Raw genomic sequence first — 57,671 nt, forward strand, 5'->3', positions numbered from 1 at the left:
GCATGTCGCCAGCACGCGATCGAACACTTGCTGTATGCCAGCAGCAGCAGCGTGTACGGCGCCAATGCCAAGGTGCCGTTCAGCGAAGACGACCAGGTTGATGCGCCTGTGTCACTGTACGCCGCCACCAAGAAGTCGAACGAACTGATGGCGCACTCGTACAGCCACCTGTTCAAGCTGCCGGCTACCGGTTTGCGCTTCTTTACCGTCTATGGTCCATGGGGTCGGCCCGACATGGCGTACTTCAGCTTTGCCGAGAAGATGATGCGCGGTGACACGATTCCAGTGTTTGCCGAGGGCTTGCTCACGCGGGACTTCACCTATATCGACGATATCGTTGAGGGCGTGGTGCGGCTTCTGTTCAAACCGACGCCAGGTACCGCCACGTCGGCGCCGCATTCGGTGTTCAATATCGGTAACCACAATCCGGTACGGGTGCTGGAATTCATCGAGACGCTGGAAAACGTGATGGGTGTGCAGGCACGCAAGGAATTCCTGCCAATGCAACCGGGCGACGTGCCGGCCACGCATGCCTCAATCGACAAGCTCAAGGCCTGGGTGGACTTTGCCCCGACCACGTCGCTGGCGACCGGCCTGGCCCAATTCTGGGCCTGGTACCGTGAATGGGCACCGGACCGCGTCTAAGAAGCAGCATGCAAGAGCAAGAACAGATCCTGCTATTCCAGACCACTGATCCGGTCAGTGTGCGTAAGCGCTTGTTACGCTTTCGCGAGGCGTTCCTGCGCCAAGGGCCGCACTGCCGCTTTGCTGCGGTGTCGTACACCGCGTCAGCCAAGACGACCGTGAATCGGATCGTACTGGACGGTATCGAAATCGAGCACCACGTCTATGGCCCGGACGCGATCGACACTTTGGCCTATCCGGTCAAGGGCGCTGCGCGACCGTTCAGGCTTATTCCCGGCAACTGCGATCTGGTTCCGCTTCTGTTTCGGCGCTGGCATACGCAATATGCCCAGTACTGGGTGGTGGAGGACGATGTCGAGTATTCCGGCGACATCCACACCTTGTTTGCAGGCTTGGCTGACCGTGCGGGTGACCTGCTCGCTTCGCATCTCGCGCGCGGTTACGATGACTGGACGTACGCATCGATGCTGCGGGCTCCAGTCGAAGCCATGACGCCAGATCGCAGCTGGCTGGTGTTTCTGACGTTTTTCCGGATCAGCGGTGCTGCACTCGACATGATCGACGCATACTATCGCGCCGGCTGGTCAGCGCACAGTGAAAATGCCTGGGCCACTATTCTTAAACACGGTGGCATGACGGTCATCGATTTCGGTGGCAATGGCGAATTTGTAGCCGAGGAAGACCGTAACCAGCGCTATCTTGGACTGGCCAACGATGGCTTTAATAAGCAGGGCAGTTTCGGCACGATGAATATTCGCTTGCGTCCGGGCCGCAGGCCGCACGTGCTGTGGCACCCGATCAAACCACCCAAGGCATGGCTGCGCCAGACCCGCAAACGATGGATATCGATCGCCATGTGGCATTTTGACAAGGTCAGGCAGCGCTTCAGGTGATGTTGTTGACGTCGTTAGCGGCGTTTGCAGCGTTTGCGTATAACGACGTGGCTTAAACGATGTAAGTCGTTCTCGCTGACGCCATTAAACGCGAGTCCTGTCTGAACGGTCTACCGCTTCAAACATCGGGTACCACATCTCACGACAGCTGCCGTTCAATGAGCGTCGAAAATCTGTCGAAACATTGGAATCAAGAAGGTATTTCCATATTGATTCAGATGGCCATGATCGTAGAACAAAGGGCGACCGTTGACGCTACCCGGGCAGATGCCGTTGTGGCATAGGTAGGGGATGGGGTCCAGCAAGCGCACACCGCACCGCTTGCTGGCCTGGTCCTGCGCTTCCCGAATCCAGCCGTTGCGTCGTTCATACTCGGACAGCGATATCGACACCATGGGGTCCAGTCCCAGGGCCAGTCGGCGCGACATGTGCAGTGGCACATTCACCGGCATTTCGGGCAGGGGGCGCATCATGTACACCGTACGGGAACGCGCCAACTCGCAAGCCGAATCGATGATTGCATCGCCGAAGCGCCGCAGGAATGCCGGTGTCGTACGCGCCTCGATGTCAGTGCCAAAGTAGACTTCTGGCACACCATGTTCCACGGGCATCTCGTTGGGACCCATTGCATAGCGTGCGTAGCGTCCGATCAGGAGCACCGGAATATCCTTTGGAACCTTTTCAAGTTCTGCGTTGCGCTGCTGATTGAAGCCGAAGCAGTCACTGCCCCGGCTCAGGCGCTTGCTGTCGACGTGACGCATGCCGGGCAAGTAAATGCAGCTGTCATACGACCATTGCTGCACGCCTTGCTTGGTACCTGAAGCAGCCTGGGTAATGGCCGACATCAGTACGCCGGCATGGCTGTCGCCAAGCACGATCACGCCGAGTAGCGGTGCGCCAAACAGGCATGACGGCGATGTCGTCCCTTCGCGCTGCTGGCAGCGGGCATGGTCGGGATTCCTGTCCAGGGCACCTTCGGCTGCCAGTTTGACCTCCGGACCGAAACGCTCCTCGATCCCACCCATACGCCATACGAGCATTGCCGGTGCCAATACGCATAAGCATGCGACGCATATTGTCATTGCGGCGAGAGGCTGGCCCATCCGGCTCAATGCACGGCGTGACCGCGTTTCGACCAGTGTGTAGGAAAGCCCCCCTAGCACAACGCTGGACGCAATACCGATTCCCACTGCAAGAAGGTTAGTCGATCGCTGTGCATATTCGAGCAGGACGACAACAGGCCAATGCCACAGATAGATCGAATAAGAACGGTCACCGATCCACTGTAGCGAGGAATGATTTGTCAGTATGAAGGGCCGATTGGCAAGCAGGATGAGCATGGCGCCGCCGACCGGAAGCATTGCACGCCATCCCGGCCATGCACTGGCTTCTGTAAACAGCAAGATCGAAAGGGCGATCATGCCCAGTCCCAATCGCGCCGTCATTGCGCCATAACGCGGGCTGAGACGCTGCCGAAGTCCCAGGAAATACACCAGTCCTCCGGCGAGCATTTCCCATGCTCGTGTATGCAACAGAAAAAATGCGGAGGATGGATCATGAGCTGTAGTCCAGATGGAGGCCCCGAGCGACAATGCAAATGCGAACCCGCAGACGATGACGAGCGTCGAGCGGTGAGGGCGTATGCGCCACACGAACATCAGGACGATGGGCAGGATCAGATAAAACTGCCATTCTGCTGAGAGCGACCAGGTGTGCAGCAGCCACTTCTCTTGGGAAGAGGTATCGAAGTATCCGGCTTCCTTCCAAAATTTGATGTTGGTAAGGAATAACAGACTATGGATGCCGTGCGTACTGAGGACACGATAATCCGGCGGTGCCAGAAAAAAATACCCCATCACGATCAGCGTTGCTACCAGCACGAGCAGGGCTGGCAGGATGCGCTGGGCACGGGCCAGGATGAAGGTCAGGATAGAAAAATTGCCTTGCTCGAGGCCACGCACGGCGATGCCGGTCATCAGGAAACCGGAAATGACAAAAAACACGTCAACACCGACAAAGCCGCCGCGCACTTCCAACGCCCGAAAGTGAAACAGGACAACCGCAATGACTGCCCAAGCGCGCAAGCCGTTGATGTCGAGGCGAAAAGTGCGTGCTGCGTGCGCTGGCGGCGTACTCTCTGAACGATCTTTCAGAAGAACTGTATTTTGCATGAGTCCGCATCCAGGCATGTGTTATCGGTTGATACAAGCTGCCAGCAGGGTGCGATGACTGGATCGTAAGGTAATCAGAGACGTCAGGCGTTTGCACTCACCCGCAAGAAGGTCTCGAACATCAACACTGACCACAGCGCCACGCTATGGTCGCTCGTCCCCGCGATATGCTGGTCGACCATCTCGCGCAAGAACTTCTCGTTGAAGATCCCCGTGTCGAGCAGCGGTTGCGACAGCGCCGCTGCCCGTAGCTTGTCGCGCAGCGGTCCGCGCAGCCAGGATGCCAGCGGGATCGAAAATCCCTTCTTGGAGCGGTACAGCACATCCTGCGACAGGAACGGTTCGAGCGCCTTCTTGAAGATGTACTTGCCTTCGCCACCACCGAGCTTGATGTCCGGTGGCAGGCTGGAAGCCCACTCCACGAAGGTATGGTCCAGCAGTGGAACGCGCACTTCAAGCGAGTGCGCCATGGCGGCGCGGTCGACCTTGGTAAGAATGTCGCCCGGCAACCACGTCTTGAAGTCCAGGTACTGGAGCAGCGACAGTGGATCGTCGGTCGGCGAGCTGGCAGCATGACGGTGGAACACCTCGATCGCGCTGTAGCCCTGCAGCTCGCGCTTGAACGAATCCGAGAACAACTGCGCCCGCACGCGGTCCGGCATCTTCGATACGCCATGGAAGTAGCCCTCGACCGTGTCGCGCGCCAGTGCCTCGAAGGTGGTCTTGGCGCGGAACATGCGCGGCGCCCAGTCGGCCTTCGGATAGAGCTTGCCGAGCGTGCCGAACACAGGCTTGCGCAGGCCCGCCGGTATCTTGTCGCGCACCCGCTGCTCGGCCATCGCGAAGCGATAGCGGCGATACCCGGCAAAGCTCTCGTCGCCGCCGTCGCCGGAAAGCGCCACGGTGACATGCTTGCGGGCGAGCTGGCACACGCGGTAAGTGGGGATCGCGGAACTGTCGGCGAACGGTTCGTCATACAGGCGGCCCAGCGTGTCGATCAGGCCGTAGTCGTCCTTGTCGACGATCTGCGCATGGTGGTTCGTGCCGTAGCGCGTGGCCACCTCGCTGGCGAACTTCGACTCGTCGTACTCCGGATCGTCAAAGCCGATCGACAGCGTGGTCACCGGATCGGGATTATTCTGCGCCATCATCGCCACGACCGCGCTCGAATCGACGCCGCCCGACAGGAAGGCGCCCAGCGGCACGTCGGCCACGGTCTGGCTCTGCACGCACTCGCGCACACGCTCGATCAGCTCCTGCTCGATCTCCTGCATCGGCCGCTGCGGGGCGCGCTTGAACGGGACGTCCCAATACTGCTCGGGCGTGACCTCGCGTGCGCCCGCCTTGATCACGATGCGGTGGCCGGGCGCCAGCTTGTACGCATTGTGGAAGATGGTGTGCGGCTCGGGCACGTAGCCGAATGCGAAGTAATCCTCGACCGCGCGCGGATTGAGTTTGCGCGACAGCTCGGGGTGGGTCATGATCGATTTCAGCTCGGAGCCGAACACGAACAAGCCATTCGGGAGCAGCGAGTAGAACATCGGCTTGACGCCCACATGGTCGCGCGCCAGGAACATCGTCTGCTTCTTGCGGTCCCAGATCGCGAACGCGAACATGCCACGCAGGCGGTATACGCAATCCGGGCCCCAGGCCTGGTAGGCGTGCAGCAGCGATTCCGAATCCGATTTGGTGCGAAACTCGAAGCCCAGCGCCTCCAGTTCGACGCGCAGCTCGCGGTAATTGTAGATCTCGCCGTTGAACACCATCACCACGTCGCGCTCGGCATTGACGATCGGCTGCTGGCCGCTGGCCAGGTCGATCACCGACAGGCGGCGGTGGCCCATGCCCATGCTCGGTTCCAGATACAGTTCGCCCTCGTCGGGGCCGCGGTGGTGCTGGCTTTCGTTCATGCGGCCCAGGGCCGCGCGGTCGATTTCCCGGTTGCCGAGGGTATCAAAAATGCCGACTATTCCGCACATGCTGTCTGGTTCCGCTGAAGTTAAGAGTTGACGATGGGACGCAGCCGCGCCGGCGCCTTGCGCACACACAGGCCGTCGTAGAGGGCGGTGTACGCGCCGAGCATGGCGGCCATGCTGTACTTGTCTTCGATGCGCGCGCGCGCGGCCGCGCCGTGGCGTGCCCGCAGGGCCGGGTCCTGGACGTAGCGCGCGAGCGCCTCGGCCAGCGCGTCGACCTCCACCGGGACCAAGATACCATGCACGTCATCGACGACGACTTCGGGGATCCCGCCCACGCGCGAACACACCGACGGCAAGCCGCACGCCATCGCTTCGAGCAGTGACACGGGCGTGCCTTCGGCCAGCGAGGGCAGGGCGAAGATGGTAAAGCCATGCAGCAGGTCGGCCACGTCGGCGCGCGCACCGGGCAGCCACACGACGTCCTGCAGGCCGGCTTCTGCGACCTGCGCCTGGATCTTGCCGAACAACGGGCCGTCGCCGACGATCGACAGGCGTAGCCGGTCGCGCAGGGCCGGCAGGCGCTCGCGCAGCAGCGCGAAAGCGGCCACCAGGCTGGCGTGGTTCTTGACGTCCTGCACGCGCGCGACTGCCCCGATGACGATGTCGCCGGCGTCCCACGGCGCGGCCGTCACCGCTTGCGCGCGCGGGGCGTAGCGGTCGGTATCGACGCCATTCTTGATCAGGTGGTTCTTGGCCGCCGGGATGCGGACAACCTCGCTGAACCAGCGCTGCAGATCGTCCGACACCGGCACATAGCGGTCGATGAACGGCGCGAGATGGCGCCGCAAAAAATTGTGCTTGGGGTTCAGCCCATGCGGATCGGACGCATCGCGGCCATGCTCGGCGTGGATGCGCACCGGCACGCCCGCAGCGGCTGCCGTGAAGCAGTACTCCATCGCCGACAGGTTGTAAGTGTGCAGGATCGTGGGCCGCAGGCGCCGCATCAGCTTCCAGAAGTCGACGTGCACGCGCAACCCGTTCCCGGGCGGCTTGTTCAGCGCATACAACTCGACGCCCGGTTGCGTGATCTTGTCCGCGAACGCGCTGTAGCGGGTCAGGCAGACCACCGCATGCCGGTATTTTTCGGCCGGCATGCGGTTGATGCAGTCGACCAGCAGCGTTTCCAGCCCGCCGACATCAAGCGAATACACCAGATGTACAACGAGGGGACGCTGGGCGTTCAACACCGCCAGATCACTGTGCATGGTCCGTGCGTTCCCGTTCAATGCGCGCGCGCGTGCTCGATGGCACGCTCGATCGCCTGGCCCTGCACCGTCATGAAGGCGCGCAGTGCAGCGCGCGCGGCGTCGGGGTCGTCGCCCACCGGCGCCGACAGCAGCACGACGGCGCCATCGTCGCCGCGGAAGCGCAGCTTGGCCTGGGCCTGCAGCAGCTTGCCGACGTAGTTGTTCGAGGTCAGGTGGCCGTCGATCGACATCCATTGCCACACCAGGAACTGGCCGCCCGGACCGGTCATCCGCGTTTCACGCAGCGTGACCGGTTTGCCGTCGATCGTTTCGCTGCGTGCCGAGCCACCCAGTGCATGCCAGGCGTCGTCGGGCTCGGCGAGCATATTGATGGAGCTGATCAGGGCCTTGCCGTTGCGCTGGTTGCGGTAGTAGATGATGTCGAGCGAGACCGGCACGCTGGCGTCGGGGTTGCGGAAGGTGGCGCGGTAAGTGGCGTCCGGCGCGACCCAGCGCGGCGTCCAGCCGGTAAATGGCGCCGCCTGCGGCCAGCCGACCGCCACGTTCGCCAGCTCTACCTGCCGGGGATTGAGATTGGCCGCATCGTTGTAGCGGGCAAAGCCTGGCCACAGCGCGGCCAGCGCCACCACGGCGGCGCACATCGCTGCCATGCGGGCCGTGCTGACCGGGGGCACACCATCGCGGCGTGTGCGCGCCGCGACCGGCAGTTCGCTCGCAGGGAGCGGATCGTCTTCGCGCCAGAAGCTGCCGATCCAGAACATCAGCAGCATGACCAGCCCGAAGAAGACCCAGCCATAGATCAGGTGATCCACGCCCGTGGCCAGTTCCATGCCGGACAGGTGGCCGATCATCACGATCATGTACGCGCGCAGACCGTTGGCGATGACCGGCACGACGATCGATACTGCCACGAACATCAGGCGCTTCTTCGTCGACTGGTAAGTCAGGTAAGCGTACAGGCAGCCCAGCGTGACCGACGAAATCAGGTAGCGCACGCCGCTGCAGGCTTCCACCACCGACCACGAACCGGTCGGCAGCTCGAAGCGGGTGCCGTTGCGCAGCACCGGGATGCCGGTGGCCTGCACGGCCCACACGGTGAAGTCGGCGGTCAGGTTGATCAGCGGGCCGACGAACACTTCGCCGAACGGGACCGCCAGCAGCAGAAAGAGAAGCGGAAACGCGAGCGCCCCGGCCAGGCGCGGGCCGAGCATGGCCAGCGCCACGATCGGGAACATGGCGACAAACGCGTATTGCATCACGACCTGCACTTCGCCCATGCGCGCCAGCAGCCAGCCGGCCCCCAGCATCGCCAAGAGGAGCAGCGCGGGCGCCCAGGGACGCGCGGGAATGGCGTCGAACACGTCGCGCCGGCGCCAGATCAGCCACAGGCTGATCGGCAGGATGGCGTAGCCGTGGGCGAAGGTCTCGGAGCTGTTCCAGATCGCAACCAGCGATTCGGCGGTGCCCAGGTACAGGAAGAAGGGCGCGAGCAATGCCAGCGCGATCAGCATGGCGCTCGAGCGTGCCAATGGCGTAGGAGCAGAGACCAGCGCGGCATCCAGCTTGGCGCCGGCAATGCCGGATGGGGGTGTCACGTGCATTCCAGTCGCTCCTCGATGCAGGCCAGGTTGCTTGGCCAACTATAGTGATCTTCGACCCGCGCGCGTGCGGCGCGGCCCATGCTTGCGTTCTGTTCGTGCTGGCGCGCCAGCAGCGCGCCCACGGTCTCGATCCAGGCCGGCGCGCCATCGGCCACTGCCAGCTCGCTGCCCGGGGCCGCGTCGATGCCTTCGAGCGCCTGCGGCGAGACCACCGTCGGCGTGGCCATGGCCATCGCTTCCAGCACCTTGTTCTGAATGCCGCGCGCGATGCGCAGCGGTGCCACCGCCACGCAGCCGTGGCGGATATACGGGCGCACGTCCGGCACGGTGCCCGTTATGGTCACGCCCGGCAAGGCGCCGAGCGCCTGGACCTGGGCATTCGGGCGCGAGCCGACGATGTAGAAGGCCAGCGCCGGATCCTGCGCGCGCAGGGCCGGGAAGACCTCGTCGCAGAACCACTGCACGGCGTCGACATTCGGCCAGTAATCCATCGCGCCCGTAAATACCAGGGCGCGTTCGCCCGCGGCGTACGGGCTGGCAAAGACATGTTCGGGCGAGAAGTATTCGGTATCGACGCCGTTGCTGAAGTGGCCGATGCGCGCGGTGCTTTCCGGCGCCAGCTTGCGGAACAAATCGGCCTCGGGCGCCGAGACGAACAGCGACGCGTCGTACTGGCTGGCGACCTGGCGCTCGTAGCGCAGCAACTGGCGCGCTTCGTGCTGGTACAGCCAGCTCATGGGCGGCGACTTCTTCTCGGCATACTGGCGCCATTTATCGGAATCGACGTCGCAAAAGTCGATCACGCGGCGCGCATCGCCCAGCTTGTCGGCGTATTGCGCCATCGGCGACGAGAACACCATCACGCGATCGATGTTGTGCGTGGCGACGGCCTGGTCGACCCAGCGCGCCAGTCCGGCATCCTGGTAGTAGTCGAGCGACAGCGAGCGGTTCTTGACGAGCGCGCCCAGGCTGCGCACGCGGGCGCGCAGCGGATTAAGAGGGGCGAAATGGCTGCTGGCGCACAGCGCCTCCACCGCCGGCACGTGCTGCCAGTCGTCGGCATCGTCGACGAACGTGGCCAGGTGCACGCGGTAGTCGCGCGCCAGGTGCTTGAGCAGGTGGTAGGAGCGGATCTTGTCGCCCTTGTTGGGCGGATACGGGATGCGGTGAATCAGCAGCAGCAGGTCTTGCACGTTGTCAGCCCAGGTTGCGCACGATGTAAGGGCCCAGGAAGTTCGCCACCGGCAGCGGCAGTTTTTTCCACACCTTGATGAACAACTGGTACTTGGGGTTCAGCGGATTGTTGTCCGGCAGCGCATCGGTGGCGTACAGCTTGTACTCGTACGGCAGCGGCGTGGCAACGAAGCCCCAGTTCTTCTTGAAGTCGTAGGCGCCGGTACCCAGCTTGCTGCGGCCGAAGTCGAACAGGCGGCAACCGCGCGCCGCGGCAGCCTGCATCAGGTTCCAGTACATGAAATCGTTGCCCGCCACTTCGCGCGCCAGGTCCATGCCGCCGCCGTAGTAGGGCACGACTTCATCGCGCCAGTAGAACGACAGCACCGAGCCGACCAGGCGGTCGTCGCTGGTGTAGATCGAGCGCACTTCGCATTCGGCGCCGAAGGTCTTCTGCAGCAGCGCGAAGTACTTCTTCGGGAACACCGGGGTACCCAGGCGCAGCACGCTGTGGGCGTAGGCCGTGAACATATTGTCGACGTTGTCTTCGACCACGCCCTTCAGGCCCAGCTTGATCCCCTTGCGCACCATGGCGCGCTGCTTGCGCGGGATGGCGTTGAGGTTGTCGTCATCGACGGCGCTGATCTCTTTGCGGAACGTGACGTACAGCTCCTTGGTCAGCCAGCTCGGGTCGTGCGGGTGCGCGCGCTCCATGGCGCGGTATTCGAGGTGACCCACGCCGAGCTGACGCGCCAGTGCATCGGCCGCGCCATCGAGCATCACGCGCGCGCCATCGTCGATGGCAGCTACGCCGCCGTACACGCAAAACGGCATCGCGCCGAGCGAATGGCCGAACAGGCGGCTCTTGATCTCTGCCAGCGGCAGCACGCCCTGGATCTGGCCGTCCTGCTCGACAAAGTAGAACCAGGTCTTGATGCCGAACGATTGCTCGATCACGGACTGCCAGCCGGACAGGTGGAAGAACGTCGCTTCCGGGCAGGCCCGCACGAATGCATCCCAGCGCGCCGCGGTTTGCGGCGTCATCAAATGCAGCGTCTGCGGACCGGCGGCAGCGGCGACGGGCGCCGCGCGCCTGGCTTGCGCCGCTTCGATGATCGAATTCATGGCTTGTCCAGGAAGATGCGGTCCATGCGGTCCCACTTGAAATCACGCGCCAGCTGTTCGAGACGGCGCTCCATGCGGTCGATATTGACGTAGTGACGGAACTTCGCCTTGGCGCCCAGGCCATCAGGCCGCGGCTGGTCGGTGTCGATTTCCCACGGGTGGAAGTAGAACAGGGCTGACTCGCCGTCTTCGCGGTTGACCTTTTCCATCATCCAGCGCGACAGCGCGTAGGGCAGCAGGCGGAAGTAACCACCACCACCGGCCGGCAGGTGACGGCCGGCCATCTTCACCGTGGTGATCGGCACTTCGAGGATGCCGTCCGGGCCGTTCGGGTAGAACGCGAAACGCGGCGCGTCGGGCATGCCGTAGTGGTCGTGCGCGATCGGGTAGATGCTCGAGCTGTATTTGTAGCCCGCTTCGTGCAGCGCGTCGAGCGCCCACAGGTTGCCGTGACCAATTGAAAAACTTGGCGCGCGGTAGCCGACGACGGCCTGGCCGCCGATGTCTTCCAGCAGCGCCTTGGCCGAGCGGATATCGTTGTCGAATTCGGCGCGGCTCTGGTCCGAGGCGCGCAGGTGGCCATAGCCGTGGCTGGCCAGTTCGTGGCCCGCTTCGACGATGCGGCGCACCATCGCGGGATAGCGCTCTGCGATCCAGCCCAGTGTGAAGAAGGTCGCGCGCACGCCTTCGCGCTCGTACAGCGCGAGGATGCGTTCCATATTGGCTTCGACGCGGCATTCGCGCGTCGGCCAGCTGTCGCGGTCGATGTACGGGGCAAAGGCCGACACCTGGAAGTAGTCTTCCACGTCGCAGGTCATCGCATTGCGGATTTTTTCACCCGGCGCTGGACGCGGTCGGGCTGCGGGAGCGGTCATTTTCATGGCGGGTTATTCCTGGTGGTCCGGGTGGTGGGGCGCGGCGCCGGAGGCGTTGGGTGGCGTGGCGGCGATCTTTTTCAGGATCGACAGCACCGACACGATCGATTTCTCCAGGCGCATCATGCGCTCGTCGAGCTGCTCGACGCTGGCGCGGCGCTCGCCCGGGTGTGACTCGTTGCCGTGGCTGCCGCCGCTCGTCTGGTCGGCATCGGCCAGGTTGTCGGTATCGGGCGCGTCGAATTCTTCCGAGATGTCGCGCACCACGTCGTTGATGTGCGCTTCGGTGAACGCCTGCAGTTCTTCCAGGTAGCCCATCAGGAGCACGCGGTCCATCAGCGTGTTGGTCTTGCGCGGGATGCCGCCGCTGTAGGCGTAGATCGCACTGTACGCGCCGTCGTCGAACGATGGCGTGCCCTGCCAGCCGACGGTGCTCAGGCGGTGCTCGACATACGCGCGCGTCTCGGCCGCATCCATCGGGCCCAGGTGGTAGCTGGCGATGACGCGCTGGCGCAGCTGCTGCATGCCGGGGCTGTGCAGCGTGGCGCGAAACTCGGGCTGGCCGAGCAGGAACGTCTGCAGCAGCGAACGTTCGTCGGTCTGGAAGTTCGACAGCATGCGCAGTTCTTCGACCGTGCGGGCATTGAGGTTCTGGGCTTCGTCGATCACGAGCAGGGCGCGCTTGCCCTGGCGATCGACCGTGCGCAGGAACTGTTCGAGGCGGTTGAGCAGCTCGGCCTTGCTCTGGCCTTCGTACGGCAGGCCGAAGCTCGAGACCACCATGCGCAGCGTGTCTTCGGGATCGAGGCTGGTGTTGACGATGTGCGCGGCCACGATCTGGTCGAGCGGCAGTTTGCCCAGCATATTGCGCACCAGCGTGGTCTTGCCGGCGCCGACTTCGCCCGTGATGACGATGAAGCCTTCGCCCTGCGACAGGCCGTACTCGAGATACGCCATGGCGCGCTTGTGGCCCTTGGACCCATAGAAGAAATGCGGGTCAGGGCGGAGCTGGAAGGGCTTGGCCGACAGGCCGTAATAAGTTTCGTACATCGTGATTGTCGCTGTTTTTAGAACTGCATGGACAGGGTCGCCACCATGGCGTGCTCGGTGTAGGTGCCACCGCCAATATCGCTGCGGTCGCTGTTCCAGCGTCCGACGTCGCCGCTGCGACGGCGCAGGTCGACCGCGCCGAGCAGGTCGCCGAAACGGCGTGATACGCCAAGGCGAAGCGTGCTTTGCTGGTCCTCGAGACCGACCGAGCGGGATTCGCTCTGGTCGAAGTTGTAGGAGGCAGTCAAATTGGAGCGCGAACTGAGACGGTATGTATAGTTAGCGTTGAAGCCATTCTGCCGCACATTATCGTTCAGGCCGATTTGCTGGCTGCCCAGCAGCGGACTGTCGCTTTGCTGGGAAGACAGCGCATTGCGGTCAGTGGCATATACCGAGAACACGGCGTTGCTGAACCCCCTGCGGTATCCCACCGATGCGCGCAGCGATTTCTGGCGCAGGAACCGGTTACTCAGGTAGTTGACGCTCTCGGTCAGCGATGGCGGCAGACCGTTCGCCTGGATGTAAGCTGCGACGATGCGTTGGCGCTCGATCGGATCGGGATAGGCCGTGGTGAACATGCTGTCGAGCAGGCCTGCTGTATCGAAGGTCGAAGGCAGCAGGAATTGCTGGCGCGACGTGGTTACCGCATCGTCGTAGCTGATGTTCCAGGTCGTGTGACGGGACCGGTGCAGCACGGACAGCGTGCCGGTGGTGCCGTAGAAGTGACGACCCACCGTCGCCTGGACATTGGTGCGCAGCGATGGCGACCAGGCAAAGCCCACTGACCAGTTGGCGCCCTGGTCGCCATCGCCCAGTCCCTCGTACCGGTAACGGTCGTAGCCGGCGTTGGCCAGCAGCGACACGCGCTGGGTGAGGACGTACCGCAGATTGCCTGACAGGTTTTCGTTTGACGAATCGCCATACTCGGCGCCGCCCAGTTCCTGCTTGCGATACGAGAGGCCCCAGCCAACTGTCCGGAAGCCTCGGCCGCTGTTGAGCGTGGCCTGGATGGTGTCGCCACCGGTGCCGCGATAACCGAGGGTATCGCCACCGCCGACCGAGTCACGCGTGTAGCGCAGTGTACCTGCCGCAACATTGCCGAACGTATGGGTCAGGTAGGGGCTGATACTCCAGCTGTCGATATCCGCACGGTTGCGGTTCGAGTACATGTCGTTGCCGGCGCGCGGACCGAAGGCCGAGACACTCCGCTGCCCACGCGAGGCGCTGGCGTCGATGAAGAACAGGTCGCGCACGACTTCGCCGTTGAGCGTGCCACGGTAGGTGCGCTGCGTATTCGAGGTATTGAAGTTCTGGCCGATGACATCAGGGTCGGACCGATCGCGGTTGTCATTGCCGTGCAGGTAAGCGAACGCGTGCAACTGTGCGGTGGCCTCGACTTTCAGGCGCCGGCTGCGGTTGAGCACCGTGATGCCGGGCGATACTTGAGTGATGAGGTCGCTGTATGCGAGCGCATCTTCGGTCAGGTTGACGTTGTCCGTCCAGATCTCACTGACGAGCAGCGTCGGCGTGACTCTCCATTCGGCCTGCGCCGGGAATGCGGCCAGCAGCATCGCAGCCGCCGCCAGCGGCGCCAGGCGCGGCATGGCACGGCCAGCGCGCCCTTTAGCCATAGTGATAATCATACGTTTCTTCAATGCCAGGAATATCCCTGGTCTTGTTGTACAGGAGATTGACGTTTGCCATTCCTTCGAGCTGCTGCAGGGCTTCCTTGACTGCGTGCTGGGTCGTGGTCTGGGCTTCTACCACCACGACGATCTGGCCCATGTGGCTGGCCAGCACGCGCGATTCACTGGTGAGCATCAGGGGCGGCGAGTCAAAGATGATCACGCGGTCCGGATAGCGGTGCGCCAGCTCGTGCACCATCGCTGTCATCGTCGAGCTGGCCAGCAGTTCGGTCGCGCGCGGCGTGCTGGTGCCGGCCGGCAGAATGGACAGCGTGTCGACGTTGGTGCGCAACATGACGTCTGACAGATCGAGCGTGTCGTCCAGCAGGATGTCCATCAGGCCGCGCTGGGCGGGCAGGCCGAGCGTGCGCAACACCGAAGGGCGCGCTACGTCGGCATCGACCAGCAATACGGTGTGATCGAGCTCCATGGCAATGCTCATGGCCAGGTTGATCGCGCTGTAGGTCTTGCCTTCGCCCGGCAGCGAGCTTGTCACCATGATCAGGTTGCCCGGATTTTCCTTGGGACCGCGTTCGGCAAAGGCGCGCTTGAGCAGCGGGCGCTTGATGATGCGGAACTCTTCCAGCAAGTTGGTACGTCCACCCGCTGCCGTCACCATGCCCAGCTCGCGCATGCGCGCCAGGTCCAGTTCGATGCGGCGGGTGCTTTGGCGCCCGGCAAGTACCTCCTCGGGGGGGGCGTAGGACGCCGGGGCCGTAGTGAGAACCGGTTCCGCACGGACGGCATCCTGCGATGCCTGGCGCGCCGGGATGAATTCGGGATTGGTGACGATTGGATCGCTCTGATCCGCCGCGGTACTGGCGGCGGGAGTGGGAGCAGCGTTCTGGCGCTGCTGGTCAATGCGGCTGGCCGCTTTTTCGATAATGCTCACATTTGCTCCTTGATGGCCAACCGGCCTTACATCGTCGTGCGAACCAGGATGGCGGCGACGCCGGCACCATACAGGCCGAACAGCACCAGCACCGAGGCGGCCAAGGCGAGCAGGCGGCGCTTGCGCAGCACGGTCTGTTCGGCGGTCCAGTTCATGCTCACCGACCCGAGGATCGGCAGACCCGTTGCGTCACGCAGCGCAGCCTGGCTCAGGAAAGTCGGACGCAGCTGGCTCAACAGGAACGCACCGGCCAGGCCGGCGAGGAGGGCGGCGACAAAGACCAGCGAGAACAGTCGCAGACGGTTCGGGCCGCTTGGAATATTTGGTGCCGTTGGCGGGTCAATCACGCGGAAGGTGAGCATGTCGGTGGCCGACGACAGGTCCCCCGACAGCTTGGCCGATTCGCGGCGCTCGACCAGCTTCTGGTAGTTTTCGCGATTGACTTCGTAGTCGCGGTTCAGGCGCGCCAGCTGGGCCTCGATCTCGGGCACCTGCTCGCCCTGGCCGCGCAGGCGACCGGAACGCGAACTGAATTCGGCCACACGCGCTTGCAGCGAAGCGACACGCGCTTCGGCATCGGACAATTGTACAGTCAACTGCTGCAGCATCGGGCTGTAGCTCGCACCCGGATCCAGGCTCGGTTTGGTGTTCTTGGCAGCCTCGGCGCGGCGTTCCAGCAACTGCTCAAGCAGGCGGCGATTGGCGACGATGTCGGGATGCTGCTCGGTGTACTGGGTACGCAGTGTGTCGAGCGTCTTGTTGACGTTGGCGATGCGTTCATCCATGACCGGATCGACGAAGATCGGCGCAGCACGCGTGCCGCTGCCGCCGCGGTTGTCGCCCGAAATCTGGCGGCGAATTGCATTGCGCGCCTGTTCTGCCTCAGCCAGTTCCAGACGCGCCTGGTTCAGCGCTTCATTGGTGGCCATCATGCGCGAGCCGTAGTCGGCGCCTTGGCTTGGCAACATGCCGATGTTCTTGATCTTGAATTCCTTGAGCGCATTCTCGGCTTCGGCCAGGCGTTCTTCGTAGCTACGGATCTGGTCGTCGATGAATTCGACTGCCTTGTCGGAATCCTGCTTCTTGCCGCCAAAGCTGCCTTCGACGAAGATCGTCAGGAAAGCCTGGACCACGTCCTTACCTTCGCGCGCGCTGGTGCCCGTGTAGCTGATGGTGTAGATATCATCGCGTTCGGTGCCGGCAATCTTGATGTTGGCCATCATGTCGTCGACCAGCTTGTTCATTTCCTTTGCGTCGCTCGCTTTGACGTCCAGGTCAACCTCGCGCACGACGCGTTCCACGTTCGGACGGCTGATCAGGGTGCGGCGCATGAACAGCACCTGCTGCTCCAGGTTGGGCAGCATGGTCATGCCGGAGAGCAGCGGCTTGAGGATACTCTGGGTATCGACATAGACGCGAGCCGAGGCCTGGTACTGATTGGGTAGTGTGTAGACGACCAGCCACCCGGCCAGCGCCACTACCCAGGCGATGATGACCGCATGCCAGCGGTACTTGCCGATGGCTTTTAATAAGTTAAGAATCTGGGAAGTAATTTCAGCCATCGTATCGGTCTCGCCGGTCAGGTCCCGGTTCCTAAAAAACCAGGCTCACAAATAAACAACGTGCATGATCGCTTGTACCCTAAGCAATTGCAATTGAGGGTTAGGAAATCCAGCGATTCTGGGTAATTGGTACCATCTGTTTGCAACACATCCGCAAACAGCGGTCGGGAATCTTAAATAAATTTCATTAGTGCACGCTTAATTGTTGCATTATCGCAAACATTTGATGAACTTGCTTGGTGTATTTTTTTGAACTGTTGCTGCTGGATCGTGATGAAGCAGGAAGAAAGGCGTGTTGCTCAAATTCAAAGGTTCTTATTATAATGGCTAAATTCCGAAATGGTCCGTACGATTGCTTCCGTTGTGCAACTACACTACATAGAAGTCGAGAAGTCCCGATGATGCGTCGAATGATTGGAATGAAGTTGGCAGCAGGGGTACTAGCCTGGAGCATGGGTCTGCCCGCAATCGCCGCGACACTGGTGCAGACGGTGGCAGCGGTCAAGCCTTCGATCGTGGGCATTGGCACGCAAATGCAGACCCGCAGCCCGGCCATCGTGTTCAGCGGCACGGGGTTTGTGGTCGGCGACGGCCTGAGCGTGATCACAAATGCTCACGTCGTGCCGAACCAGCTTGATGGGGCCAGGCTCGAACAACTGGGTATTGTCATCCCTGATGGCACCGGTGTACGTTTTCGCGCGGTCCAGGTGATCGGCGTTGATCGCCAGCATGACCTGGCGCACCTGCGCTTTGAAGGGGCGCCCTTGCCCGCAATGCGGCTGGGCGAGGCGAGCATGGCGGCCGAAGGGCAGGCGCTGGCATTCACCGGATTCCCGCTCGGCATGGTGCTGGGGTTGTATCCGGCAACGCACCGCGCGCTGCTGGCGGCAATCACCCCGGTCATGCAGCCATCGCTTAGTGCGCGCCGACTCGATGCACGCGCCGTGGCCCAATTACAACGCACGGCCTTCAGCATCTATCAGCTCGATGGCACTGCCTATCCGGGCAACAGTGGCAGTCCGCTATATGACCCCGACACCGGACAGGTCCTGGGGGTGATCAATATGGTGTTTGTGAAGGGCTTGAAGGAAACCGCAATCACGGCGCCGAGCGGGATCACCTATGCGATCCCCGTGCGCCATGTAAAAGAACTACTGGCACGGTAGGCAAAGCGGTCGTCTTAAAGTCGCAACAACAAAGTATTTCAACTGTGCATGGCTTGTTTCATTCGAGGTCTGCGCTACAATAGCGTAGGTCATGATGCCGAAATAACAATTATTGATGTGCGCCGTATGCCATTCAGCAAGTAGGATACGCGGTGCAATAGGACTGAAGCGATGATGAAACTGACAAAATACCTGGTAACCGCTGGTGCTGCTGCCTGCATGCTGATCCTTGGCGGCTGTGCCACGCCTGTGGCGCCGAGCAGTGCTGCGATGGCGCCGATCAATCCGGATTACCTGATCGGCCCTGGCGACAGCGTTAATATCATTGTCTGGCGTAACCCTGAAGTATCGATGTCGGTCCCGGTTCGTCCGGATGGAAAGATCACGACGCCATTGGTAGAAGACTTGCCGGCCGCAGGCAAGACCTCGACCCAGCTGGCGCGCGATATCGAAGGCGCCCTGGCCAAGTTCATTCAACAGCCAGTGGTCACCGTCATCGTCACCAGTTTCGTCGGTAACTTCAGTGAGCAAATCCGCGTGATCGGCCAGGCCGCACGTCCCCAAGCGCTGCCGTATCGCCGCGATATGTCGGTGATGGATGTCGTGATCGCTGTCGGCGGTGTGACGGAATTTGCCTCGGGCAACAAGGCTAGTATCATTCGCAATGTCGATGGCAAGCAAGAAAAACTGATGGTCCGACTGGACGACTTGATCAAAGATGGCGATATATCAGCTAATATCATGATGCGTCCCGGCGATATTCTGGTTATCCCCGAAAGTTTCTTCTAAGCTGTTGTCGGATATTCTTACACACTGTTTCTCGTGTAGCTAGTCAATGTACTAAAGCAAGTTTGAGTATCACTTAAGTAATTGTTTTTTATAAAATATTCCCGCAGGAACTTTTTTTGGGCACGAATCTTGCTCGTTCATCTGCGTGCGCAATTGAAATCGAGGACTATCCGTGGCTAATGATCAACAACAGAGCGGTAACGAGCCGCAGCAGCTACCCCCACCGGTACCGCCCGCGATGCCCAAGCACGGTGCAACGCGTCGTCGCCTGGCCAAGGCAGGCCTGGGTGCTGCTGGTGTGTTGTGGACGCTCGAGAGCCACGCCACCCTCAGCAAAACCGGTTTCGTGTGCGAGTCGCCGTCGGCGTACGAATCGGCTGGCCTGAACAGCAACATCGCCACCGAGCAGCGATGCCGTCCCTTGTCGCCAACGATGTGGTGCTTTATCCAGAGTGGTTGGCCTTGCAACAAGACAAAGCGCTTTGCCGAGGTCTTCTCCTGCAATGAGCGTCGTTTTGCAACAACGTACTACAGGGATAGCCTGCTTGCAGTGATGAAGGCAAGTTACGACCGGGATAAAATCGGCTGCCACCTGGCGGCGGCTTATCTCAATGTCATTTCCGAGCGCGTTCCGGTTCTCACCGTACCCACGCTCAAGCGCATGTGGAGCGAGCTCAAGGTAAGTGGTTACTTCAAGGTAGACGCCAATACCTACTGGTCCGTTACCGAGGTCAGAGATTATCTTGTCTCTATCCACGGCCGGTGACCACACCGGGTCCTGGCGCCGTCCCGGGGATGCAGGCTTGCATTTCCGGCAGTTTCAGGATGAAGTCGTGTTGTTCAATTCGCTGTCCGGCGCCACCCATCTGCTGAGTCCTGAGGCGCTTGTCGTGCTTGAGCAACTCGATGCGGGCCCGCTCTCCGAATCGACCCTGACGATGGCGCTGCGCGATCGCTTTGAAGTGGACGATGCGACCTTGTCCGACGACGTGGCCAACCTGCTCGGACAACTTGCCAGCCTGGATCTCATTGAACAATGTCCCTTGTAGCCGATCTGGGCCGTGCTGAGCTGGTGCGGCGTCTTGACGGTCCAGGTCTGTTACTGCGTACTGGACCTTTTGTCAGCCGTATTCAATCAAATATTTCACTCGTCGCCGATGGGATAGGGTCTCTGTATCACGACTATCCGATCGAAGAGGAGGGGGGCTTCGCCGATTTTCAGGTGCGTCTGCGTCAGCCCACCGGCTTGCGCCGCTGGTGGCATCCCCAGGTGCGCTTCGATTACGATGGCCGCCAGCCATTCGCCCCGCTGCCGCTGGCCCAGGCTTGGCCGATGTTCGAGTGGGTCATGAACTGGTGCGTTTCCAACCGTGCTCACCGCTACCTGATCGTGCATGGAGCCGTCGTCGAGCGTAACGGGTGCGCGATCGTCTTGCCGGCGCCGCCCGGTTCCGGCAAAAGCACCCTGTGCGCGGCCCTGGTCTGCCGTGGCTGGCGTTTGCTCTCGGACGAATTGACGCTGGTGCGGCGTGGCGATGGCCTGCTGGTGCCGCTGGCTCGTCCGGTCAGCCTCAAGAATGCGTCGATCGATATCATCCGCGCTTTCGCGCCCGATGCTTTCCTGGGTACGCCGGTGCCTGGCACCACAAAGGGGACAATTGCACACCTGAAAGCGCCGCCCGACAGTGTTGTGCGGTTCAGCGAGCCAGCGCGTGCACGCCATATCGTGTTCCCCCGCTATCAAGCAGGGGCCGTCACCACGCTCACCTCCGTTTCCAAGGGCCAGCTATTCATGCAGGTGGCCGACAACGCGTTCAATTATTTCGCGCTCGGGCAAGATGGCTTCGACTGCCTGGCAAATCTGGTCGATGATTGTGATGGTCACGAATTTATCTACAGCCAGCTTGACGAAGCCATCGCCCTGTTTGACCGCCTGGCAGGAGTGGGGCCATGATGTCGCCTGCCTCATCGCTGCTGGTCGAGGTCCTGGCCACGCCGGGCCGGGTTCGTTTTCTCGACCTGCCTGGCTGGGAGCGCTTGCTGCGCCAGGCCAACAGCGCCAATGTCGGCGCGATCCTTGTCTATTTGCTGGAAGACAACGGCCTGCTCAACGATGTGCCGCTCAAACCGCGTGAGCACCTGGAAGCAGCGCGTATCGTGGCCCTGCGTCACCGGCGCCTCGCCGGCTATGAGGTTGGACGAATTCGCAGCGACCTGGCCGGTCTCGGTCTGCCATTAATTTTGCTCAAGGGCGCGGCGTATGCAATGGCGGACCTACCATCCGGGCGCGGGCGACTGTTCTCGGACATCGACATTCTGGTGCCGAAGGACAGCCTCGACCAGGTAGAGCGCGCGCTGATGGTTCATGGCTGGGCCAGCACCCACCATGACGCCTACGACGAACGCTATTACCGCACCTGGATGCATGAGCTGCCGCCAATGGTGCATTTGCGCCGCGGTAATGCAATTGATGTTCACCACGCGATCCTGCCCGAAACGGCTCCGGTGCGGCCCGATCCGGCACTGTTGCTTGCGGCAGCACGGGAGATTCCTGGTGAGCAGGGCGCATTGGGTATCTACACGCTGTGCCCACACGACATGTTCTTGCACAGCGCCGTGCACCTGTTCTTCGGTGGCGAATTCGACCAGGGCTTGCGCGACCTGTTCGACCTGCATCGCCTGGCGCTGCATTTTGGCACCGAGCCAGGGTTCTGGGATGGCCTCGTGGCACGTGCCGATGCGCTGGAACTGACGCGCCCGTTGTTCTACGCACTGCGTTACATCACCCGCACGTTCGGCACGCCGGTGCCAGCCGCAACGCTGGCTGCTGCCGCGCCGTTTGGCCCGACGCGCTTGTTGTTGCCACTGATGGATGCGCTCTTCCTGCGTGCGCTGTCGCCATTGCACCCGGAATGCGCTACGCGCTTCGACGGTGCAGCCCGCTTTGCCTTGTATGTGCGCGGAAACTGGTTGCGTATGCCACCAGTGTTGCTCGCGCGCCACTTGTTTCACAAGGCTTTCTTGTCGCCACGTACCGCAGAGGCCGCTTGAGCTGCTACTCTTTACTTTCTGACGAGTTTAGTAGCCCTGGTGCCAGAAAAAGTTCATTTTGGTAACCAAATTTATAAATTGTAATTATTGATGCTATGATGATCACATTTCATTAATACATCACATCGGTTTCGCCTGGAGGAAGTATATGATCGAGACATTAGCGCCAGCCGTTTCTTGCGCAGGTCTGGGCAGCGATGACTTCGCTAAGGGTGGAATGAATCCCAGCATCATCGACGTTACCATCAACGAACGCGTATTCGGCATTCGCGCGGCCGATATTGATACCCAGCGTAATTCCGCAAGCATGCTCATCAGTAAGATGTACGCCTGGCGCGGCTATAGCGGGAATCACCAGATTGGCAACGATCCGAACCGGATCACGCTGACCGCTTCGGACCACGGGCAGGTGTTCGGCACATTGAGCCTGGGCCTGGACTCCGAGATCGGCCTGATGGCCGACCAGGTGTTTTCCGACTACGTCGATACCCAGCGCAACAGCGGCAAGGTATGCGAAATCATCAAGCTGGCTGTCGATCCGGCGATCAAGTCCAAGGCCGTGCTGGCCTCGCTGTTCCACGTGGCCCTGATCTATGCCCGCGACCTGAATGGTTGCACGCACATCTTCATTGAGGTCAATCCACGTCACCGTCGTTTCTATGAAGCCATGTTGGGTTTCCAGACAGTGTGCGAAGCGCGGCCCAACCCGCGTGTTCAGGCGCCGGCAGTGCTGCTCAGCGCCGCCACTGCCTACGGGACCGAGCAGGTGGCCAAGTGGGGCGGCATGCAGGACAAGGCAGTGGGCGAGCGCTCGCTGTTTCCATGGTTCTTTTCGCAGCGCGAAGAAGCCGGTATCATCAACCGCCTGCGCCAGCTCGGTTAATCAGTCACCCTTCTGCGGTCCCTTCCCAAGGGCCGCGGCAGCCCGCCATACTTTCTCTGTTGCATTTGTTCCTTGCCTGCTTGGCAGGAACGTCCTATATTCAGCGCTCTTGTATTTGACAATGAGGGTGCGCCATGACGACAGGTAAGACCAGGGACGAAATCGCCGAAGCCTATTCCTCCGAGCCGTGGTGGTACGACCTGCGCGGTTTCTTCATTCTGACCTTCGCTTATAACAGCACCATCGGCACCCAGATGCGCTTCTTCGGACCGAACTTCGGTCCGGAACACCTGGAAGTGGCATGCGGCACCGGAACGCTGCTCGAGATGGTGCTGAACTGGCGCCGTCGCCGCAAGCTGCCGCAAGTCAAGGTGACTGGTATCGACTACGCCCCGTCGATGCTGGCCGGTGCCAAGCGCCGTTTTGCCAATAATCCCCAGGTTGTTGTCCAGCACGCCGATGCGGCACAGCTGCCGTTTGCCGACAACAGCTTCGACACGGCCAATATCGCCAACTCGATCCACTGCTTCCCGACGATCGATGGTGCCTTGCGCGACATCCTGCGTGTGCTCAAACCAGGTGGCACGATGGCAGCGAATGTGTTGTTGTACCCAACCGGTTTCGCACCGCTGCGCTGGGCAGCGCAAAAAATCAACGACTGGGGCATTCGCAAGGGGATTCTGTACAGCCCATTCCATACCGAAGAACTTCGCGCCAAGATGTTGGCGGCAGGTTATGAAATTCACTCCGAATTTACTTCGGGAAATACTTGGAATGTCGTGGTACGCAAGCCGGTGTAGGAGCAATCTGACAGCATCGTCTTCAGGGAGGAAATATGCTGTCGGTATTTTTTACAGTGATGTTTGATCTCGAACAGTCTGAATCGCTAACTGTTTGATTTAAAACAAATTTCTTGAGCTGGCACGGTGATTGCTTATATAGCCTCGTGAGCAGTACCCCAGACAACCCAGGAGATTTACGAAATGAACGCCTTCAAGAAAACCATCGTCGCCGCATCGATCGCAGCTGCTTCCCTGTTCAGCGCAACCGCCAGCGCTGGCGTGTTCGAGGTCAACCCAACCGGCCCGTCGGCTAACTTCACCGCTGACCGTATCGGCGGCACCTACATCGAAGTGGCTTCGTTCAACACGACCGCTGGCACCTTCGACGTCTCGCTGTATTTCCGTGCTACCTCGTTCGTCAGCGACGGTCTCGCCATTGAGTCGGGCGACACCGGTCTGGGTCAGAACTACGGCATGTACGCAGTGTACAAAGCGTCGGGCACGATCACGCAGGAAGGCACCAACACCAAGTTCTCGTTCCTGCCTGGTACCGGCGGTCTGTCGCTGTATCTGGATGCGAACCGCAACACCACCCTGGGTGTGACTCCAACCTCAGGCACCGGCGATTTCACGTTCGGGAACAATAGTGATGACGTTATCCTGGCTACCGGCGAAGCAATCACCGGCGAAGGCAACCTGGATCCTTCCCTGAGCACCTGCGGCACGGGCGTCGGCTCGGGCATCAACTGCGGCAGCTTCGGTTCGACCACCGGTTTCGACCTGACTGCTGCCGGCATGAACTTCTTCGTCGCTCCTAATCCATTCTACAACCTGTCGTTCCAGTCGGGTCAGCTGATCAACTTCCCAGTGAGCGGCACCCAGATCATCCGTGGTTCGTTGGACGTCGTGTTCGAAAACGCAGCTGAAGTGCCAGAGCCAGCATCGGTTGGCCTGCTGGGCCTGGGCATGCTGGGTCTGTACGCAGCACGTCGCCGCAACAAGAAAGCTGCCTAAGAACCACGGGTCTGCTGCGCAGGCCCTGTTCTCAAGCAAGAAAAAAACCACTGCCGGCAACGGACAGTGGTTTTTTTTCGTTGTCCGATTCGTCGGCGCCATGCGCCGACGCGCCGTTCGTTCAGCGGCTGGCGGCTGCCATGCGTGCAAACTGGCGCCGGCCAATCGCAATCGCGAGACGCTGGATCGGATGACGGTTGCCGCCCGGCCTCCACGTGCGCTTGAGCTTGTTGCGGTAAGCGTCGAACTGCATGCCCCACGGTGCTGCCAGTACATCGCCGCGGCCCAGCAGGATCTTGAGCGACTCGGTGGCGATGATGCCGGCGCACAGCTGGCAAGCCATGAAGGTCGACGGGCCACGCCGCTCGGCAAAGTTCACCGAGCCCGGCACCATCAGGTAGTTGCGGTGCAGGCCGGCCGGCGCCAGGCCGACCACGAAGCGGATGGCTTTTTCCTGCTCCGGCAAATCGCCCCAGCCAAAATACTCTTCGAACGTCATCTTGCCCGGCATGAAGTTGAGCAGGGCGGCGCCCATGCCCAGCGGCGCAGCAGTGGTGGCCGGGATGCCGAGCCGTGCGCAGGCGGCAAACGTCTGCTGACGCGCATCGAAGGCGAAGAAGTCGAGCGCGTCGACGTACAGGTCGACCCCGATCAGGAATTCGTCGAGATTGTCGGCATGGACGCCCTCGGGAAAGATCCTGATGTCGATGTCGGGATTGATGTCACGCGCCATGCGCGCCAGCACGTCGGCCTTGGGTTGGCCGACAGTCGACATCATCGCGCCGACCTGGCGATTAAAGTTGGGAATGTCAAACGTGTCGAAGTCGGCGATATGAAAATGCGTCACACCCAGGCGGGCCAGCGTCAGCAGGTGCACACCGCCAACGCCGCCGCCCCCCGCGATGGCGATGCGCTTGCCACGCAACTGCTGCTGTTCAGCAGGCGTGACCCAGCCAATATTGCGTGAAAACGCCTGCTCGTACTGGAACGGATTGTTCATCGGGGACATTGCGAAAAAGTAGGGACAAGCTGGTCAGCGCCGCAGAAAGAGCAGGGCGCGTACCGGCGGCGCAAGTGCTTACGCCGGATGCGACTCATCCATGCGCAGCAGGCGGTTGATGATACCGCGTTCCTCACGGGGTGAGAAGAAGTATGGGTAGAACGAGCGCTCTTCGGTTTCACCATCGGCAGCAAAGGTGCCGCCAAAAATGCTGATCTGCTCGGTTACGTATTTCAGGTTGACGCGCAGCAAGTAGGCAGGCGCATCCACGCGCGTGTTGATCTTGAGCTCACCCTCTTTGCGGAACCCCAGCATGCGTTCGTAGAAGCGGCGGTGGCGCGGATTGACCTCGATGATGATGTCGGTGCAGCCATGCATGTCGCGCGCGTAGATCACGGCCAGGTGAAACACATTGGCCAGCGCGGTTTTCGAACGTACCGACGGATCAAAAGCGAATTTGGTGAACTCGCACAAGCGCGCGCCGTTGGCGCGGTGGGCATCGAGCTCAGCGCCGAAGACCTCGTCGGCCATCAGTCCCACCTCGGAATCGATGCCGATGCTGAGGGTGCCGACGACTTCCCCCTTGTCGGTGGCGGTCAGCGTGATGCGATTGGGGTCGTTACTCGGCTGGTGATCTCCGGAATAACCACGCCAGGCGTACATCCTGTTGATCAGCATGCTGGCCGAGTTACGACCGTCCGAAGTATCGGTAAGCCGGATTCCGTATGAATCGTCGTTCACGATAAACATCCTTATTTATGTCATGACATCTTATCTCGACATCAATAAATTGTGCGTTCGATAGGATGAATAAATATCATCGCGAGGATACCGTATGCAACGGTGAACAAGGCCGCCGCAAGCCATGCGATAGCGTGCGGCGGCGGTGTGCCACATTACAGCGTCTTGAGCAGCGCGCGTGCCTCATCGGCTTGTGCGAATGGCGCGTTCGCTGCCAGCAGCTTGTCGAGCTCGCGCTTGGCGCCAGCCTTGTCGCCACTCTTGTTCAGCGCCTGCGCCAGGTGATAACGGATCTCCATGGCGTTCGGCGCCTGGGTGCTGGCTTTTTGCAGCAGCGGCAGGCCGCGTGCGACATTGCCCTGTTCCACCAGCATCCAGCCCAGCGTGTCCATCACGCCCGGATTGTCGCTGGCCACCTTGAATGCCTGCTCGGCGGTGGCCAGCGCGCGCGGATCCTTCACCTGCTGGTAGGCCCAGGCCAGGTTGTTCAGCACCAGCGGGTTGTCCGGCGCCGTCTTTTGCACGGATTCCAGACGGGTGATGGCCGCCTTGTAATCCTTGCCCGCCATATTGATCTCGGAGACCATCAGCGCCATGCGTGCATCGGACGGGTTCTGGGCCAGCCACTTTTCGGCGCGCGCCAGTGCTTCCTTGCTCTTTCCGCCTGCCTGCATCGCCTGCACGACCTTGGCGTTCAGTTCCGACGACGGCGCGAGCGCTGCCGCTTTTTCATACGCCTGCAGGGCAGGCGCGCTCTTTTGCTGGCTCATCAGGATGTCGCCCTCGAGCACGAAGCCGAGCGGCGCTTTCGGCGCGGCCTGCTGCGCCTGGCGCGCTGCTGCCAGTGCATCGTCCGGGCGCTTGGCGCGCATCGCCGCGTCCACCTGCATCAGACGCGCGGGCATGAAATCAGGCTGCAGGTCGACCGCACGCTTGATGTGGCCGGCGGCTTCACTGTCGTTCTTGAGCAGGCGCTGCACCTCGGCCAGGCGAATCTGCGCCGGCGCCGATTTCGGCAACACATTGGCCAGCTTGCTGTAGGTATCGAGCGCGCCATTCAGATCCTTGGTGGCGACCTGCGACTGGCCCAGCAGTTCGAGCACGCCGGCATCGGTCGGATTCGTGGTCTGGAACTTGCGGGCCAGCGTCAGCGCTTTCGGCGCCTGGTCGGTGCGCAGGTAGTGCGCGCCCAGCTTCAATGCCGGCGCCGTTGCCTGCGGATTGGCCGTGCTGGCTTTTTCGAACCAGGTGGTGGCTTCGGCCGTGTTCTTCTGCAGCAGCGCCAGCTCACCCAATGCCGCCATCGCATCGGCATTGTTCTTGTCTTTCTCGAGGAAGGCCGTGAAGCGTGCCTTGGCAGCGTCCGGCTTTTTCTCCTGCATGTCCAGACGGGCCAGATTGGTCACGGCCGGCAGGAACGTCGGCTGCAACTGCACGGCTTTCTCGAACGCCGCGCGTGCCGGCGCATTCTTGCCCTGGACCATGTACACGGCGCCCTTGAGCTGCTGCACCTGCGCGCTGTCAGGCTGCTGCTTTTCGAGCGATGCGACGGCAGCCTCGGCCCGATCGTAGCGCTTCATGCCCATCTCGGTCTGCACCAGGGCCATCGTCGCCTGGATCGATTTCGGATCGAGCGTGGCGGCTGCTTCGAGTTCGCTCAGACCACGGGCCTGGTCACCCTGCGCCAGGCGCGACAGGCCAAGCGAGGTGCGCACGGCGGCAGCTTGCGGCGCCAGCGTGGCGGCCTGCTGGAGGTAGCTGCTGGCCTTGTCGAAGTCGCGCACCTGCATGTACGACTCACCCGCCAGTGCCAGCAATTGCGCATCCTGCGGCGCGTCTTTCAGGGCCGGTGCCAGGGTTGCGGCAGCATCGGCTGGCTGCGAATTGCGCAGTTGTGCCTGGGCCAGCAGCTTGCGTGCATAGACATTGTTCGGGTTACTTTGCAGGTATTTGCGCAGATGCTGCTCGGCCTGCTGGGTCCCGCCCAGGTTCAGCTCCGATGCGCCGGCCAGCAGGATGCTCGGCTGGTGATCGGGCGCGATCTTGAGGATTTTGGCCAGCGCGTCTTTCGCTGCCGAGTATTTACCTTGCGAGAACTCGAACAGGGCGCGGGTGTACACCACCAGCAGACTGCCCGGCGAATTCTTTTCGGCTGCCTCGACTTCGATCTTGGCCGCATCGAACTTGCCACGGGCGATCTCGACATAGGCCTTTTCAATGTGGGCGCCGCGGTGATCCGGCTTGAGCTTGAGCGCCTGGTCATACGCGGCCAGGGCTTCGTCCGGCTTGTTCATCATGTTCAGCATCGAGCCGCGCATCATGTAGACTTCGGGATTCTTCGGATCCTTGGCAACCGCATCCTCGACATAACGCTGTGCTGCTTCGCGGTCGCCTTTGGCGGCGGCCATGCGCGCCATGCCCATCAGGGCCTCGCCCGAATTGGCGTCGGCTGCCAGCGCGGCGGCGTAGGCCTGCTGCGCTTCGTCCGGCTTGCCGCTGCCCAGCAGCGCATCGGCGCGCAGGCTCAGCAGTGGTGCCGAGCCGGCCGCCGCTTCGGGCGTGATCTCGGTCAGCACGTCCTTGAACTTGCCTTGCTGCGTCAGCGCCTGGCCGAGCAGCGGCAGCACGCGCGCCGCCGGGATGCCCAGCGAACGGGCGCGGCCGAATTCTTTTTCAGCCGATACGGCGTCGCCGGTCGACAATTGCAGGGCGCCCAGCGCCATGCGCGCTTCGCCATTTTCCGGGCTGTTTGCCACGGCATTCTTCAACTGGATCAGCGCCGCCTTGATATCGCCTTTTTGTTGATAGTTAGTGGCTTCGGCCAGCAGGGTCTCGGTCGACTGGGTACGATTGCAACCGGACAGGCCGGCAGCAAGGATGGCGCCGGACAGCAGGGCGGTAAGAGTAAGCTTGGTAGCGTGGCGCGACATGTGGGATTCCTCAGGCAGTGGAGTTCGTTGTTTCGCCAGATAGCGAAATTCCTCAACAACAAATAATACCTGAAGGAACAGCGTCGCCAACGTGCAAACGGGTGCAATTGTTGCAAATTCCAGCCACAGGTAACAGCAAAAAAGTGAGAGCAATTGTTACCGAGACAGGAGGCGACCGGCGCAGCCCTTTTCACTCCTTTTCGGTGCCGGGGCCCTTGCTCAGACGTTGCAACAAGGCATCGACATGTTCGCCGACGGGCAAGCCGTGCCGCCGCAATAACTGAACGTGGAGCACGAGGTTTTCCAGCACCAGCTTGGCCGACACGGCAAGCAGGGTCATCATGCGATCTTCGTGGCTGAAGTTTTCCATCGCCGCCGCCATCTCGCACAGGTGGCTGGCGACGAGGTCGCGCAGTTCGTCTTCGGGGAAGGGAAGGTCGGCGAAGTCGATCGGGTCTTCCTGTTCGACTTCGCGCATCAGGGCGGCGAGTTGTGCGGGGCGGATTGGCATGAATGACTCCGTGGTGTTCACGAAGTCATTCTAGGCCGTTTGCCGCCGCCGTTATTACAATTACATATTACGCCGATACTGCCCGCCCACTTCAAACAGCGCCGTCGTGATCTGCCCCAGCGAGCACACGCGCACGGCGTCCATCAGGTGCGCAAACACGTTCTGGTTGTCGATCGCCGCCTGGCGCAGGGCGGCCAGCGCAGCCGGCGCGGCTTCCGCGTGGCGCGTGTGGAAGGCGTCCAGGCGCTGCAGCTGCGACTGCTTTTCGTCGTCGGTCGAACGTGCCAGTTCGATGGTCGCCGGCGCGCCCGATCCCTTCGGGTTGCGGAAGGTATTGACGCCGATGATCGGCAGCGTGCCGTCGTGCTTCTGGTGCTCGTACAGCATCGACTCTTCCTGGATCTTGCCACGCTGGTAGCCGGTTTCCATCGCGCCCAGCACGCCGCCGCGTTCGGCGATGCGCTCGAATTCCTGCAGCACCTGCTCTTCGACGAGGTCGGTCAGTTCGTCCATGATGAACGCGCCCTGGTTCGGGTTCTCGTTCTTGGCCAGGCCCCATTCGCGGTTGATGATCAGCTGGATGGCCAGCGCACGGCGTACCGATTCATCGGTCGGCGTGGTGATCGCTTCGTCGTAGGCATTGGTGTGCAGCGAGTTGCAGTTGTCGTAGATCGCGATCAGCGCCTGCAGCGTGGTGCGGATGTCGTTGAAGTCGATCTCTTGCGCGTGCAGGGAACGGCCCGACGTCTGGATGTGGTACTTGAGCTTCTGCGAGCGGTCGTTGGCGCCGTAGCGCTCGCGCATGGCCACCGCCCACAGGCGGCGTGCGACGCGCCCGAGCACCGTGTATTCCGGGTCCATGCCGTTCGAGAAGAAGAACGACAGGTTCGGCGCGAAGTCGTCGATGTGCATCCCGCGCGCCAGGTAGGCTTCGACGAACGTGAAGCCATTCGACAGCGTGAAGGCCAGTTGCGAGATCGGATTGGCGCCCGCTTCGGCAATGTGATAACCCGAGATCGACACCGAGTAGAAATTGCGCACGCCGTGGCGCACGAAATATTCCTGGATGTCGCCCATGACCTTCAGCGAAAACTCGGTCGAGAAGATGCAGGTGTTCTGGCCCTGGTCTTCCTTCAGGATATCGGCCTGCACGGTGCCGCGCACGCTGGTCAGCACCCAGGCGCGGATTTTTTCGCTTTCTTCAGGCGTGGGCTGGCGGCCGTTGTCGTGCGCGAACTTGTCGATCTGCTGGTCGATCGCCGTATTCATGAACATCGCCAGGATGGTCGGCGCCGGGCCGTTGATCGTCATCGACACCGACGTCGACGGGCTGCACAGGTCGAAGCCGTCGTACAGCACCTTCATGTCGTCCAGCGTGGCAATCGACACGCCCGAGTTGCCCACCTTGCCGTAGATATCGGGCCGCAGCGCCGGGTCGGCGCCGTACAGCGTGACCGAATCGAACGCGGTCGACAGGCGCTTGGCATCCATGCCCGTCGAGACGAGCTTGAAGCGTTTGTTGGTGCGGAAGGCGTCGCCTTCGCCCGCGAACATGCGGGTCGGGTCTTCGCCTTCACGTTTGAACGGGAACACGCCGGCAGTGTAGGGGAACGCGCCCGGCACGTTCTCGAGCATCAGAAAGCGCAGGATTTCGCCGTGGTCTTCAAAGCGCGGCAGCGCGACCTTGCGGATCGGATTGCCCGACAAGGTTTTTGTGACCAGGCGCGTGCGGATTTCCTTGTCGCGCACGTGCGTGACGTAGTCGTCGCCGGCATACGCGGCCTGCAGCGCAGGCCAGGCTGCGACGAGGGTTTTGGCTTCGCCATCCATCGCGTTCTCGCGTTCGGCCATCAAGCCATCGAGCGCGTCGCCCGTGGCAGGGCTCTGGCCGGCGGCCAGCAGCATGCGCTTCGATTCGCCCAGTTGCTGGCGCTCGCGCGCGAGTTTCACCTGGCGTGCCACGTGGCGGTGGTAGCCGCGCACGGTATCGGCGATTTCGGCCAGGTAGCGGCTGCGCGCCGGCGGCACGATCACGTTCTTGCCGCTCGAGTAGCGCAGCGCCGGCGCGGGCAGGCTGCTCGCATCGATCGGCAGGCCAAGGGCCGCGAGCCGGGGCAGCAGGCCGTGGTACAGCGCCGTCACGCCATCGTCGTTGAAGCGTGACGCCTGGGTGCCGAACACCGGCATCTGGTCCGGGCTCTGGCTCCACAATTCGCGGTTGCGCTGGTACTGCTTGGCCACGTCGCGCAGTGCGTCAAGCGCGCCCTTGCGGTCGAACTTGTTGATGGCGATGAAGTCGGCGAAATCGAGCATGTCGATTTTTTCGAGCTGCGAAGCGGCGCCGAACTCCGGCGTCATCACGTACATCGACGTGTCGACGTGCGGCACGATGGCGGCGTCGCCCTGGCCGATGCCCGACGTCTCGACGATCACGAGGTCGAACCCGGTCACCTTGCAGGCCGCGATCACGTCGGGCAGCGCCTGCGAGATTTCCGAGCCGGCGTCGCGCGTGGCCAGTGAGCGCATGAAGACGCGCGTCTGCCCGTTCCACGGACTGATTGCATTCATGCGGATGCGGTCACCCAGCAGCGCGCCGCCGGACTTGCGGCGCGACGGGTCGATCGAGATCACGGCGATGTTCAGGCGGTCGCCCTGATCGAGGCGGATGCGGCGGATCAGTTCATCGGTCAGCGACGATTTACCGGCGCCGCCGGTGCCGGTGATGCCCAGCGTCGGCACGCGCAGCGTCGCGGCGTGTTCGAGGATCTGCGCGCGCAGCGCGGCATCGACCTTGTCGTTTTCCAGCGCCGTGATCAGTTGCGCCAGCGGGCGGTGGCGCGCGGCCAGCTCGCCCTGCTGTAGCGCCGCCAGCGTGGTCGGGGCGTACGGTGACAGGTCGACGTCGCAGGCTTGCAGCATCGCGTGGATCATGCCGACCAGGCCCATGCGCTGGCCGTCTTCCGGGCTGAAGATGCGGGTGACGCCGTAGGCATGCAATTCGTCGATCTCGTGCGCGACGATCACGCCGCCGCCGCCGCCGAACACCTTGATGTGCGCGCCGCCGCGCTCGCGCAGCAGGTCGATCATGTACTTGAAGTATTCGACGTGGCCGCCCTGGTAGCTCGAGATGGCGATGCCCTGCGCGTCCTCGGCCAGCGCCGCCGTGACGACGTCATCGACCGAGCGGTTGTGGCCCAGGTGGATGACCTCGGCGCCATTCGATTGCAGGATGCGCCGCATGATGTTGATCGAGGCGTCGTGGCCGTCGAACAGCGAAGCGGCGGTGACGAAGCGCACCTTGTTGGCCAGTTGCGGGGTGGCGGAGGCAGCCAGGTTGGCGGCAGTGGTCGTATCGTTCATGGTAGCGGTCCTTGAAGGCGTGAGGACGAGGAGTGCTGGTACGGTATCTGACGTTAACGTTAACGTCAAGCTGAAGGCGCGATGTCCCGGTATGTGTACCGTGCCTATAGGGCAACAACAGGTGATTAAAAGAAATCTCTTCGTTATACTGGTGGCATAACGATGCGCAGCGTCGGCATCTCGTAATGAAAGAGGCAGCAGATGTTAAAAAAAGTCGATGCGTCACAGCTCCGGGTGGGCATGTTCATTCATGACCTCGATTGCGGGTGGATGGAACACCCCTTCGTGCGCAGCAAGTTCCTGCTGTCCTGCGAGAGCGAAATCCAGAAGATCCGCGATGCGCGCATCCGTGGCGTCGTGATCGACTGCAGCCGCGGCATGGATGTCGACGCGCCGACGCTGGCGCAAGCGCAGGCGGCTACCGAAGCCGAAGTGACGGCGCTGGCTACCACCCTGACCAGCCGGGTACGGGTATCGGTCGGCGAAGAGCTGCGCCGCGCCGCCACGGTGCGGCGCGAGGCGGTAGGCGTGGTGCGCACGGTGATGCAGGACGCGCGCCTGGGCAAGGCCGTCGAGCTCGAGCAGGTCGGGCCGGTCGTGCAGAACATCACCGAATCGATCCTGCGCAACGCAGGCGCCTTGCTCGGCCTGTTGCAGATCAAGAACAAGGACGATTACACTTTCCTGCATTCGGTGAGCGTGTGCGCGCTGCTGGTGGCGTTCTGCCGCTCGCGCAATCTGGACGACGAGCAGATCTATCAGGCAGGCATCGGCGGCCTGCTGCACGACACTGGCAAGGCGCTGGTGCCGGACGCGATTCTTAACAAGGCGGGGCGCCTGACCGATGCCGAGTTCGAGATCGTCAAGCGTCATCCGCGCGATGGCCACGACATCCTGCTGCGCACGCCCGGCATCGGCGCCATTCCACTGGACATCACGCTGCACCATCACGAACGGCGCGACGGCAGCGGTTATCCGGACCGTCAGGCCGAGGACGCGATCAGCGAACTGGCGCAGATGGCGGCCATCGTCGACGTATACGATGCGATCACGTCGGAGCGCTGCTACCACAAGGGCATGCCGGCGGCCGAAGCGCTGCGCAAGATCCACGAATGGAGCAAGTTCCACTTCAATCCGGGATTGGCGCAGGAATTCATGCGCTGTGTCGGTATCTATCCGGTTGGCACGCTGGTGCTGCTGGAATCGGGCCGCCTGGGCGTCGTGATCGAGCCGCATGAAACAAGCCTGCTCACGCCCAAGGTCAACGTGTTCTTCCACACCAAACAGCAGCGCTACATCAAGCCCGAGACCGTCGATCTGTCACGGCCGCTGGGCTTTGGTGGCGGCGACCGGATCGTGCGTCACGAATCGGCCGAGAAGTGGCAGGTCGAACCGCTGCGCTTCATGCAGGTAGCCTGAGCGCGCGACGCGCTCAGAAGAATTCGGCGGTGTCGTTGGTCGTGACGGTCTGCAGCAGGCCGCCATCGACCAGCGCTTCGTAATGGCACACGCGGTTGCGGCCGTTGGCCTTCGCGAAATACAGCGCCTGGTCGGCGTGGCCGAGCGTGACGACAGGCGAATCGGCCGCGCTGACGCTTGTAAAGCCGATGCTGACAGTGACTTGCCCCACCTGCGGGAAATGGTGGCTTTCGACATCGAGGCGAAAGCGCTCGATGATGCGGCGCGCGTTCTCGAGCGTTGTCGAGCGCAGCAGTACCACGAACTCTTCACCGCCAAAGCGAAACACCCGGTCCTGCGTACGGAAGGACGACTGCAGCAGGTTGGCGATCAGGATCAGGACTTCGTCGCCGTACAGGTGACCGAAGCGGTCGTTGACCGTCTTGAAGTGGTCGACGTCGACCACGGCCAGCCACTGCGCCTCCGCCCCGTGCTGTCCGCGCCGCTCGGCCAGGCCGGGCATGACGGGATCGACGTCAGTGGCATGCAGCATGCGTGCCAGCTGGTCGTCGAAGGTCTTGCGGTTGAGCAGGCCCGTGAGCGAATCGCGCTCGCTGTAATCGAGCAGATTCTGGAAGTTGCGGTACACGCTGACGATGCCGCTGACCATGTACAGCGCCTCCGGCGTGAACGGGGTGTCGTGGACGATCTCGAGGCAGGTATCGGCCCGCTCGCCGAACCAGATCGGCAGCCACAGGCGGCGCAAGCCGTCCTGGCCCATGCCTTCGGCGCGCGTGGCGTGCTGGCGCAGGCACGCCTCGAGTTCAGGGTAGGTGGCGATCGGCTCGCCCGGGCCGCTGTCCTGGGGTTCTTCCGGGCAGGCAACGCCGCCAGCCTGAATGCAGGCGCGCGAGCGCACGAACAGCTGGTCGCCAACCGTGGAAATGCCCAGGACCCGGGTCTGGTTCGCGCCCGATAGTTCCTGGACCGCCGAGATCACCGAGATGTCCAGCATCGCATGATCGCGGTGGCCGGTCATGTCCACCATGTGTCGCAGCAGGGAATCCATGTCGTCGTTGTCAGGCCAGCCAAAGCACGAAAAAAAAAGACCCTGCAGATGGCGTGGGATGACGCGCAAGAGGGCCAGAAGTGCCGCATTTTTCAGCGGCCAAGCAAAACAGCATAATGCTTTTTTGTACTAGCGGCAACTATTCTTGGCGATTTTTCTCCTGTGTCATCGGGTCGCGACCCATCAGCTCGTGAACCTTGTTTTTCCTCACGCAAAAATATTTCCCCACGGAAAACTGCGCATCGTCAAATTGCCGTGCGGCATTAATGCCTATAGTCAACTTACTGGCACAAGTCATAGAGCAGGGGCGGCCGGGCCCGGTCGCAGCCAGTATTTTTCAACCACTAAAGGAGTTTTGTCATGAGCACGATTACCTCCGCCATCAAAGCCTTCATCGCAGACGAAAACGGTGTGACTGCCATCGAGTATGGCCTGATCGCTGCACTCATCGGCGTCGCAATGGCCACCGTGGCTGGGCAAGTCGGTACTGGCATCAAGGAAACGTTCGAGTACATCCGGGATCAGCTGAACGCCGCTAACCCGACTGCACCGTAATCCGTGTGCCCCCCGTGTCGCAGTCCGGCCCCGGGGGGCATTTTTTCTGGAGCCGATCATGGATATCGCACCCTACCTCGACACGCTGCTGCTGCTGCTGGTGACGGCCGCTGCGATCAAGGACCTGGAAAGTCGGCGCATTCCCAATTTTCTGCTGCTCGCCGGTGTACTCGGTGCGCTGCTGCTGCACCTGCTGTCGCCCCAGCCACTGACGGCGCTGCTATCCGCACTGGGTGGCTGCGCGACCGGTCTGGCCGTACTGCTGCCGTTCTATCTGCTGCGCGGCATGGCCGCCGGCGACGTCAAGATGATGGCCGCTGTCGGCGTCTTCACCGGCGCAGGCGACGCGCTGCGCATCGCGATCCTGGCCTGGTGCGCAGGCGGCGTGATGGTGCTGGTGGTTCTCATTGTCAGAGGGCGGCTGCGCCTGGCCCTCGCCAATCTGTGGGCCATGTTGCTGCCCATCCTGCTGCGCTTGCAACGCTTGCCAAGCCCGAGTCAGGACTCCGGCGGCCGGCCCAGCGCCGGCTCGATTCCCTATGGCGTGGCCATTGCTGCGGGGACCATCGTGCATCTGGTCGGCCGTTACGGCGCCACGCACCTCGCTTGATCGCCGGGGCCGCTCTTGTCAGGCATCAAGTGCCCAAAATAGATGCTCGTTAGAATCAATTGAGGTTTTCCCAGAACCAACTTCCGCCGCAGGAGACGTCATGATCGGAGTGTTATCGGCCGCCGCGCCAACCGGACCGGAGACATCGTTGTCCCTGCCTGCGCCGGGTTTTGATGCGGATGGCAATCTCGCCGCAGTGCTGCCGCGCCAGCCGCGCACGGTGCGCGATACGGGGCTCGACGCGCGCCTGGTGACGGCGCTCGTGGTCAAGAGCCTGCATGCCGACGGCAAGACGTCGCTGTCCCAATTGACTGGACGCCTGCGGCTGTCGGTCAGCGTGCTGCGCGAAGTGTTGCAGGCCCTGGTGGGCACCCAGCAGGCCGAAGTCGCGTATTCAGGTGACAGCGACCTCGATGTGCATTATCAGTTGACCACCCTGGGCCAGCGCGCCGCCGGCGAATACCTGGCCGAATCGCGCTATGTCGGCCCGGCGCCGGTGACGCTGACAGCGTGGCGCGCCGTGGTCACGCGCCAGTCGCAGCGCCAGCCCGATGCCGCGCGCGTCACGCGCACCGAGCTCGATGCGGTGCTCGACGGCGACGGCCTGGCGCCGGCCATTCGCGAGCAGATCGGCGCCGCCCTGTATTCGGGCCGCCCGCTGCTGTTGTACGGTCCGTCCGGCAGCGGCAAGACGTCACTGGCGCGCAAGCTCGCGCGCCTGCACCAGGATCCGATCGCGGTGCCGTATGCGGTGCTGGTCAACCACGAAATCATCCAGCTGCACGACCTGGCGCTGCACCCCCTCCCGTTGCACGTACGCGCCCTTGAAGAGCGCCGCAGTGGCGATGCCCGCTGGGCCCTGAGCCAGCGTCCGCTGGTGCACGTGGGGCCAGAGCTGGCGCGCGACATGCTGGAGCTGCGCAGTGATCTTGGCAGCGGCGTGCTGCATGCGCCGCCCCACATCCTGGCCAACAACGGTTTACTCGTGGTGGACGATGTGGGCCGCCAGCGTGTGCCGCCGGGCGAACTGCTGCACCGCTGGCTCGGCGCGCTCGAAGCAGGCCTGGACCATGTCACGGTGCCGGGCGGCGCCACGCACGTCTTGCCGTTCGATGTAAGCCTGGTGCTGGTCACCAGCCTGGCGCCGGAATCGGTGCTCGACGACGCCTGCCTGCGCCGCATCGGTTACCGGATTCCGGTCGGACCGCTGTCGGAGCAGAGCTATCGCGCACTGCTGCGGCGCCAGGCGCGGCAGCGCCGGATCGATCTCGATGACAGTGCCATCGCGTTCCTGATCGATCATCTGCACCGCCGCACCGGGCGCGCGCTGCTGGCCGCCTATCCGCATGAGTTGCTGGGCCGGATCGCCGACTTCGCCGGCTTTACCGGTCAGCCGCCGTGCTGCGACGTGGATGGCCTGACGCGCGCGTGGTACAGCCTGTTCGGCGAAGGGGACGCACCATGAAAAACAAGCGCGCCGTAATCATGATGGGGCTGGCCGTGGTGCTCGGCCTGCTGGCCGTGGCGCTGGCCGAGCGCTGGTTGCTCAGTGCGCCGGTGCCCGCTGCCGGCAGGATCGTCGTCGCGAAAAGCGACATCGACATCGGCCAGCGTCTCAACCCCGCGCTGTTCATCGTGATGGATTGGCACACCCCCAGCGTGCCCAAAGGCGCGTTCACCGATCCCGGGCCGCTGAACGGCCGGGTCCTGCGCAGCAGCCTGCTCGCCGGCGAACCGGTCAGCGAAGCCAAGCTGGCCCCGGCCGGCACGCTGGGCGGCCTGTCGGCCCTGATCACCGAAGGCAAGCGCGCGATCACCGTGCGCGTGAACGACGTGATCGGCGTGGCCGGTTTCGCCCTGCCGGGCAACTATGTCGACATCATCGTCAGCACCGAAACGGCGCCCGATCCGAACGCCCCGCAGGCCCGTGCGCACAGCATCTCGAAGATCGTCCTGGAGCGCATCCTGGTGCTGGCGGTGGCCCAGGAAGTGGGCCGCGATGAGACCAAGCCCAAGGTCGTCAATGCCGTCACGCTCGAAGTCACGCCCGAACAGGCCGAAAAGCTGGACCTGGCACGCAGCGTCGGCACGCTGTCGCTGGCGCTGCGCAACCAGATCGATCCCGCCGCCACCGCCACCACCGGCGCGACCAAGGAGAACCTGCTGCCAGCGCCACCCGCCGCGCCGGTCGTGCTGCGCGCTGTGGCACCACCGCGGGTGCAGCTGGTGCGGGCGCCGGCGCCACCGCGGGCGCCGCACCGCGAATGCATCAGCGTCATCAACGGCCTGCACGCATCGCAGGAATGCTTCTGATGTCTTCGACTGGACCGATCATGCACCGACATTCCACGATCGCACTGCGCGCCTGCCTGGCGGCCGTCCTGGCAGGCCTGAGCGCACTGGCCCTGGCTGCCCCGGCAGCCAAAAAAACGGTACCACCTGACGTGGCAGCGCAGTCGGGGCTGCGCCTGAACGGCGGCTGCCAGGGCGAGGCCGCGCGTCCTGCCACCATGGCGCTTCAGATGGGCAAGTCGACCATGCTGCGCCTGCCCGAAGCAGTCACCCGGCGCAGCGTCGGCAACCCGGCCGTCGTGCAGGCGATGCTGGTCGCAGCGGACACGCTGTATATCGCCGCCGTCGATGTCGGCACCACCAATATGATCGTGCAGGGTCGCAGCGGCGCGTGCAGCGTGATCGACATCACGGTCGCGATGGACCCGGCCAGCCTGCAAGCGATGCTGGCCGTCGCCATGCCGCACGAGAAGGATATCCGGGTGATGGCCGCCAATGACACGCTGGTGCTGACCGGCACCGTCAGCGACGCTGTTGCCGTCAACCGCGCCGTGGAACTGGCCGGCGCCTATGTGCGCCGCCCGCTGCGCCAGTTGCCGGCGGCCGACAAGGACAACGCGACCGACGGCGTGATCCAGGTCGGCAATGGCAGCGGCGGCGGCGCCGCTGCCGGGGCAGGTGGCGCCAGCGCCCGCGTGATCAACCTGCTGGCGGTCAGCGCGCCCCAGCAGGTGCAGCTCGAGGTCAAGGTGGCCGAAGTCGCGCGCACGCTGCTCGAGCGGCTGGAAACCGGGGTGCGTCTGAACTTCGGGTCCGGCAGCTGGACCACCACGCTGGCCACCGATTTTCTCAGCGGCCTGGCGCGCGGCGGCCTGGCTGGCCTGAAGACCAATGGCAACCGCTTCGGCATCGACACCGACAAGCTCGATGGCCTGGTGCGCATCCTGGCCGAACCGAATGTGCTGGCCATCAGCGGGCAGGAAGGCGCGTTCCTGGCCGGCGGCAAGTTCTTCATCCCGGTGGCGCAAGACAATAACAAGGTGACGCTGGAAGAGAAAGAATTCGGCGTCGGCCTGCGCTTTACCCCGACGGTGCTGGGCGGAGGTCTCATCAACCTGAAGGTCGCGCCCGAAGTGTCGGAGCTGTCGCGCGAAGGGATCGGCATCAGCGCCGCCGGCATTGCGGGCACCGCGATCATGCCGTTGTTGACCACGCGCCGCGCCAGCACCACGGTGCAGCTGCACGACGGCCAGAGCTTCGCCATCGGTGGCCTGGTGCGCAACAACCTGGTCGCCAACCTGAAAGGCCTGCCGGGACTGAGCGACGTGCCGATACTGGGCGCGCTGTTTCGCAGTACCGACTTCCAGCAGGAGCGCACCGAACTGGTCTTCGTCATCACGGCGCGCCTGGTCAAGCCGCTGCCGGCCGGCAGCCTGAGCTTGCCGACCGATCGGTTCGACCCACCGTCGCGCGCTGGCGTGCTGCTTGGCGGCCGCCTCGAAGGCATGCCCGCCTCCAGCACGCCCGCTGCTGGCACGGCGCCTGTCCCACCCGCACCGGCGCAGGCCGCAGGCGGCCCCGAACCGGAATAGGAGAGCAGCATGGCATCCACATTCACACGCCGGGCGGCGCTGGTGCTGCTGGCCTGCGGCGCGCAGGGCTGCATCTCGACCACGCCGCAATGGGACAGCCAGTTCGGCACGGCGACCCGGGCCAACCTGGCCGCGCAGACGATCGACCCGGCAGCGGGCGCCAGCCGCAACCCCGCCGCGGGGCTCGATGGCCGGGCCGCGCGCGCGGCCATCGACAACTACGAGCGCTCGTTCGCACAACCGGACACCGGCCAGCCGGCGCCCATGATCCGTTCGCAGTAAGCGCGCGGCCCTACCCTTACCGAGGATTTCATGAGAGCGCTCCTGATCAGCCGGGACAGCCATCTGTACGCGGAACTGGCCGCCCAGGGCGCCGCGCGGGTGCCGCCCCTGCACCTGGGCGCGACCCGCGCCGGCCTGCGCGAGGCGCTCGACCGCCCCGATCCCGACGCGCCGCAACTCGTGATCGTCGATGCCAGCAACCTCGAACCGTCCGAGGCCAGCCTGCTCGAGCGCCTGGGCCGGCAGTATCCGACCGCGCAACTGATGCTGCTGACTACCCAGCACCAGCCCGACCTGTTGATTACCGCGATGCGCGCCGGCGTGCGCGAGCTGCTGCAACTGCCGCTGGTGCACCGCGCCTTTCATGAAGCGATGGACCGCATTGCGAGCGCCGCCGGCATGTCGACCATGCGCGACGGGAAGGTGCTGGCCTTCATCGCCTGCAAGGGCGGCAGCGGCGCCACCTTCATCTCGACCAATTTCGGCTACGCGCTCGCCTCGCTGGCGGGCAAGAAGGTGTTGCTGATCGACCTGCACGGCCAGTTCGGCGACGCCGCCCTGTACGTGTCGGACCAGAAGCCGGCCATGACGATGTCGGACGTATGCGCCCAGATCGCCCGCATCGACGGGCCGTTTCTCGAATCGTGCCTGGTGCACGTCACGCCGGGCTTCGGCGTGCTGGCGGCGGCCGACGATCCATCCCACGAGCGGCAGGCCAAGCCCGAACACATCGACACCATCCTGCGCGTGGCGCGGCAGCACTACGACTACGTGCTGCTCGACGTCGGGCGCCAGATCGACGCCGTGTCGCTGCGCGCGCTGGACGTGACCGACACGATCTACCCGTTGCTGCAACTGGCGCTGCCCGATATCCGCGATGCGCGCCGCCTGCTCGACATCTTCCGCTCGCTCGGCTACGTGCTCGACAACATTCGTCTGATCGTCAACCGCTACGAAAAAGGCGGCAAGCTGCGTCTGCAGGACCTGCATGCGGCGCTGGGCTGCGAAGTGGTGCACACCTTCCCCAACGACTACATCGCGGTCACCGATTCGGTGAATCAGGGTGTGCCGGTGCTGCAGTTGTCGCGCTCGAGCGCCGCCGCGCGCAGCCTGGCCGATCTGGTCGAACTGGTGACCGCGCAGCGCGTCCACGAAAGCCGCGGCCTGCTGGGGCGCCTGTTCGGGCGCCAGGATCACGACGACTGATTCGTTCCCCACGCTGAACCACGCACCGGAGACATCGATGTCCCTTCGCGAACGCCTTGCACTGTCCGACCCCGAGCGCCCGACCGGCGCCGAATCGCACGACGCCCCGAACCAGGCCTACCAGGAGCTCAAGAAGCTGATGCATCAGATGATCCTCGACCGGATCGACCTGGAACGCCTGAAGCGCCTGACCGCCGAACAGTTCAAGCACGAGCTGGCGCTGCTGGTCCAGCGCATCATCGAAGACGAACGCATCGTGCTGAACCAGCACGAGCGCCACCACCTGGTGCTCGACATCCAGCACGAGATGCTGGGCTTCGGCCCGCTGGAGCCGCTGCTGGCCGATCCGACGATCTCGGACATCCTGGTCAATACCGCCAGCAAGGTCTGGGTCGAGCGGCGCGGCAAGCTCGAACTGACCGACGTCACCTTCCACGACAACGCGCACCTGATGAAGATCATCGAAAAGATCGTCTCGCGCGTAGGGCGCCGGGTCGACGAATCGAGTCCGATGGTCGATGCGCGCCTGCCGGACGGCTCGCGCGTGAACGCCATCATCCCGCCGCTGGCCGTTGACGGGCCGATCCTGTCGATCCGCCGCTTCGGCGGCAGCCCGCTGACGGTGCACAACCTGCTCGAGTACAAAAGCATGGCGCCGCCGATGATCCGGGTGATCGAAAGCCTGGGCATGGCCAAGGTCAACATCCTGATCTCGGGCGGCACCGGCAGCGGCAAGACCACCTTGCTCAACCTGATCTCGGGCTTCATCCCGGCCAGCGAACGGGTCGTGACGATCGAGGACGCGGCCGAGCTGCAACTGCGCCAGCCGCACGTCGTGCGCCTGGAAACGCGCCCGCCGAATATCGAGGACAAGGGCGAAGTCACGCAGCGCGCGCTGGTACGCAACGCACTGCGCATGCGGCCCGACCGCATCATCCTGGGCGAAGTGCGCGGCGCCGAGGCGCTCGACATGCTGCAGGCGATGAACACGGGCCACGAAGGCTCGCTCGCCACGATCCACTCGAACACGCCGCGCGACGCGCTGTCGCGCCTGGAAAACATGGTCAGCATGGCCGCCGTGAACCTGACGCCGCGCGCGATCCGCCAGCAGATTGTTTCGGCGGTGACGGTGGTGCTGCAGGTTTCGCGCCTGACCGACGGCACGCGCAAGCTGGTGAGCATGCAGGAGATCACCGGCATGGAAGGCGAGGTCATTTCGATGCAGGAGATCTTCCTGTTCGAACAGCGCGGCGTTGACCCGCAGGGCAGGGTGCTCGGCCACTTCAGCGCGACCGGTGTGCGGCCGCGCTTTGCCGACCGCCTCAAGCTGTTCGGGGTGCCGGTGCCGGACGACACGTTCGATCCCGACCGCGTATTTGATTGAAGGAGCGGTCATGGACATCCTGTTCTACGGTTTCGTCGTGGTGCTGTTCGCCGCCGTCATCCTGGCGGTCGAAGGCTTCTACCTGTGGTGGATGAGTACCCGCGGCGCTGCGGCGCGCCGCATTGCACGCCGCCTGCAGGTCATGTCCAGCGGTACGCAGACACGTTCGGGCGAACGCATCTCGATCCTCAAGCAGCGTCCCTACAGCCGCCGGCCTGCACTGGACCGGCTGCTGCACCGGGCGGTGCTGGCCCAGCGCATCGATGCGCTGCTGGTGCAGGCGGGGGCCCGCTGGACCGTCAGCCACTTCATTGGCGCCACCTTCGGCTGCGTGATCACGGTCCTGGTGGCGTGCAGCATCTGGGACTTGCCGCTGCCGGTGCGCCTGCTCCTGTGCGTGGCCAGTCATGGCCTGCCCTGGTGGCTGCTGCAGCGCATGCGCAGGCGGCGCCTGATCCGCATCGAGTACCAGCTGCCGGAGGCAGCGGACTTCATCGCGCGTGCGCTGCGCGCCGGGCACTCGTTCATCAACGTGCTGCAGATCGTCGGCAATGAAATGCCCGAGCCGCTGGCCGGTGAATTTCGCATCGCGCGTGAAGAGATCAATTACGGCGTACCGATGAACGAAGCGCTGCACGGCCTGGCCGCGCGTATTCCGCTGACCGACCTGCGCTACCTGGTGATCGCAGTGCTGATCCAGCGCGATTCGGGTGGCAACCTGGCCGAAATCCTCGGCAATATCAGCGGCATCATCCGCGCCCGCCTGAAACTCGTGGCCCAGGTGCGGGTGCTGTCGGCCGAAGGCCGCATGTCGGCCTGGATTCTGGGCTTGCTGCCATTTGGCGTGATGGGCGTGATGACGCTGAGCAGCCCGCAGTATGTCAGCATGCTGTGGACCGACCCGAGCGGCCAGCGGCTGCTGTGGTACGGGCTGGGCATGATCATCTTTGGCGTACTGTGGCTGCGCCAGACTATCCGCATCCGCGTATGAGGCCGCGATGAATACCATGCAACTGTTGTTTTTGCTGATTGTCTTCGTTGTCGTATGCGCGCTGTGCTGGGTCGCGCTGGCCCTGTTCGCGCCGGTGGCCCTGCGCGAGCGTCTGCGCCGTCTTCTCGGCCAGCGCGCGGTGCCGGGCATTGGTGACGCGCCGCGCCTGCGCTGGATCGAGCGTGTCGCCAGCGTTGCCCGGCCGCTCACCCGGCTGTCGATCCCCGAAGAAGGCTGGGAAAAATCGACGCTGCGCACCCGCTTCATGAACGCCGGCTGGCGCAACCCGGCGGCGCCCACTCTGTACTTCGCCGCCAAGACGGCGCTGGCGCTGCTGGCGCCCGCCGTGCTGGTGCCCGTGATGCTGTTGCGCGGGGATATGTCGGTCCGCATGGTGCTGATGATCCTGCTGTGTGGCGCGGCGCTTGGCTACTACCTGCCCAACGCCGTGCTGGCGCGGCGCGTCAAGCGGCGCCGGCGCGAGATCTTCGAGACCATTCCCGATGCACTCGACCTGTTGACGGTGTGCGTCGAGGCGGGCCTGAGCCTGGAGCGCGCACTGGTCAAGGTGGCCGCCGAAATCCATATCAAGAGCGTGGTGCTGGCGCAGGAGATGCAGATCGTGCTGATGGAAATGCGCGCCGGCTTCAGCAAGGAAAAGGCACTGCGCAATTTCGCGCTGCGCTCCGGCGTCGACGATGTCGATACCCTGGTGGCCATGCTGATCCAGTCCGAACGCTTCGGCACCAGCGTGGGCGACGCATTGCGTGTGTATGCCGACAATCTGCGCCACAAGCGGCGCATGATCGCCGAAGAAACCGCTGCGCGCATTGGCCTCAAGCTGCTGTTCCCGCTGATCTTCTGTATTTTCCCGACGCTGATGATGGTTCTTCTGGGACCGGCGGCGATCCAGATTTCCCGTGCCATGAGCGCGCTGGCCAGCGCGCGCTGAACCCAAGGAGGCCGCCATGCGCCTGACCATTCACCGGAACACCCGATTCACCAGGCTGGCCTTGCTGTGCGCGGGCCTTGCGGCGTGCGCGCCGCTTCAGGCGCCAGTTGGCGTGGAGCCAGGATCGCTTGCTGTCTGGCGCGACCTGGCCGCGTCGCCACCGGCCGATGCCGGACCGGATACTGCCTACCGGTTCGCCGATCTGGGTAGCGCGTATCTGCGCAACGGCGATTACGACGCTGCCCGCGTGGCGCTGGAACGGGCCTGCCTGCTCGACCCGCTGGTCGCCCATTCGTGGGAGTTGCTGGGCGAAGCGCTGGCGGCGCTGGGACAGGATGCCCGCGCGCGGCAGATGCTGCGCCAGGCTGCGTCGCTGCGCCAGCACGACTTGCGCGCCGACTTCGCTGCGACCGGTGGCCAGACAGCCGTGGCCGCGCTCGGCCAGGCGATGGAAACCCCACAGCCCGGCTGGGCGCAGGCGCAGATTCACGTTGGCGTGGACGGCATGATGGAACTGCGCCGCATACCGGCAAGCGCGCCTGTGGTGCAGTCTGCCTTGCAGCCGCTGTCACTGCCGCCGGCCGTGACGCGTCTCGAGATCAGCAATGGCAATGGCGTGACCGGGATGGCGCGCGCACTGGCGCGCCGGATCGACGCACCTAGTTTGCGGGTCACGCGCCTGTCGAACCAGCCCGGCTTTGCGGTGCGCCACACGCGCATCGAATACGACGCAGCCCACGTCGATGCGGCCCGGCGTCTGGCGCAGCGCGTGGGCAGCGTGCATCTGCAGGAAGTCGAGCGCCGCGCGCCGGCCAACCTGCGCCTGGTGCTGGGCCGCGACCTGGCGCATCGCGGCGCCATGCTGCATCTGAATGCGGACGGGGCAGAGTCACTGGCGCTGCGCTGAACCAGTCACGGCGCCGGGGCCGCGTCCTTGCGATACACCCGCACATAATCGACCAGCATCCGGCGCGGGAACGCGGTCGTGCTGTCCGGGTAGCCGGGCCAGTAGCCGCCGACGGCAAGGTTCAGCAGCACGAAGAACGGGTGCTCGAATACCCAGTCGCCTTTCACCAGGGCCGGCGTGGCGGTGTGGTAATGCACGCCGTCGCGGTACCAGCGGATCGCCTGCGGTTCCCACTCGACGGCGAACACGTGGAAGTCGTCGCCATAGTCGGCGACGTCCAGCGCGATCGATTTGCTGAACGCGTGCTCGCCCGAGTAGCCCGGCCCGTGCAGCGTGCCGTAGGCATTGCGCGGTTCCTTGCCGATGATTTCCATGATGTCGATCTCGCCGCTGCGCGGCCAGCCCACCTTGCCGATGTCGGCGCCCAGCATCCAGAACGCCGGCCAGATGCCCTGGCCCTTCGGCACCTTGATGCGCGCCTCGAAGCGCCCGTACTGCGTCTCTTTCAGGCCGGCTGTCTTGAGCCGCGCCGACGTGTAATCCTTGCCTTCGTAGCGTTCCTTGCGCGCCTCGATGATCAGATGGCCGTCCTCGACGCGCACGTTCTCGGGTCGCGCCGTGTAGAACTGCATCTCGTTGTTGCCCCAGCCATGGCCGCCCGTCTCCAGCGTCCAGATCGTGCGGTCGAGCGTCGCGCCGCTGAATTCATCGCTCCAGGCCAGCGTCCAGCCAGGCGGGCGCGCCTGCGCCTGTGTAACTTGCTGCCTGAGATGCTGCATGATGTTGATGAACGTATCGGTCCAGACCACGTCACGGTGCGCAGCCAGGTAACGCACCAGTTCTTCATGCGCCTGTGACGACACGCTCAGGTGGTCGCCCCCGATGCCGTGGAAGGTGAAGGCAACCATCGTGCCGCGTGCGACGGCTTGCTCCACCAGCGCGATCAGTTCCGCGCCGCTGGCGCCCACCGGGCCGACCGACGCGACCTGATACGGATCGACCGCCGCCATCGAAGCCGGCACGCCTGGCCCGTTGCCCGCCTTGATTGCGACGAATGCCGGGTGCAGTGCGGGCAGGTAGTCGCCGCCCAGCGCCTGCACGTCGCCGCAGGGCGCCGTGTAGGTACGCTCGCGCCGGCCGTCGATCGCTTCGAGCATCGTGTTGGCCAGCAGGACCTGGTCGACCATCTGTGCGCGGCTGGTCGTTGCGAGGTCGCGATGCGCAGCGACCCAGCCGCGGTCCGGGCCTTTGCTTGAGCACTGGTGGAACAGGCTGTGGTTGCCCAGTTCATGGCCGCGGGCAGCGGCAACGCGCCATGCCGGCAGGCGCGCTGCCACCGGCGGGCTCGATAGCTGCAGGTAGAAGGTGCCCTTGATGCCGTGGCGGTCCAGCGCCGGCAGCGCGTTGTCGAGTTGCGAGTCGAGCGCGTCGTCGTAGGCGAGGCTGACGGCAGCGCGCGCGCCACCGGGCCAGGCAAAGGCGGGCGCCGGCGCAGCAGCATGCACGGCACCGCTGAAAGTGACACAGACAGCGGCGAGCAGGGTGCTGCGGGAGACGCGCCGTGCGCAAAGGGCCAGAAAATGGTGCATGCATGCTCCAGTTTGGAAACGTTACCAAAACGTCAAGCCGACTATAGCTCGCCGAAGACATCCCGTCAATGCAGGCGATGCGCCCGCCACTCACGTCTGGTAGGGACAGGCGGCGGTGCCTGCGCACCAAAGTGTTGCAAAACTACGTCACACCGGTTGACGAGGTAACGGAATATTCCGTTGACAATTTATTTTCATAACTCTAAGATTCAGATCACTGCATGGAAACGTTTCCATGCGACGGACAAATTCCCTTCGATGCCCGATTGGCGCAACCCGCCAAGGAGCCGAGGACACATGACACAGTGCAGCGCGCACCCGGCGATTCACGTAGCGAGGCCATCGGCACCAGCCGATCGGTCTCGCTGCACCACATGGTGGCGTGTAGCCGGGCAAGGAGGCGCCCGGGTTTGAAAGGCAGTACCCGGGGGCAGCGGCGACGCATCCGGATGGCGGAGACACCGTGTCTGAGCACGGTCATATTTATAAAAACAGGAGAAGACATGTACTACCCAAAGGCTAAACAGACCTTGATCAGTCTGGCAGTTGCCAGCGCATGCGCGGCGTTCATGCCGGCGTTTGCCCAGGAAGCGGCCAGCATGCCGCCAGCCGAGACCGCGACCAGCGCCCCGAACCAGGCGGTCGACGCGGCCAGCAATCCCACCGCATCGATCACCGGCCCCGCGCAAAACGGCACGCAGACCGTCGTCGTGACCGGCCTGCGCGCCAGTCTCGAATCGTCGATGAACCTCAAGCGCAATGCGCAGGGCTTCGTGGACGGTATCGTCGCCGAAGACATCGGCAAATTCCCCGATACGAACCTGGCCGAATCGCTGCAGCGCATTTCGGGCGTGTCGATCGACCGCGAAATCGGCGAAGGCTCGAAGATCACCGTGCGTGGCGTCGGCCCTGACTTCAACCTGGTGCTGCTCAATGGCCGCCAGATGCCGGTGTCGAACCTGGGCGACCGCAATGGCCGCGCGTTTGACTTCGCCAACATCGCCTCCGAAGCCATCTCGCAGCTGCAGGTCTACAAATCGAGCCGCGCCGAGACCCCGACCGGCGGCGTGGGCGCGACCATCAACGTGATCACCGCGCGGCCGCTGTCGCGCCCTGGCATGCAGGCCAGCATCGGCATCAAGGGCGTGCATGACACGTCGGCCACCAACCTGCCGGACGGCCTCCAGCACGGCAACAAGGTCACGCCGGAAGTCTCGGGCATCTACTCGAACACCTCGGCCGACGGCCGCTTCGGCATCGGCCTGTCGGCCAGCTACCAGGAACGTAACCTGGGCTACAACCGCGCTTCGGTGGCCAATGGCTGGAAGGGCCCGTTCCGCGGCGACCAGGCAACCTACGGTGCAATCCCGCTGCCAGGCCAGCCTGGCTCGGAGCTGATCACCAACCGCCCTGGTCCGACCGACCTGTATCAGACCCCGCAGAACCTGAACTACAACCTGAGCGGCGTGCAGCGCGAGCGCACCAACGGCCAGGTCGTGTTCCAGTTCGCACCGAACAAGTCGATCACCAGCACCCTCGACTACACCTATTCGGAAAACAAGATCCACACCCGCCGCAACGACATGTCGGCCTGGTTCAACTTCGGCCCGTCGTCGAGCAGCTGGACCGATGGCCCGATCGCCGGTCCGCTGACCTACACCGAATTCATCCCGGCCGGTAACAGCGACATCGCGATGGGCGTGTCGGACTTCGCCACCCGCAGCGAAAACAAATCGCTGGGCTTCAACACGGTCTGGCGCGTCAATCCCGACCTGCGTTTCGAGCTCGATGCGCACAGCTCGTCGGCCGAATCGACCCCGGACAGCCCATGGGGTTCGAGCAACGTGATCGGCACCGCGAGCTTCAGCCGCGGCAACACCACCGCCGACTTCTCGCAAGACTTCCCGGTCCTGAGCATCCAGGGCGCCGACTACGCGCGCGCCCCGCAGCAGGTAACCGGCTCGGTGTTCGAGAACGGCTACATGAAGACCGAAGTCGATCAGATCCAGACGCACGGCAGCTGGAAAGTGCTCGAAGCATCCGAGGTCAAATTCGGCCTGGGCGCGACCAAGGTCGATTACCGCTCGGCGTTCTCGGTGCAGCAGCGCGACACCTGGGGCGGCGCGACGCAGGCATCCGACTACCCGGCCAGCCTGTTTACCGTCGATAGCCTGAGCAAGTACTTCGACCAGGTCAACGGCAGCAACAACCCGGCCCTGTTCGACCGCTTCCACACCTTCAACTTCAGCCAGATCCGCGACATCGTGGCCCAGGCGTCCGGCCTGCCGCAGCTGTACGTGCCGAAGACCACCTACGACACCGACCGCCGCACCGAAGAAAAATCGAAGAGCCTGTACCTGCAGTTCAACACCGAGTGGAACACGCGCTACCCGATCAATACCTCGCTCGGCGTGCGTTACGAGAAGACGGACGTCAGCTCCACCGCGCTGGTGCCAACCCCGATCGCGATCAGCTGGGTCTCGCAGAACGAGCTGCCGGTGGTGTTCGGCCAGTCGGGCTTCACGACGCTGACGGGCAAGTACAACCACGTGCTGCCAAGCTTTGACGCCGACATCGCGCTGCGCGACGACATCAAGGGCCGCTTCAGCTACGGTCACACCATCGGCCGGCCACGCTACGACCAGATCGCCGGCGGCCAGGTGCTCGACACGCTGGCGCGCGTCGAAGGCGGCACCGGTTCGCAGGGCAATCCGGCGCTGGAGCCGGTCAAGTCGAAGAACTTCGACCTGGCGCTCGAGTGGTACTACGGCCGCCAGAGCTTCGTGTCGGTCAACCACTTCCGCAAGCAGCTCGAGAACTACGCCGGCCAGTCGCAGATCATCGCCCAGCCATTCGGCGTGCGCACGCCGGTTGGCGGCGCCTACTGGAATGCGGCGCTGGGTAGCTGCACGACCGCGGACACCACCTGCATCCGCAACTACATCTTCCGTAACTTCAACGGCCAGCCTGGTGTGGTCGCAGGGCCGAACAACGCGTCGGGCGATGCCACCGGCACCATCACGGCCATCGGCACCGATCCGGTCGCGAACTTCCGCATCACGTCGTATTCGAACCAGAAGAAGGCGAACATCCGTGGCCTGGAATTCAACCTCCAGCACATGTTCGGCAACAGCGGCTTCGGCGTGCAGGCCAACTACACCTACGTTAATTCGGGTCTGAAGTACGACAACGGCAGCGTGGGCGAGCAGTTCGCACTGGTCGGCCTGGGCGACTCGGCCAACCTGGTGGGTATCTTCGAGAACGACAAGTGGAATGTGCGCGCGGCCTACAACTGGCGCGACGAGTTCCTGTCGTCGACCTTCGACGGCTCGGGCCCGAACCCGAACTACGTCGAAGCGTACGGCCAGCTCGATCTGAGCGTGGGCTACAACGTCAACAAGAACCTGTCCGTCTCGTTCGAGGGCATCAATCTGACCGACGAGATCCAGCGCACGCACGGCCGCACCAAGCAGCAGGTGCTGTTCGTGACGCAGTCGGGTCCGCGTTACATGCTGGCAGCGCGCTACAAATTCTGATCGCGCAGCATCTGGCCGGCGCCGGTATTCGGGAGTAGACTTCCCGCACACCGGCCCTGCAACCGCAGCGGCGGGTCGGCATCAGCCGGCCCGCCGCTGTCGTTTCATCGCGTGATTCCAATAACGACAACGAGACGTCCATGCCCAATATCGCCCTGCTGAACAATATCGAACACAAGGACCTGCGCATCATCGCCGGCCACCGCCCCGGCCTGGGCAGCGAAGTCGCGTGGGTGCCGACCTTCGCCGACGAATTCCGCTCGCTGCAGGGGATCTATCCGATCATCTTCCGCCAGCTCGAAGACGGCGCGAACTTCGAAGCGATCGCGCTGCTGGGCTTTACCGAAGACGAAAACCTGTTCCTGCAAGACGGCCGCTGGGATGCGCCGCTCGTGCCGTGGATGCACGAGCGCCAGCCGTTCTACATCGGCCGCAATGGCGACGAGCTGATGATCCAGGTCGACCTCGACCACCCGCGCGTGAGCACGACCGACGGCGAGCCGGTGTTCAAGCCGCATGGCGGCAACACCGAGTACCTGGAAAAGGTCAGCACCATGCTGTCGAACATCCACAACGGTGTGCAGGCCAATATCGGTTTTCTCGAAGCGCTCAAGCGCCATGACCTGCTCGATGCCTTTGTGCTCGACATGGAATTCGACAACGGCGCGCAGAACCGCCTGGGTGGCTTCTTCACGATCCACGAAGAACGCCTGGGCGCGCTCGAGGCAAGCGCCATCGCCGAACTGCACGCCGCTGGCTACCTGGCGCCGATTTACTTCGCACTGGCCTCGCTGTCGAACTTCCGCAACCTGATCGACCGCAAGAATCACCGCGATGCCGCCGGCCGCTAACGCCATCCGCGAGCTCGCCGGTGTGACGCCGGCCGATCTCGATGCAACGATCCTGGCATCGACCGAGCCGCTGCTGCTGCGCGGTCTGGTGGCCCACTGGCCGGTGGTCGCTGCAGGGCGCCAGTCGCCGCAGGCAGCGCTCGACTACCTGCGCCGCTGGTGCGGCGACGCCACTGTCAATGCGATGCTCGGCCCGCCCGACATCAAGGGCCGCTTCTTCTACAACGCGGCGCTCGATGGCTTCAATTTCCAGTCGCTGCGGGTGCGGCTCGATGCCGTACTCGATGAACTGGCAAAGCACCTGGCCACGCCGGCGCCGCCCGCGATCTACGTCGGCTCAACCACGATCGACGGTGCACTGCCGGGCTTCAGAGGCGAGAACGACGTCGACCTGGGCCCGCGCGACCCGCTGGCGTCGATCTGGATCGGTAACCGCACCCGCATCGCCGCCCACTACGACCTGCCGGACAACCTGGCCTGCATCGCGGCAGGGCGGCGCCGCTTCACGCTGTTCCCGCCAGGCCAGCAGCACAACCTGTACATCGGCCCGATCGACCTGACGCCGGCCGGCCAGCCCATCAGCCTGGTCGACTTCGCACAGCCCGACCTTGCGCGCTTCCCGCGCTTTGCCAACGCGCTCGCACAGGCGCAAAGCGCTGAACTGGCGCCGGGCGACGCGCTGTTCATCCCCAGCATGTGGTGGCACCACGTCGAGGCGCTGGACGATGTCAATGTGCTGGTCAATTACTGGTGGCGCCAGTCGCCGGACTGGATGGACACGCCCAACAACGCGCTGATGCACGCGCTGATGACGGTGCGCGACCTGCCGCCAGCGCAGCGCGCAGCCTGGGCCGAGCTCTTCCGGCACTACGTGTTCGAGGCCGACGGCGAGACGGCAGCGCATATCCCGCCAAGCGCACGCGGCCTGCTCGCCCCGATGAACGACAACGCCTCGCGCATGATGCGCGCCCAACTGCTCAAGCGCCTGAACCGCTAGCACCCGTTGAAAAGCCGGGGTCAGGTCTGACATTCGGACACGACCTGGACAATCATCTGTCGGACTAGCTGCACTTGGCCATGCTGATACTGTGAAAAGCCGGGGTCAGGTCTGACATTTAGACACGATCTGGACAGTGAGCTACCCGTAACCAGCTAGGGAAACGCTGATCAATTGACGATTTTGGCGTCTCCGAGGTTTTTTGGCGACGCGGTCGCGCTCCAGCTGCGATCTCGTTTTTTAGAGATCACTACAGCCTGTTTTTATGCGTTATAGCGGTATTCCTTGCGCCTTTTGGCGCTCAGGACGCAACTCGGGTTTCAGTGACCCTAAATCGTCGCCCAGCCAGCACTAAATTGGCGAAGCCAAACAATGTAAACAGTTGCGCAGTGTTCTTCGCCAGGCCGCGGTAGCGCGTCTTTCGATGACGGAACAGGTTCTTGATGACATGGAACGGATGCTCGACTTTCGCGCGCACGCTGGCCTTCAGATGCTCCAGTTTTTCCGTCATGCGGCCCAGTTTGTTTTTGGGCAGCGCCTTGCGTTTGGAGCGCTTCATGGCGACATGCCAGGTCACCGCTTTGCCAACATTTTCCGGGCGCTTCTCCACGCCCTGATAGCCGGCGTCGCCGATCGCAGCGGTCTCGTCTCCATGCAAAAGCGCATGTGCTTGCGTCACGTCGGAGACATTGCCAGCCGTGCCCACGACGGTGTGCACCAAGCCAGACGCAGCATCAACGCCGATGTGCGCTTTCATCCCGAAGTGCCAGTCATTGCCCTTCTTCGATTGGTGCATCTCCGGATCACGCTTGCCATCCTTGTTCTTCGTCGACGGTGGCGCGGCGATCAGCGTGGCGTCAACAATGGTCCCCTCGCGCATCATCAAACCCTTTTCGGCGAGGTGTCGGTTGATCGTATCGAAGATCTGGCGCGTCAGATCTTTTGCTTCGAGCAGGTGACGAAACTTGAGCAGCGTCGTCGCGTCTGGCGCCGACTCGCGGCCCAGATCGATGCCGACGAAAGCGCGAATGGACTGGCTGTCGTAGATCGCATCTTCAATGCCCTCGTCCGACAAACCGAAGCATTGTTGGGCCACATACATCCGCAGCATTCGCGCCAGCCCGATCGGTGGACGGCCAGCGCCTTCGACCTTCGGATAGAACGGCTCGACCAGTTTGTGCAGCTTGCTCCACGGTGTCACGCTATCGATCTCAGCGAGAAAAAGGTCGCGCCGCGTGAGCTTTTTCTTGGCGGCGTATTCGAGGTCGGAGAAGCTCTTTTGCATGATCGATGGCGGGCGAGGAACGTAGCGTCATTGTCTCAGGTTGTGGCACCGGCGGGAACCGGAGCGGCCGAATTAATCAGCGTCTCCCTAGCACCGGGCCATGCTAATACTGCGCAAGACGCCATTGGAAGTGGCTAAGGCTGAGTTCGTGTCCGAATGTCAGACCTGACCCCGGCTGTGTCCAAAAAAATGCCCGCATCGCGTGCGGGCATTTTCGTTGATGACGGCGACGTTTATTCCGCTGTCACCTTCTGCTTGTGCAGATCGGCGTACTTCACGCCGTAGTACAGGATGAACAGGTAGCACGCTGCCGGCACCAGGAACGAGATCTGCAGGCCGACGGTGTCGGCCAGGATGCCCTGGATGAACGGCACGATCGCGCCGCCGACGATGGCCATGCACAGGATGCCCGAACCCTGGCCCGTGAACTTGCCCAGGCCGTGCAGCGCCATGCTGAAGATGGTCGGGAACATGATCGAGTTGCACAGGCCGACGGCGATGATTGCCCACATCGCCAGGCTGCCATCGGTGAAGATTGCGGTGAGCACCAGCGCCATCGAACCGAGCGCGGTGACGGCCAGCGACTTGCCCGGACTGACGTAGCGCATCACCGCAAAGCCGATGAAGCGGCCCACCAGCGCGCCGCCCCAGTACAGGCTGACGTAGCGGGCTGCGTCGGCATGCGACAGCCCGGCAATGTGTGGCTCGCCGATGAAGTTGATCAGGAAGCTGCCGATACTGACTTCAGCGCCCACGTACAGGAAGATGCCCAGCGCGCCGAGCACCAGGTGGCGATACGCCATCGCGCCGCCCTTGCCGTCGACGGCGGCGGTGGTGGTGTCCTGGAACGCGATCTTCGGCAGGCGCGCCAGTGCGAACAGCACGGCCAGCAGCGCGAGCGCCGCGGCCAGGCCCAGGTACGGGCCCTGCACGGCAGCTGCTTCGGCCGCGCGGTGCGCGATCCGATCGGCTTCCGGCAGCAGCGCCAGCTGGTCGGCCGACAGCGCCACCGTCGACAGGATCAGGAAGCCGCCCAGCGCCGGCGCCACCGTGGTGCCGAGCGAGTTGAAGGCCTGCGTGAGCGTCAGGCGGCTGGCGGCGGTGCGCGCAGGGCCAAGGACGGTGACGTACGGGTTGGCGGCGACCTGCAGGATCGTGATCCCGCTGGCCAGCACGAACAGCGCAAACAGGAACAGGCCGTAGCCGCCGTTCGACGCCGGATAGAACAGCGCGCAGCCGGTGGCGGCGACCAGCAGGCCGGCAACAGCGCCGTTCTGGTAACCGAGGCGGCGAATCAGCGCGCCGGCCGGCAGCGAGACGACGACATAGGCGCCGAAGAAGCACAGCTGCACCAGCATCGCCTGCATGTAGGTGAGGGTGTAGATCGATTTCAGGTGCGGGATCAGGACGTCGTTGAGTGACGTGATCAGGCCCCACATGAAGAACAGGATGGTGACGATGAACAGCGCCCCGGTATGCGTATTGCGTTCGCCGTCCGTCGCTGCACTGGCCACGGTCGGGGTCTGGATGGGATTCTGCATGGTCTCTCCGTTATTGGTGCAGACTAAAAATTTGATCCGACAGCATAGCCGAAACGCCGCGCAAGGCGGGATATTGTTCAGTAATCAAGTAGGTCGGTATGCGCGCAAGATAATCACCCAGGCGGCCCTTGTCTTCAAAGCGCGCACGAAACGCCGATTGCTCGAACAGCACGCCCAGGCGCGGCACGATGCCGCCGCCGATATACATGCCGCCGGTCGCGCCCAGCGTGAGCGCGACATTGCCAGCCACACTGCCCAGGATCGCGCAGAACACCCGCACCGAGCCCTGGCACTCGAGACATGACCCATCAAGGGCCGCCGTGGTGATGTCCGCCGCCTTCATGCGCCGGCTGGTGCGCGCCCAGTGGATCAGCTCCAGCCCCATGCCCGACAGCAGGCGCTCGGCCGAGACGTGGCCGTACTCGCTCCACAGCGCCTCGAGGATCGCCACCTCGTCGCGGTTGACGGGCGCGAAGCTCACGTGCCCCCCTTCGCCCGACAGCGCAATCCAGCGTCCGCCGGCCGGGACCACGCCCGAGACACCCAGGCCCGTACCGGGTCCGATCAGGCCGATGGTCCGGTTGGGCAGTTCGATGCCGCCACCGATGCGCTGGCGCCCGGCGGGTGGCAGGTGCGGCAGCGCCATCGCCAGCGCCGCGAAGTCGTTGACCATCAACAGCGTGGTCAAGCCCAGTTCCTGCCGCAGCGCTTCGATCGAAAAGGCCCAGTGGTGGTTGGTCATCCGGATCTCGTCGCCCTCGACCGGATTGGCAATCGCCAGCGCCGCATGGCGCACGCTGTCGACCGCCATTCCGCGCATACGCGCGCCTTCGAGGTAGGCGCGGATCGCGTCGCCCAGCGTCAGGTAGCTGGCGCCGGCCAGCACCTCGACGTCATCGAAGCCGCCAGCCGGATCGGACTGCAGCGCGAAGCGCGCATTGGTGCCGCCGATGTCGGCCAGCAGCCGCAGGCCGTGCGTCACCTCTGCCGTCATTTCAGGTCCTCGCAGCGCACGGCATCGGCCTCTTTCGCAGCGCCACCGGCGATCTCGATGTTCGCGAAAGCCGCAGTGAACGGGCCGTCGCTGGTCACGCTGAACGGCGTGTCGACCTTGGCCAGATCAATCCCCTTGGCCTGGAAGCAGGCCAGCGGGATCGAGACCGTGTGCTTGCCGCCGTCGGCCAGGCGCTTGAACAGGCCCGTGGCATCCAGCGCCGTGTCGTTCGCACCCTGGCGCATCGCGAGCATCACCTTGCCGGTTGGCGCCTTGGCGACCATGGTGTCAAAGCGCAGCGCGCCATCCTTCGCCGCCGCTGCCGGTACCACCATGGCGCGCGCACCGCGCGCTTCGAGTGTGGCCGGGCCGGTCCAGGTGCCCATCTTGGCATCCTGCTGGGTGTTGACCTGCGCGGTCGTCACGACGATGCCCGGCAGCGTGAAGCTCGCATTCAGGTCGGCGCCCAGCACTGTGGTTTGCCCGCCGCTGCGGATCGCCAGAGGGAAGCTGGTGCGGTCGGCCTGGCTGAACACGGGGAACGTATTGCCGGC

At 63.5% G+C, this 57,671-nt stretch carries 48 protein-coding genes (2 of these 48 only partly in view); 26 read left to right on the forward strand and 22 right to left on the reverse strand.

Translation table 11 applies throughout. The features are described from left to right. Both AC1MGT_RS11830 and AC1MGT_RS11835 read left to right on the forward strand, forming a co-directional pair. On the forward strand, positions 1 to 645 hold the 3' portion of the coding sequence (locus AC1MGT_RS11830; protein ID WP_499500322.1) for an NAD-dependent epimerase/dehydratase family protein. Its footprint begins 351 nt before the window's first position; 645 of the gene's 996 nt are visible here — the last part of the coding sequence; its start codon lies beyond the left edge, outside the window; the stop codon is at positions 643 to 645. Positions 646 to 653: 8 nt separating this feature from the next. Beyond that, positions 654 to 1,538, forward strand: coding sequence for a hypothetical protein (locus tag AC1MGT_RS11835; RefSeq protein ID WP_499500323.1), 885 nt, complete (start codon positions 654 to 656; stop codon positions 1,536 to 1,538). 155 nt (positions 1,539 to 1,693) lie between these two features. On the opposite strand, the gene AC1MGT_RS11840 is transcribed toward AC1MGT_RS11835, so the two are convergent. From AC1MGT_RS11840 to AC1MGT_RS11890, 11 genes are all read right to left on the reverse strand, one after another. Further along, positions 1,694 to 3,709 carry an acyltransferase family protein gene (locus AC1MGT_RS11840; RefSeq protein WP_499500324.1) on the reverse strand — a complete coding sequence of 672 codons (2,016 nt, stop codon included), beginning with the start codon at positions 3,707 to 3,709 and terminating at the stop codon, positions 1,694 to 1,696. An 83-nt stretch (positions 3,710 to 3,792) separates the two neighbouring features. Then, positions 3,793 to 5,688: an XrtA/PEP-CTERM system amidotransferase gene (locus tag AC1MGT_RS11845; protein WP_499500325.1), complete on the reverse strand. Its 1,896-nt coding sequence runs from the start codon at positions 5,686 to 5,688 to the stop codon at positions 3,793 to 3,795. 20 nt (positions 5,689 to 5,708) lie between these two features. Next, positions 5,709 to 6,893 carry a TIGR03088 family PEP-CTERM/XrtA system glycosyltransferase gene (locus tag AC1MGT_RS11850; protein ID WP_499500326.1) on the reverse strand — a complete coding sequence of 395 codons (1,185 nt, stop codon included), beginning with the start codon at positions 6,891 to 6,893 and terminating at the stop codon, positions 5,709 to 5,711. A 17-nt stretch (positions 6,894 to 6,910) separates the two neighbouring features. Further along, positions 6,911 to 8,497, reverse strand: coding sequence for an exosortase A (gene xrtA, locus AC1MGT_RS11855; protein ID WP_499500327.1), 1,587 nt, complete (start codon positions 8,495 to 8,497; stop codon positions 6,911 to 6,913). Beyond that, positions 8,488 to 9,690, reverse strand: coding sequence for a TIGR03087 family PEP-CTERM/XrtA system glycosyltransferase (locus tag AC1MGT_RS11860; protein ID WP_499500328.1), 1,203 nt, complete (start codon positions 9,688 to 9,690; stop codon positions 8,488 to 8,490). The genes xrtA and AC1MGT_RS11860 overlap by 10 nt, the downstream gene beginning before the upstream one ends. A 4-nt stretch (positions 9,691 to 9,694) precedes the next feature. Further along, positions 9,695 to 10,795: a FemAB family XrtA/PEP-CTERM system-associated protein gene (locus AC1MGT_RS11865; RefSeq protein WP_499500329.1), complete on the reverse strand. Its 1,101-nt coding sequence runs from the start codon at positions 10,793 to 10,795 to the stop codon at positions 9,695 to 9,697. After that, positions 10,792 to 11,676 carry an XrtA system polysaccharide deacetylase gene (locus AC1MGT_RS11870; RefSeq protein WP_183554692.1) on the reverse strand — a complete coding sequence of 295 codons (885 nt, stop codon included), beginning with the start codon at positions 11,674 to 11,676 and terminating at the stop codon, positions 10,792 to 10,794. The genes AC1MGT_RS11865 and AC1MGT_RS11870 overlap by 4 nt, the downstream gene beginning before the upstream one ends. A 6-nt stretch (positions 11,677 to 11,682) precedes the next feature. Continuing rightward, on the reverse strand, positions 11,683 to 12,720 hold the full coding sequence (locus AC1MGT_RS11875) for an XrtA/PEP-CTERM system-associated ATPase (RefSeq protein WP_499500330.1): 1,038 nt from the start codon (positions 12,718 to 12,720) through the stop codon (positions 11,683 to 11,685). Positions 12,721 to 12,737: 17 nt separating this feature from the next. Beyond that, entirely contained in the window at positions 12,738 to 14,363 is a 1,626-nt protein-coding gene (locus tag AC1MGT_RS11880; RefSeq protein WP_499500331.1) for a TIGR03016 family PEP-CTERM system-associated outer membrane protein, read from the reverse strand. Then, on the reverse strand, positions 14,344 to 15,297 hold the full coding sequence (locus AC1MGT_RS11885; protein ID WP_499500332.1) for an XrtA-associated tyrosine autokinase: 954 nt from the start codon (positions 15,295 to 15,297) through the stop codon (positions 14,344 to 14,346). Before AC1MGT_RS11885 ends, AC1MGT_RS11880 begins: the two co-directional genes overlap by 20 nt. 26 nt (positions 15,298 to 15,323) lie before the next feature. Beyond that, positions 15,324 to 16,859: an XrtA system polysaccharide chain length determinant gene (locus AC1MGT_RS11890; RefSeq protein ID WP_499500333.1), complete on the reverse strand. Its 1,536-nt coding sequence runs from the start codon at positions 16,857 to 16,859 to the stop codon at positions 15,324 to 15,326. Between the two features lie 452 nt (positions 16,860 to 17,311). On the opposite strand from AC1MGT_RS11890, the gene AC1MGT_RS11895 reads away from it, so the two are divergent. The 9 genes from AC1MGT_RS11895 to pepA all read left to right on the forward strand — a co-directional run bounded on the left by AC1MGT_RS11895 (position 17,312) and on the right by pepA (position 24,544). After that, positions 17,312 to 18,025 (forward strand): S1 family peptidase, encoded by a 714-nt coding sequence (locus AC1MGT_RS11895; protein ID WP_499500334.1) that lies wholly within the window; start codon positions 17,312 to 17,314, stop codon positions 18,023 to 18,025. Positions 18,026 to 18,196: 171 nt separating this feature from the next. Next, entirely contained in the window at positions 18,197 to 18,814 is a 618-nt protein-coding gene (locus tag AC1MGT_RS11900) for an XrtA/PEP-CTERM system exopolysaccharide export protein (RefSeq protein ID WP_499500335.1), read from the forward strand. Between the two features lie 172 nt (positions 18,815 to 18,986). After that, a complete protein-coding gene (locus tag AC1MGT_RS11905) occupies positions 18,987 to 19,580 on the forward strand; it encodes a hypothetical protein (RefSeq protein WP_499500336.1) in 594 nt (197 codons plus the stop codon). A gap of 67 nt (positions 19,581 to 19,647) precedes the next feature. Continuing rightward, on the forward strand, positions 19,648 to 19,863 hold the full coding sequence (locus tag AC1MGT_RS11910) for an HPr-rel-A system PqqD family peptide chaperone (RefSeq protein WP_499500337.1): 216 nt from the start codon (positions 19,648 to 19,650) through the stop codon (positions 19,861 to 19,863). Further along, positions 19,851 to 20,768, forward strand: coding sequence for an HprK-related kinase A (locus tag AC1MGT_RS11915; protein ID WP_499500338.1), 918 nt, complete (start codon positions 19,851 to 19,853; stop codon positions 20,766 to 20,768). Before AC1MGT_RS11910 ends, AC1MGT_RS11915 begins: the two co-directional genes overlap by 13 nt. Beyond that, positions 20,765 to 21,865, forward strand: a complete 1,101-nt coding sequence (locus AC1MGT_RS11920) for a nucleotidyltransferase domain-containing protein (protein WP_499500339.1) — start codon at positions 20,765 to 20,767, stop codon at positions 21,863 to 21,865. The genes AC1MGT_RS11915 and AC1MGT_RS11920 overlap by 4 nt, the downstream gene beginning before the upstream one ends. Positions 21,866 to 22,082: 217 nt before the next feature. After that, positions 22,083 to 22,748: a GNAT family N-acetyltransferase gene (locus AC1MGT_RS11925; protein ID WP_499500340.1), complete on the forward strand. Its 666-nt coding sequence runs from the start codon at positions 22,083 to 22,085 to the stop codon at positions 22,746 to 22,748. Positions 22,749 to 22,882: 134 nt separating this feature from the next. Continuing rightward, positions 22,883 to 23,548: a class I SAM-dependent methyltransferase gene (locus AC1MGT_RS11930; protein WP_183554668.1), complete on the forward strand. Its 666-nt coding sequence runs from the start codon at positions 22,883 to 22,885 to the stop codon at positions 23,546 to 23,548. A gap of 183 nt (positions 23,549 to 23,731) precedes the next feature. Continuing rightward, positions 23,732 to 24,544, forward strand: coding sequence for a flocculation-associated PEP-CTERM protein PepA (pepA, locus tag AC1MGT_RS11935; protein WP_499500341.1), 813 nt, complete (start codon positions 23,732 to 23,734; stop codon positions 24,542 to 24,544). Between the two features lie 121 nt (positions 24,545 to 24,665). Here the strand turns inward: pepA and AC1MGT_RS11940 are convergent, their stop codons facing one another. The 5 genes from AC1MGT_RS11940 to icmF form a co-directional block, all read right to left on the reverse strand. Further along, positions 24,666 to 25,544, reverse strand: a complete 879-nt coding sequence (locus AC1MGT_RS11940) for a ThiF family adenylyltransferase (protein ID WP_499500342.1) — start codon at positions 25,542 to 25,544, stop codon at positions 24,666 to 24,668. Positions 25,545 to 25,622: 78 nt separating this feature from the next. Continuing rightward, positions 25,623 to 26,294, reverse strand: coding sequence for a GNAT family N-acetyltransferase (locus AC1MGT_RS11945; protein WP_499500343.1), 672 nt, complete (start codon positions 26,292 to 26,294; stop codon positions 25,623 to 25,625). A gap of 146 nt (positions 26,295 to 26,440) precedes the next feature. Continuing rightward, positions 26,441 to 29,215 (reverse strand): XrtA/PEP-CTERM system TPR-repeat protein PrsT, encoded by a 2,775-nt coding sequence (gene prsT, locus AC1MGT_RS11950; protein ID WP_499500344.1) that lies wholly within the window; start codon positions 29,213 to 29,215, stop codon positions 26,441 to 26,443. Between the two features lie 190 nt (positions 29,216 to 29,405). Then, complete coding sequence (locus AC1MGT_RS11955; RefSeq protein ID WP_499500345.1) at positions 29,406 to 29,726, reverse strand: hypothetical protein; 321 nt, start codon at positions 29,724 to 29,726, stop codon at positions 29,406 to 29,408. A gap of 60 nt (positions 29,727 to 29,786) precedes the next feature. Beyond that, positions 29,787 to 33,086 (reverse strand): fused isobutyryl-CoA mutase/GTPase IcmF, encoded by a 3,300-nt coding sequence (gene icmF / locus AC1MGT_RS11960; protein ID WP_499500346.1) that lies wholly within the window; start codon positions 33,084 to 33,086, stop codon positions 29,787 to 29,789. Between the two features lie 201 nt (positions 33,087 to 33,287). Here icmF and AC1MGT_RS11965 point away from each other — a divergent pair, with 201 nt between their 5' ends. Next, complete coding sequence (locus AC1MGT_RS11965) at positions 33,288 to 34,505, forward strand: cyclic di-GMP phosphodiesterase (RefSeq protein WP_499500347.1); 1,218 nt, start codon at positions 33,288 to 33,290, stop codon at positions 34,503 to 34,505. Positions 34,506 to 34,518: 13 nt separating this feature from the next. On the opposite strand, the gene AC1MGT_RS11970 is transcribed toward AC1MGT_RS11965, so the two are convergent. Beyond that, positions 34,519 to 35,553 (reverse strand): GGDEF domain-containing protein, encoded by a 1,035-nt coding sequence (locus tag AC1MGT_RS11970; RefSeq protein ID WP_499500348.1) that lies wholly within the window; start codon positions 35,551 to 35,553, stop codon positions 34,519 to 34,521. A 360-nt stretch (positions 35,554 to 35,913) separates the two neighbouring features. Between AC1MGT_RS11970 and AC1MGT_RS11975 the strand changes: the two genes are divergently transcribed. The 11 genes from AC1MGT_RS11975 (at position 35,914) to AC1MGT_RS12025 (ending at position 46,324) form a co-directional block, all read left to right on the forward strand. Further along, positions 35,914 to 36,108: a Flp family type IVb pilin gene (locus tag AC1MGT_RS11975; protein ID WP_499500349.1), complete on the forward strand. Its 195-nt coding sequence runs from the start codon at positions 35,914 to 35,916 to the stop codon at positions 36,106 to 36,108. Positions 36,109 to 36,166: 58 nt separating this feature from the next. Beyond that, complete coding sequence (locus tag AC1MGT_RS11980; protein WP_499500350.1) at positions 36,167 to 36,718, forward strand: A24 family peptidase; 552 nt, start codon at positions 36,167 to 36,169, stop codon at positions 36,716 to 36,718. A gap of 100 nt (positions 36,719 to 36,818) precedes the next feature. Next, complete coding sequence (locus AC1MGT_RS11985) at positions 36,819 to 38,183, forward strand: DUF8689 domain-containing protein (protein ID WP_499500351.1); 1,365 nt, start codon at positions 36,819 to 36,821, stop codon at positions 38,181 to 38,183. Continuing rightward, a complete protein-coding gene (gene cpaB / locus AC1MGT_RS11990) occupies positions 38,180 to 39,031 on the forward strand; it encodes a Flp pilus assembly protein CpaB (protein ID WP_499500352.1) in 852 nt (283 codons plus the stop codon). The genes AC1MGT_RS11985 and cpaB overlap by 4 nt, the downstream gene beginning before the upstream one ends. Positions 39,032 to 39,051: 20 nt before the next feature. Next, a complete protein-coding gene (locus tag AC1MGT_RS11995) occupies positions 39,052 to 40,602 on the forward strand; it encodes a type II and III secretion system protein family protein (RefSeq protein WP_499500353.1) in 1,551 nt (516 codons plus the stop codon). Positions 40,603 to 40,611: 9 nt separating this feature from the next. Further along, a complete protein-coding gene (locus tag AC1MGT_RS12000; RefSeq protein WP_499500354.1) occupies positions 40,612 to 40,884 on the forward strand; it encodes a hypothetical protein in 273 nt (90 codons plus the stop codon). A 30-nt stretch (positions 40,885 to 40,914) separates the two neighbouring features. Next, the gene (locus AC1MGT_RS12005) at positions 40,915 to 42,090 is read left to right on the forward strand and encodes a CpaE/TadZ family protein (protein WP_332531878.1); all 1,176 of its coding nucleotides are present in this window, start codon (positions 40,915 to 40,917) and stop codon (positions 42,088 to 42,090) included. A gap of 37 nt (positions 42,091 to 42,127) precedes the next feature. Next, a complete protein-coding gene (locus AC1MGT_RS12010; RefSeq protein WP_499500355.1) occupies positions 42,128 to 43,474 on the forward strand; it encodes a TadA family conjugal transfer-associated ATPase in 1,347 nt (448 codons plus the stop codon). Positions 43,475 to 43,484: 10 nt separating this feature from the next. Continuing rightward, complete coding sequence (locus tag AC1MGT_RS12015; protein ID WP_499500356.1) at positions 43,485 to 44,465, forward strand: type II secretion system F family protein; 981 nt, start codon at positions 43,485 to 43,487, stop codon at positions 44,463 to 44,465. 7 nt (positions 44,466 to 44,472) lie between these two features. After that, on the forward strand, positions 44,473 to 45,417 hold the full coding sequence (locus AC1MGT_RS12020; protein ID WP_332531885.1) for a type II secretion system F family protein: 945 nt from the start codon (positions 44,473 to 44,475) through the stop codon (positions 45,415 to 45,417). Between the two features lie 16 nt (positions 45,418 to 45,433). After that, complete coding sequence (locus AC1MGT_RS12025) at positions 45,434 to 46,324, forward strand: LytR C-terminal domain-containing protein (protein ID WP_499500357.1); 891 nt, start codon at positions 45,434 to 45,436, stop codon at positions 46,322 to 46,324. 5 nt (positions 46,325 to 46,329) lie between these two features. On the opposite strand, the gene AC1MGT_RS12030 is transcribed toward AC1MGT_RS12025, so the two are convergent. Further along, entirely contained in the window at positions 46,330 to 47,913 is a 1,584-nt protein-coding gene (locus tag AC1MGT_RS12030) for a family 16 glycosylhydrolase (RefSeq protein ID WP_499500358.1), read from the reverse strand. A 503-nt stretch (positions 47,914 to 48,416) separates the two neighbouring features. On the opposite strand from AC1MGT_RS12030, the gene AC1MGT_RS12035 reads away from it, so the two are divergent. The 3 genes from AC1MGT_RS12035 to AC1MGT_RS12045 all read left to right on the forward strand — a co-directional run bounded on the left by AC1MGT_RS12035 (position 48,417) and on the right by AC1MGT_RS12045 (position 53,297). Beyond that, complete coding sequence (locus AC1MGT_RS12035; RefSeq protein ID WP_499500359.1) at positions 48,417 to 51,449, forward strand: TonB-dependent receptor; 3,033 nt, start codon at positions 48,417 to 48,419, stop codon at positions 51,447 to 51,449. Positions 51,450 to 51,589: 140 nt separating this feature from the next. Further along, positions 51,590 to 52,300, forward strand: coding sequence for a SapC family protein (locus AC1MGT_RS12040; RefSeq protein ID WP_183554635.1), 711 nt, complete (start codon positions 51,590 to 51,592; stop codon positions 52,298 to 52,300). Further along, positions 52,284 to 53,297, forward strand: a complete 1,014-nt coding sequence (locus tag AC1MGT_RS12045) for a cupin-like domain-containing protein (RefSeq protein ID WP_499500360.1) — start codon at positions 52,284 to 52,286, stop codon at positions 53,295 to 53,297. The genes AC1MGT_RS12040 and AC1MGT_RS12045 overlap by 17 nt, the downstream gene beginning before the upstream one ends. A gap of 301 nt (positions 53,298 to 53,598) precedes the next feature. On the opposite strand, the gene AC1MGT_RS12050 is transcribed toward AC1MGT_RS12045, so the two are convergent. From AC1MGT_RS12050 to AC1MGT_RS12065, 4 genes are all read right to left on the reverse strand, one after another. Beyond that, positions 53,599 to 54,582, reverse strand: a complete 984-nt coding sequence (locus tag AC1MGT_RS12050) for an IS5 family transposase (RefSeq protein WP_499500361.1) — start codon at positions 54,580 to 54,582, stop codon at positions 53,599 to 53,601. Positions 54,583 to 54,815: 233 nt separating this feature from the next. Further along, on the reverse strand, positions 54,816 to 56,123 hold the full coding sequence (locus tag AC1MGT_RS12055; protein WP_499500362.1) for a sugar MFS transporter: 1,308 nt from the start codon (positions 56,121 to 56,123) through the stop codon (positions 54,816 to 54,818). 10 nt (positions 56,124 to 56,133) lie between these two features. Continuing rightward, positions 56,134 to 57,117, reverse strand: a complete 984-nt coding sequence (locus tag AC1MGT_RS12060; protein ID WP_499500363.1) for a glucokinase — start codon at positions 57,115 to 57,117, stop codon at positions 56,134 to 56,136. Beyond that, positions 57,114 to 57,671 carry the end of a glycoside hydrolase family 3 protein gene (locus AC1MGT_RS12065; RefSeq protein ID WP_499500364.1) on the reverse strand. It continues 1,962 nt past the right edge of the window, so only the last 558 of its 2,520 coding nucleotides appear in the window; its start codon lies beyond the right edge, outside the window; the stop codon is at positions 57,114 to 57,116. The genes AC1MGT_RS12060 and AC1MGT_RS12065 overlap by 4 nt, the downstream gene beginning before the upstream one ends.

This window comes from Telluria sp. BA11, from assembly GCF_056680305.1.

Excerpts from the sequence above, each read along its gene's own strand:
- AC1MGT_RS11835 (WP_499500323.1), top strand. The coding sequence starts at position 654 with ATGCAAGAGCAAGAACAGATCCTGCTATTCCAGACCACTGATCCGGTC.
- AC1MGT_RS11840 (WP_499500324.1), bottom strand. The coding sequence starts at position 3,709 with ATGCAAAATACAGTTCTTCTGAAAGATCGTTCAGAGAGTACGCCGCCA.
- AC1MGT_RS11845 (WP_499500325.1), bottom strand. The coding sequence starts at position 5,688 with ATGTGCGGAATAGTCGGCATTTTTGATACCCTCGGCAACCGGGAAATC.
- AC1MGT_RS11850 (WP_499500326.1), bottom strand. The coding sequence starts at position 6,893 with ATGCACAGTGATCTGGCGGTGTTGAACGCCCAGCGTCCCCTCGTTGTA.
- xrtA (WP_499500327.1), bottom strand. The coding sequence starts at position 8,497 with ATGCACGTGACACCCCCATCCGGCATTGCCGGCGCCAAGCTGGATGCC.
- AC1MGT_RS11865 (WP_499500329.1), bottom strand. The coding sequence starts at position 10,795 with ATGAATTCGATCATCGAAGCGGCGCAAGCCAGGCGCGCGGCGCCCGTC.
- AC1MGT_RS11870 (WP_183554692.1), bottom strand. The coding sequence starts at position 11,676 with ATGAAAATGACCGCTCCCGCAGCCCGACCGCGTCCAGCGCCGGGTGAA.
- AC1MGT_RS11875 (WP_499500330.1), bottom strand. The coding sequence starts at position 12,720 with ATGTACGAAACTTATTACGGCCTGTCGGCCAAGCCCTTCCAGCTCCGC.
- AC1MGT_RS11880 (WP_499500331.1), bottom strand. The coding sequence starts at position 14,363 with ATGATTATCACTATGGCTAAAGGGCGCGCTGGCCGTGCCATGCCGCGC.
- AC1MGT_RS11890 (WP_499500333.1), bottom strand. The coding sequence starts at position 16,859 with ATGGCTGAAATTACTTCCCAGATTCTTAACTTATTAAAAGCCATCGGC.
- AC1MGT_RS11895 (WP_499500334.1), top strand. The coding sequence starts at position 17,312 with ATGGGTCTGCCCGCAATCGCCGCGACACTGGTGCAGACGGTGGCAGCG.
- AC1MGT_RS11900 (WP_499500335.1), top strand. The coding sequence starts at position 18,197 with ATGATGAAACTGACAAAATACCTGGTAACCGCTGGTGCTGCTGCCTGC.
- AC1MGT_RS11915 (WP_499500338.1), top strand. The coding sequence starts at position 19,851 with ATGTCCCTTGTAGCCGATCTGGGCCGTGCTGAGCTGGTGCGGCGTCTT.
- AC1MGT_RS11920 (WP_499500339.1), top strand. The coding sequence starts at position 20,765 with ATGATGTCGCCTGCCTCATCGCTGCTGGTCGAGGTCCTGGCCACGCCG.
- AC1MGT_RS11925 (WP_499500340.1), top strand. The coding sequence starts at position 22,083 with ATGAATCCCAGCATCATCGACGTTACCATCAACGAACGCGTATTCGGC.
- AC1MGT_RS11930 (WP_183554668.1), top strand. The coding sequence starts at position 22,883 with ATGACGACAGGTAAGACCAGGGACGAAATCGCCGAAGCCTATTCCTCC.
- pepA (WP_499500341.1), top strand. The coding sequence starts at position 23,732 with ATGAACGCCTTCAAGAAAACCATCGTCGCCGCATCGATCGCAGCTGCT.
- AC1MGT_RS11940 (WP_499500342.1), bottom strand. The coding sequence starts at position 25,544 with ATGAACAATCCGTTCCAGTACGAGCAGGCGTTTTCACGCAATATTGGC.
- AC1MGT_RS11945 (WP_499500343.1), bottom strand. The coding sequence starts at position 26,294 with ATGTTTATCGTGAACGACGATTCATACGGAATCCGGCTTACCGATACT.
- prsT (WP_499500344.1), bottom strand. The coding sequence starts at position 29,215 with ATGTCGCGCCACGCTACCAAGCTTACTCTTACCGCCCTGCTGTCCGGC.
- AC1MGT_RS11955 (WP_499500345.1), bottom strand. The coding sequence starts at position 29,726 with ATGCCAATCCGCCCCGCACAACTCGCCGCCCTGATGCGCGAAGTCGAA.
- icmF (WP_499500346.1), bottom strand. The coding sequence starts at position 33,086 with ATGAACGATACGACCACTGCCGCCAACCTGGCTGCCTCCGCCACCCCG.
- AC1MGT_RS11965 (WP_499500347.1), top strand. The coding sequence starts at position 33,288 with ATGTTAAAAAAAGTCGATGCGTCACAGCTCCGGGTGGGCATGTTCATT.
- AC1MGT_RS11970 (WP_499500348.1), bottom strand. The coding sequence starts at position 35,553 with ATGGATTCCCTGCTGCGACACATGGTGGACATGACCGGCCACCGCGAT.
- AC1MGT_RS11975 (WP_499500349.1), top strand. The coding sequence starts at position 35,914 with ATGAGCACGATTACCTCCGCCATCAAAGCCTTCATCGCAGACGAAAAC.
- AC1MGT_RS11980 (WP_499500350.1), top strand. The coding sequence starts at position 36,167 with ATGGATATCGCACCCTACCTCGACACGCTGCTGCTGCTGCTGGTGACG.
- AC1MGT_RS11985 (WP_499500351.1), top strand. The coding sequence starts at position 36,819 with ATGATCGGAGTGTTATCGGCCGCCGCGCCAACCGGACCGGAGACATCG.
- cpaB (WP_499500352.1), top strand. The coding sequence starts at position 38,180 with ATGAAAAACAAGCGCGCCGTAATCATGATGGGGCTGGCCGTGGTGCTC.
- AC1MGT_RS11995 (WP_499500353.1), top strand. The coding sequence starts at position 39,052 with ATGCACCGACATTCCACGATCGCACTGCGCGCCTGCCTGGCGGCCGTC.
- AC1MGT_RS12000 (WP_499500354.1), top strand. The coding sequence starts at position 40,612 with ATGGCATCCACATTCACACGCCGGGCGGCGCTGGTGCTGCTGGCCTGC.
- AC1MGT_RS12005 (WP_332531878.1), top strand. The coding sequence starts at position 40,915 with ATGAGAGCGCTCCTGATCAGCCGGGACAGCCATCTGTACGCGGAACTG.
- AC1MGT_RS12010 (WP_499500355.1), top strand. The coding sequence starts at position 42,128 with ATGTCCCTTCGCGAACGCCTTGCACTGTCCGACCCCGAGCGCCCGACC.
- AC1MGT_RS12015 (WP_499500356.1), top strand. The coding sequence starts at position 43,485 with ATGGACATCCTGTTCTACGGTTTCGTCGTGGTGCTGTTCGCCGCCGTC.
- AC1MGT_RS12020 (WP_332531885.1), top strand. The coding sequence starts at position 44,473 with ATGAATACCATGCAACTGTTGTTTTTGCTGATTGTCTTCGTTGTCGTA.
- AC1MGT_RS12025 (WP_499500357.1), top strand. The coding sequence starts at position 45,434 with ATGCGCCTGACCATTCACCGGAACACCCGATTCACCAGGCTGGCCTTG.
- AC1MGT_RS12030 (WP_499500358.1), bottom strand. The coding sequence starts at position 47,913 with ATGCACCATTTTCTGGCCCTTTGCGCACGGCGCGTCTCCCGCAGCACC.
- AC1MGT_RS12035 (WP_499500359.1), top strand. The coding sequence starts at position 48,417 with ATGTACTACCCAAAGGCTAAACAGACCTTGATCAGTCTGGCAGTTGCC.
- AC1MGT_RS12040 (WP_183554635.1), top strand. The coding sequence starts at position 51,590 with ATGCCCAATATCGCCCTGCTGAACAATATCGAACACAAGGACCTGCGC.
- AC1MGT_RS12045 (WP_499500360.1), top strand. The coding sequence starts at position 52,284 with ATGCCGCCGGCCGCTAACGCCATCCGCGAGCTCGCCGGTGTGACGCCG.
- AC1MGT_RS12050 (WP_499500361.1), bottom strand. The coding sequence starts at position 54,582 with ATGCAAAAGAGCTTCTCCGACCTCGAATACGCCGCCAAGAAAAAGCTC.
- AC1MGT_RS12055 (WP_499500362.1), bottom strand. The coding sequence starts at position 56,123 with ATGCAGAATCCCATCCAGACCCCGACCGTGGCCAGTGCAGCGACGGAC.
- AC1MGT_RS12060 (WP_499500363.1), bottom strand. The coding sequence starts at position 57,117 with ATGACGGCAGAGGTGACGCACGGCCTGCGGCTGCTGGCCGACATCGGC.